Source organism: Microcoleus sp. S36b_A4, assembly GCF_036700645.1.
Taxonomy (GTDB): Bacteria; Cyanobacteriota; Cyanobacteriia; order Cyanobacteriales; family Microcoleaceae; genus Microcoleus.
On the sequence record NZ_JAUBPI010000011.1, the window covers coordinates 57,567 to 103,683 of the forward strand.

38 protein-coding genes, 1 tRNA gene and 1 pseudogene are annotated in these 46,117 nt (G+C 45.6%); 22 read left to right on the top strand and 18 right to left on the bottom strand.

The window, feature by feature from the left end; all coding sequences use genetic code 11:
- Window positions 1–1,021 (top strand): right-handed parallel beta-helix repeat-containing protein (locus QUA03_RS05585; protein ID WP_333210395.1); only part of this gene is annotated, 1,021 nt, incomplete at its 5' end.
- 189 nt (window positions 1,022–1,210) lie between these two features.
- Here the strand turns inward: QUA03_RS05585 and QUA03_RS05590 are convergent.
- The 4 genes from QUA03_RS05590 to QUA03_RS05605 all read right to left on the bottom strand — a co-directional run bounded on the left by QUA03_RS05590 (window position 1,211) and on the right by QUA03_RS05605 (window position 4,783).
- Window positions 1,211–2,167 carry a DUF6282 family protein gene (locus tag QUA03_RS05590; protein WP_333210396.1) on the bottom strand — a complete coding sequence of 319 codons (957 nt, stop codon included), beginning with the start codon at window positions 2,165–2,167 and terminating at the stop codon, window positions 1,211–1,213.
- A gap of 68 nt (window positions 2,168–2,235) precedes the next feature.
- Window positions 2,236–3,141: an alpha/beta hydrolase gene (locus QUA03_RS05595; protein ID WP_333210397.1), complete on the bottom strand. Its 906-nt coding sequence runs from the start codon at window positions 3,139–3,141 to the stop codon at window positions 2,236–2,238.
- Between the two features lie 14 nt (window positions 3,142–3,155).
- Complete coding sequence (locus QUA03_RS05600; protein ID WP_333210399.1) at window positions 3,156–3,602, bottom strand: SufE family protein; 447 nt, start codon at window positions 3,600–3,602, stop codon at window positions 3,156–3,158.
- Between the two features lie 149 nt (window positions 3,603–3,751).
- Complete coding sequence (locus tag QUA03_RS05605) at window positions 3,752–4,783, bottom strand: GTP-binding protein (protein ID WP_333210400.1); 1,032 nt, start codon at window positions 4,781–4,783, stop codon at window positions 3,752–3,754.
- A gap of 379 nt (window positions 4,784–5,162) precedes the next feature.
- On the opposite strand from QUA03_RS05605, the gene QUA03_RS05610 reads away from it, so the two are divergent.
- Both QUA03_RS05610 and QUA03_RS05615 read left to right on the top strand, forming a co-directional pair.
- Window positions 5,163–5,288 carry a hypothetical protein gene (locus QUA03_RS05610; protein WP_333210402.1) on the top strand — a complete coding sequence of 42 codons (126 nt, stop codon included), beginning with the start codon at window positions 5,163–5,165 and terminating at the stop codon, window positions 5,286–5,288.
- 103 nt (window positions 5,289–5,391) lie between these two features.
- Window positions 5,392–5,937, top strand: a complete 546-nt coding sequence (locus QUA03_RS05615; protein WP_333210403.1) for an iron chelate uptake ABC transporter family permease subunit — start codon at window positions 5,392–5,394, stop codon at window positions 5,935–5,937.
- Here QUA03_RS05615 and QUA03_RS05620 read toward each other — a convergent pair.
- Window positions 5,926–6,288 (bottom strand): hypothetical protein, encoded by a 363-nt coding sequence (locus QUA03_RS05620; protein WP_333210404.1) that lies wholly within the window; start codon window positions 6,286–6,288, stop codon window positions 5,926–5,928. The genes QUA03_RS05615 and QUA03_RS05620 overlap by 12 nt on opposite strands.
- Before the next feature lie 325 nt (window positions 6,289–6,613).
- Here QUA03_RS05620 and QUA03_RS05625 point away from each other — a divergent pair, with 325 nt between their 5' ends.
- From QUA03_RS05625 to QUA03_RS05635, 3 genes are all read left to right on the top strand, one after another.
- On the top strand, window positions 6,614–7,345 hold the full coding sequence (locus QUA03_RS05625) for a response regulator (RefSeq protein WP_333210405.1): 732 nt from the start codon (window positions 6,614–6,616) through the stop codon (window positions 7,343–7,345).
- Window positions 7,346–7,351: 6 nt separating this feature from the next.
- Complete coding sequence (locus tag QUA03_RS05630; RefSeq protein WP_333210406.1) at window positions 7,352–7,951, top strand: adenylate/guanylate cyclase domain-containing protein; 600 nt, start codon at window positions 7,352–7,354, stop codon at window positions 7,949–7,951.
- Window positions 7,952–8,269: 318 nt separating this feature from the next.
- Window positions 8,270–9,205, top strand: coding sequence for a fused MFS/spermidine synthase (locus tag QUA03_RS05635; protein ID WP_333210407.1), 936 nt, complete (start codon window positions 8,270–8,272; stop codon window positions 9,203–9,205).
- A gap of 306 nt (window positions 9,206–9,511) precedes the next feature.
- On the opposite strand, the gene ccmS is transcribed toward QUA03_RS05635, so the two are convergent.
- From ccmS to QUA03_RS05665, 6 genes are all read right to left on the bottom strand, one after another.
- Complete coding sequence (ccmS, locus tag QUA03_RS05640) at window positions 9,512–9,943, bottom strand: beta-carboxysome assembly chaperone CcmS (protein WP_333055796.1); 432 nt, start codon at window positions 9,941–9,943, stop codon at window positions 9,512–9,514.
- 162 nt (window positions 9,944–10,105) lie between these two features.
- The gene (locus tag QUA03_RS05645) at window positions 10,106–11,902 is read right to left on the bottom strand and encodes an ABC transporter ATP-binding protein (protein WP_333210410.1); all 1,797 of its coding nucleotides are present in this window, start codon (window positions 11,900–11,902) and stop codon (window positions 10,106–10,108) included.
- Window positions 11,903–12,004: 102 nt separating this feature from the next.
- The gene (locus QUA03_RS05650) at window positions 12,005–13,468 is read right to left on the bottom strand and encodes an RtcB family protein (RefSeq protein WP_333210411.1); all 1,464 of its coding nucleotides are present in this window, start codon (window positions 13,466–13,468) and stop codon (window positions 12,005–12,007) included.
- A 291-nt stretch (window positions 13,469–13,759) separates the two neighbouring features.
- Entirely contained in the window at window positions 13,760–14,674 is a 915-nt protein-coding gene (locus QUA03_RS05655; RefSeq protein ID WP_333210413.1) for a hypothetical protein, read from the bottom strand.
- Between the two features lie 460 nt (window positions 14,675–15,134).
- Window positions 15,135–16,970 (bottom strand): APC family permease, encoded by a 1,836-nt coding sequence (locus QUA03_RS05660; protein ID WP_333210415.1) that lies wholly within the window; start codon window positions 16,968–16,970, stop codon window positions 15,135–15,137.
- A 67-nt stretch (window positions 16,971–17,037) separates the two neighbouring features.
- The gene (locus tag QUA03_RS05665) at window positions 17,038–17,877 is read right to left on the bottom strand and encodes a prephenate/arogenate dehydrogenase (RefSeq protein ID WP_333210417.1); all 840 of its coding nucleotides are present in this window, start codon (window positions 17,875–17,877) and stop codon (window positions 17,038–17,040) included.
- Window positions 17,878–17,915: 38 nt separating this feature from the next.
- On the opposite strand from QUA03_RS05665, the gene QUA03_RS05670 reads away from it, so the two are divergent.
- The 10 genes from QUA03_RS05670 (at window position 17,916) to QUA03_RS05715 (ending at window position 27,570) form a co-directional block, all read left to right on the top strand.
- Window positions 17,916–19,478 carry a pentapeptide repeat-containing protein gene (locus QUA03_RS05670; RefSeq protein WP_333210419.1) on the top strand — a complete coding sequence of 521 codons (1,563 nt, stop codon included), beginning with the start codon at window positions 17,916–17,918 and terminating at the stop codon, window positions 19,476–19,478.
- 96 nt (window positions 19,479–19,574) lie between these two features.
- Complete coding sequence (locus QUA03_RS05675) at window positions 19,575–21,137, top strand: pentapeptide repeat-containing protein (protein WP_333210420.1); 1,563 nt, start codon at window positions 19,575–19,577, stop codon at window positions 21,135–21,137.
- 79 nt (window positions 21,138–21,216) lie between these two features.
- On the top strand, window positions 21,217–22,746 hold the full coding sequence (locus QUA03_RS05680) for a pentapeptide repeat-containing protein (RefSeq protein WP_333210422.1): 1,530 nt from the start codon (window positions 21,217–21,219) through the stop codon (window positions 22,744–22,746).
- 22 nt (window positions 22,747–22,768) lie between these two features.
- Window positions 22,769–24,277: a helicase C-terminal domain-containing protein gene (locus QUA03_RS05685; RefSeq protein ID WP_333210425.1), complete on the top strand. Its 1,509-nt coding sequence runs from the start codon at window positions 22,769–22,771 to the stop codon at window positions 24,275–24,277.
- Window positions 24,278–24,342: 65 nt separating this feature from the next.
- On the top strand, window positions 24,343–24,555 hold the full coding sequence (locus QUA03_RS05690; RefSeq protein ID WP_333063857.1) for a DUF2839 domain-containing protein: 213 nt from the start codon (window positions 24,343–24,345) through the stop codon (window positions 24,553–24,555).
- A gap of 125 nt (window positions 24,556–24,680) precedes the next feature.
- A tRNA-Val gene (locus QUA03_RS05695) sits at window positions 24,681–24,752 on the top strand.
- Window positions 24,753–24,942: 190 nt separating this feature from the next.
- A complete protein-coding gene (locus QUA03_RS05700) occupies window positions 24,943–25,308 on the top strand; it encodes a hypothetical protein (RefSeq protein WP_333210427.1) in 366 nt (121 codons plus the stop codon).
- Complete coding sequence (locus QUA03_RS05705; protein ID WP_333210429.1) at window positions 25,305–25,709, top strand: putative toxin-antitoxin system toxin component, PIN family; 405 nt, start codon at window positions 25,305–25,307, stop codon at window positions 25,707–25,709. Before QUA03_RS05700 ends, QUA03_RS05705 begins: the two co-directional genes overlap by 4 nt.
- Before the next feature lie 103 nt (window positions 25,710–25,812).
- The gene (locus QUA03_RS05710; protein WP_333210431.1) at window positions 25,813–26,763 is read left to right on the top strand and encodes a DNA polymerase beta superfamily protein; all 951 of its coding nucleotides are present in this window, start codon (window positions 25,813–25,815) and stop codon (window positions 26,761–26,763) included.
- 45 nt (window positions 26,764–26,808) lie between these two features.
- Complete coding sequence (locus QUA03_RS05715) at window positions 26,809–27,570, top strand: nucleotidyltransferase domain-containing protein (protein ID WP_333210433.1); 762 nt, start codon at window positions 26,809–26,811, stop codon at window positions 27,568–27,570.
- 184 nt (window positions 27,571–27,754) lie between these two features.
- On the opposite strand, the gene QUA03_RS05720 is transcribed toward QUA03_RS05715, so the two are convergent.
- Both QUA03_RS05720 and cobJ read right to left on the bottom strand, forming a co-directional pair.
- Complete coding sequence (locus tag QUA03_RS05720) at window positions 27,755–28,540, bottom strand: hypothetical protein (protein WP_333210435.1); 786 nt, start codon at window positions 28,538–28,540, stop codon at window positions 27,755–27,757.
- A gap of 527 nt (window positions 28,541–29,067) precedes the next feature.
- Window positions 29,068–30,843, bottom strand: coding sequence for a precorrin-3B C(17)-methyltransferase (cobJ, locus tag QUA03_RS05725; protein WP_333210437.1), 1,776 nt, complete (start codon window positions 30,841–30,843; stop codon window positions 29,068–29,070).
- A 219-nt stretch (window positions 30,844–31,062) separates the two neighbouring features.
- Here cobJ and QUA03_RS05730 point away from each other — a divergent pair, with 219 nt between their 5' ends.
- The gene (locus tag QUA03_RS05730) at window positions 31,063–35,013 is read left to right on the top strand and encodes a cobaltochelatase subunit CobN (protein WP_333210439.1); all 3,951 of its coding nucleotides are present in this window, start codon (window positions 31,063–31,065) and stop codon (window positions 35,011–35,013) included.
- 89 nt (window positions 35,014–35,102) lie between these two features.
- Here QUA03_RS05730 and QUA03_RS05735 read toward each other — a convergent pair whose 3' ends face one another.
- Window positions 35,103–35,759 (bottom strand): COP23 domain-containing protein, encoded by a 657-nt coding sequence (locus tag QUA03_RS05735; RefSeq protein ID WP_333210440.1) that lies wholly within the window; start codon window positions 35,757–35,759, stop codon window positions 35,103–35,105.
- Between the two features lie 531 nt (window positions 35,760–36,290).
- Between QUA03_RS05735 and QUA03_RS05740 the strand changes: the two genes are divergently transcribed.
- From QUA03_RS05740 to QUA03_RS05750, 3 genes are all read left to right on the top strand, one after another.
- The gene (locus QUA03_RS05740; RefSeq protein ID WP_333210442.1) at window positions 36,291–37,976 is read left to right on the top strand and encodes an NAD-binding protein; all 1,686 of its coding nucleotides are present in this window, start codon (window positions 36,291–36,293) and stop codon (window positions 37,974–37,976) included.
- A gap of 169 nt (window positions 37,977–38,145) precedes the next feature.
- The gene (locus QUA03_RS05745) at window positions 38,146–39,939 is read left to right on the top strand and encodes an N-acetylmuramoyl-L-alanine amidase (protein WP_333210443.1); all 1,794 of its coding nucleotides are present in this window, start codon (window positions 38,146–38,148) and stop codon (window positions 39,937–39,939) included.
- An 80-nt stretch (window positions 39,940–40,019) separates the two neighbouring features.
- Complete coding sequence (locus QUA03_RS05750; RefSeq protein WP_333210445.1) at window positions 40,020–40,415, top strand: SH3 domain-containing protein; 396 nt, start codon at window positions 40,020–40,022, stop codon at window positions 40,413–40,415.
- Between the two features lie 117 nt (window positions 40,416–40,532).
- Here QUA03_RS05750 and QUA03_RS05755 read toward each other — a convergent pair whose 3' ends face one another.
- Together QUA03_RS05755 and QUA03_RS05760 are read right to left on the bottom strand one after the other, a co-directional pair.
- Window positions 40,533–41,093: a Uma2 family endonuclease gene (locus QUA03_RS05755; RefSeq protein WP_333210446.1), complete on the bottom strand. Its 561-nt coding sequence runs from the start codon at window positions 41,091–41,093 to the stop codon at window positions 40,533–40,535.
- Between the two features lie 78 nt (window positions 41,094–41,171).
- On the bottom strand, window positions 41,172–42,149 hold the full coding sequence (locus QUA03_RS05760) for a hypothetical protein (RefSeq protein WP_333210448.1): 978 nt from the start codon (window positions 42,147–42,149) through the stop codon (window positions 41,172–41,174).
- A gap of 63 nt (window positions 42,150–42,212) precedes the next feature.
- Between QUA03_RS05760 and QUA03_RS05765 the strand changes: the two genes are divergently transcribed.
- Window positions 42,213–43,442 carry a CapA family protein gene (locus QUA03_RS05765; RefSeq protein ID WP_333210449.1) on the top strand — a complete coding sequence of 410 codons (1,230 nt, stop codon included), beginning with the start codon at window positions 42,213–42,215 and terminating at the stop codon, window positions 43,440–43,442.
- Window positions 43,443–43,542: 100 nt separating this feature from the next.
- Here QUA03_RS05765 and QUA03_RS05770 read toward each other — a convergent pair whose 3' ends face one another.
- Window positions 43,543–44,322 carry a calcium-binding protein gene (locus QUA03_RS05770; RefSeq protein ID WP_333210450.1) on the bottom strand — a complete coding sequence of 260 codons (780 nt, stop codon included), beginning with the start codon at window positions 44,320–44,322 and terminating at the stop codon, window positions 43,543–43,545.
- A gap of 164 nt (window positions 44,323–44,486) precedes the next feature.
- Window positions 44,487–44,795, bottom strand: a pseudogene (locus tag QUA03_RS05775) (precorrin-6A/cobalt-precorrin-6A reductase); the annotation flags it as partial.
- 618 nt (window positions 44,796–45,413) lie between these two features.
- Here QUA03_RS05775 and QUA03_RS05780 point away from each other — a divergent pair.
- A complete protein-coding gene (locus QUA03_RS05780; RefSeq protein WP_445304837.1) occupies window positions 45,414–46,034 on the top strand; it encodes a prepilin-type N-terminal cleavage/methylation domain-containing protein in 621 nt (206 codons plus the stop codon).
- Window positions 46,035–46,117 lie beyond the last annotated feature (83 nt).

A 46,117-nucleotide genomic window follows, 5' to 3' on the forward strand; every position in this document is an offset into this window, starting at 1 on the left:
AGCTAATCAAAATCAAGCTCAACTTCAATCTCAAGTATCCGAGTTAGAACACCAGTTAGAAAGTGTTCGCCAAACTCGCTCTGAAGTGGAATCTCAGCTAGAAACTGCTAACAGAGAACGATCGCACCTTTATTCTCAACTCTCGGAAACTCAAAGTCAAATCGAGACAGCAAACCAGAATCAAGCTCAACTTCAATCTCAAGTATGGGAGTTAGAACATCAGCTAGAGACAGTTTATCAAGAACGCTTACAGCTAACATCGCAACTTTCCGAAGTGGGCGATCGACAATCTGAGCATTTTGAGTCGAAGTCAGGGCAAATTAAAGTATCTACTTCAGATACCAAAGTTGGGAAGAGTCAAGGATTTGTTGTTTCTCAGCAGAGTGAAGGCGATTATACTACTATTAGCGAAGCGCTGAAAAATGCAGCACCGGGCACGCGCATTGACGTGCATCCAGGCGTTTACCGCGAAAGTCTAATTATCGACAAATCGGTAGAAATTATCGGCAGCGGAGATGTCGATCGCATTGTGGTTGAAAGTATCAACTCAAACTGCATTAAAATGGCAACTGACAGTGCTTTAGTGCGCGGTTTAACGCTGAACGCAACTGGGAAATATTACACTATAGATATTCGCAAAGGCGAGTTAATCATAGAAGACAGCGATATCACTTCTGCGGACTATTCTGTGGTGGGAATTTGCGGCCCCGATGCAAATTCTATCCTCCGCCGCAGTCAAATTCATGATGGGGTATGGAACGGAATTTTTATATCGGATAATGGGAAAGCAACGGTGGAAGATTGCAGTATTTTTGACAACGGCAGTTTGGGAATAGGTGTCGGATTGGGAGGAAAATTGATCGTGCGCCGGTGTCGGATTAATGGTAATGAAGGTGAGGCGATCGCCGTTTACAGAGATGGCATTGCTACCGTGGAAGATAGCGATTTAACGGGCAATGCTGGGGGTGCTTGGCGCGTTGCAGATAACGGATACCTGCGCGGTAAAGGCAATCAAGAATAGAAGAAGGAAGTTCGGCAACGGATTATGTAACGGATGTAACGGATGTAACGGATGTAACGGATGTCAGGAAGAAGGCAGAAGGAAGAAGGCAGAAGGCAGAAGGCAGAGGGAAGAAGGAAGAGAAAAGAGGGAATAGAATTCCCAATTAGCGGTTCCCAATCCCCGATTGCCAATTACCAATTATCAGTTCTAAATGCCTAACAATCGAGCTGGATTGTGTTTCATCATTAAATCAATTTCGTGCGGGGAAATTCCTTGATTTATCAATTTTTTCACAAATAATTTGTAACCTTCCGCAGGTAAAGGATCGGGTTTTCTTCCCAAATCTGTACTCATAACAAAATGCTCGGCTCCTATTAGTTTAATCGCTGCTGCCATCTTACTAATAGGAACTTGATGCCAGTTTTTGTGTCCGTCATCAACGGCATTTTCTCCCATCAAATCGTTGACAAATGCCAGTTCTAGAAAAGCTCCCATCTGGGCGGCTGTTTGCATATTTTCTAGGGATAAACCGGGTACATCCGCCATTGCGTGGGTAATCAGGATTTTTTTAATGTTGAGCAGGTTGGCTGCACCGACAACTGCCATCACTTCTTCTGATGAAATATGACCGGTTTCCAATACCAAATTTTCTTTGGCTACCATCTTCAACACGGCTGCTGTTTCCGGTAAAACTTTGCCCTTTTCCGCAACTTTAATCCCCCTTCCCGATTTTTGAAAAACCTGCAAGTGATGCTCAGCATCAACCGTTGGTAGCCACACTACTTTACCGTATTTGCCGCCGATGCGGTGCATTGCGTCTACAGCGTCGGGATTAATGCCGCCGACAGCATAATTGAGAACAACTCCTCCGAAAACTTGGATTTCTGGTACTATTTTATTAACCAGAACTGCCCGCGCTGCTGTGCTGGCATAATGATTTTTCAATACCACAGCTTTCATCTTCGCCCTAGCAGCTAATTTCGCTACTTCAAAATCGTCTAATCTGCGGGGAATCGCATCAGGAGAAGAATGAATGTGAAAGTCGATCGCACCTTCGATCGTACTCTTTGGCAAATTGACCATCGGCGAATCTCCGACAGCATAAACTGGCAGACAAAACCAATAGCAAACCATCCAAACTAACGTTAAAAAAACAGCTTGCATTTATCCCCTCTTCCCTTCTCCCCTCTGCGTTCTCTGGCGCTGGAGCGCTTCATTCCCTCTTAATTATCTCAAATAAAAGATTTAACCGCATTTGCTAAAGCTGCTGCATTCTCTTCGTGCATTCCCAAGGAACCAGGAATAACTCGCGATTCAACACCGGGTAATTCCGTTAATGCTTCCATTTCAGCCTTTGATTTGGGCGGCGCATCCTCAGCAATTACAACCATCACCGGCACTGCTAATTGTTGAAAATTATCTGTAAATTCCGATCGCACTTTTGCCGGATCTAAACCACCAGTCACAAAGGCAGCGGAACCGTATCTAGCACCGGGTTTTTGCGTCACTTGCCATTTACTTTGGATGAAATCGGGCGTGACTTTAGCTGCATCAACATAGACGTGGCGGCGGTACATCAAGCTGAGGAATGACGGCGCAGTGTTGAGTTTGTATAGGAATTGTCCCAGTAAGGGCGATCGTACTAATTCTCTCACAATTCCATGCCATCCGCTTTGCTGTTTGCTCATCGTCGGCAAAGGCCCGCGCCAAGTCGGTGCAGCTAACACAATCTTTGACCATACATTGGGCTTTGATTGCGCTAACTGCATCACATAACCCGCAGCATGACCGGCTGCAACTACAGCAACAGGACTATTAAAATTTGCCTCAACAAAATCCTTGATAAATTGATGGTATAATTGCGGTTGATAGTCGGTTCGCGGGCGATCGGATTCGCCAAAACCCGGCCAATCTAAGCTCACAACTTGAAATTGGGGAGCTAACAATTCTGCTAAAGGACGCATTTCTTCTCGCGTCGAAACCGTACTGAAAGCAGGCAGCAACAATACAGGATTTCCCTGTCCTCTAGTTTCGTAAATAACTTTGATTTGTGTTTCTTGCCAATTCCACAGATATTCTTGAACTGTGGCGGAATAGTTACCAGAATTTGATTTTGTTAAATTTGTAGTTTGAGTCATGACTGTTTATTCTTTTAATTTGCTTCGGCTTGCTTGCTTAATTCACAAGCAAGTGCCTTATTTTTCATCATTTGAAAAATGTTGTAAAATCCGTTAGCGCGGGAAGGTGTCAGACTTACATTCAATCCCGTGTCTTGAATAAAATCTGGGGTAATGGTGACAATTTCAGCAGGTGTTAATCCGCTCAAACCTTCCACCAGTAAGCCAACTAATCCTTTGACTAACTGAGCGTCTGAATCACCTTGATACAGAACTTTTCCGTCTGCCAAATTTGCAGTAATATAAACTTGCGACACGCAGCCAGAAACTTTGTTTTCCGGCAGTTTGTCGCTTTCGGGAAATGCTGGAAGTCGCTTGGCATACCACAGCAGTTGTTCGTAGCGCTGTTTCGGATCGGAATGTCGCTGAAAGCGCTGGACGATTTTAGCTAGGGCTGCGGGTAGTGTGGTGTTTGTGGACATGATTCACTCGTAGCGGTTTACTGCGTTAATATTATACCTTCAATTGTAGCAGGTAAGGGCGATCGATTTGAGATTTGAGATTAGGACTTAAGGATGAGATAGTAGGGACACGGCAATGCCGTGTCCTCATGGGTTTTTAAGACACGATCTTAAACTAAGCAACTGTTCAGGTGTTCTCGAATTTGAGCGGTATCTAAGTTGCGGCCGATGACTACGAGTTGATTGTTAGGTGTGGTAAACCATTCGGAAGCATCTAATTCGTATCTGGGGCCGCTGAGTTGAAAGATGTGTCTCATCGGACTGTCGTTAAACCAGAGAATTCCTTTTGCCCGAAATACATCCAAGGGCATTTTTTCGGTGAGAAATTCTTGGAATTTGTGAACATCAAAAGGTCGATCGCTCTCAAATGATAGTGAAATAAATCCGTCGTTATCTAAGTGATGAGATTGATGTCCGTGATGGTGTTCGTGTTCGTGATGGTGTTCGTGATGGTGTTCGTGTTTTTCCTCAATTTCCAGACTGTTGAAAATATCTGCCTGCGTTAAACCTACACCCAAAATTAAGGGTAGAGGAACTTCACCGTATCGAGAGTGTAAAATTCTCGCTCCTTCCTTAACTGTGCGAATGTAAGATTCTAACTCTTCTACTTTTTCTTGAGGAGCTAGATCGGTTTTGTTCAGCAGCACAATATCTGCAAATGCCACTTGTTTAAAAGCTGCTTCGCTGTCAAAGTGATCGGTAGTAAATGTTTCGCTATCGACTACGGTAAGTACAGAATCTAGATTGGTCAAATCCCGCAACTCGGTGCCGACAAATGTCAGGATAATCGGCAGCGGGTCGGCCACTCCGGTGGTTTCAATCACCATACAGTCGATGCGTTCTTCTCGTTCTAAAACTCGGTAAACTGCATCGACTAAGCCTTCGTTAATAGTGCAACAGATGCAACCGTTGCTAAGTTCTACCATGTCATCGTCTGTAGAAACAAGAAGCTGCGAATCGATATTGATATCGCCAAATTCGTTAACTAAAACTGCTACTTTTAAATCTTGGCGATTTTTGAGTATTTGATTGAGCAAAGTGGTTTTGCCGCTGCCGAGAAATCCGGTAATTATAGTTACTGGCATCCCTTTTTTGGGAAGATCGGCAATTAAATTTGGGGTTTGTACGGTGAGATTAGTCATTGTTATTCATTGGTTAGTTGTAAAGGCATTGCTGTTAATTTCCAAAGCCGATCGCACCTCATCGCTGACAGCCCGGTGCGATCGCCTCTGCTAAGATACGGGCGATCGAGCCGATCTCGCGCACTTTTATGTGATAATCATTCTCACAATACCTGAAAATGCGGTTGGCGCGCAAGCTCTACAATTACAGATCGGTGCAATATCTCCGATCGGGCTTTAATCTGAATAGGTTACTGTAGTTAACGAGCGCGATCTATCCACAAACAGGAGAATATATGGTAAGTAACTAGCCAGATTGTCTCTTAGGAGTTTGGGCGATCGCGCAGGAATAACTCTGAAAAAAGGTTATTTATCTAACGGCAAAGCGGTATAATATATTGTGAAAAAAATCTGGCTAAAATATCGAGTTTTTCAGGCAGTTGTATTCTTAGGATTGGGTTTGGTGTTAACCATCGCCCTTTCACTTTCTTTTGGTGCGGTGCCGATGAGTTCAGCTCAATTGTGACAAGCATTTCTGCACCGAGGTGATGCTGTAAATCAAACTATTTTCTGGGAAGTGCGTTTGCACAGAGTGGTGGCAGCGCTGACATTTGGTGCGGCGTTAGGAATTGTCGGGAGCTTGGCTGCAGGAGCCGCTCAGCAACGGTTTAGCCGCTCCTTTTGTATTAGGAATTTCGGCTGGTGCGGGGTTAGTTGCGATTACCATGCTGACTTTGGGAATATTTCAAACTGGGGTGTCTTTGGCGGCTTGGATAGGTGCTATTTTAACTTCGATGCTGGTCTACTTTTTTTTGGGACAAACTAAAACTGGCATTTCTGTGGAACGTTTGGTTTTAGCTGGTGTGGCTGTGAGTTCTCTTTTTGGGGCAATACAAACTACACTGCTGCTGTTAGCTGAAGACAGCCGTTTGCAAGCTGCTTTGAATTGGTTAATAGGCAATTTAAACGGTCGCGGTTGGTCGAATTTGCAGGTTGCTGCACCTTATATTTTGGCTGCTTTGCTGTTAGGATGTTTTTTGGGGCGATCGATAAATTTGCTGGCTTTGGTTTCTCTAAAAGTGAGAAAGCTAAAGGCATTCCAAAGCCCGCAGCGATCGGAAACCAGATTTTTGAGACTGACTCCCAATGGTGTCGGATCGCCCTCAAGAAGCTAAATCCAGAGGTGGCAAACCGCGCAACTGTCGCAGCGAGTTGATACACATCTGACAGTCGCAGCCAAACAGGGCCACAGCCGCATCGCTTTCTTCTTCCGAAAAATCCAGCATCGCCACCTGCTGATCATCAGGCTGCTGCCAACTGATTTTTACTTTAGAATTAGCAGCAGCTTTGGCGGGGAGGCGCACGCAAGTCAGACGCTGAGTGTGGGGCGATCGCACGCAGCGGGGCGAATCAGCCGATTGGCTTGGTGTTTCGCCAATTTGAGCGGGATTTGCGATCGCGCTCAAAGACATCACAGATCCAAACAGCGTGGGGCTTACCAATAAAGTGAGGAGTAATCTATTCATTTGTCGTCTTTAAGAACTTTAATGTATACAGTAACCGATTATCTGTTGCAATTCAACAAGGTTTTCGTCCGACATCAGTAAGATTTGGCGTTATGAAGGCTTAAAAGTCGAATATTTGTCGCCCAAATATCTAATAATTTTTCGGGTATTAGCAACAAGCATTTTCTGATAAGTATCACCTTTGCTTCCCAGTTTAAGATTTGTTGCAATTTTAGTAAGTTTAGCTTGCCAGTGATAACAAACTCTTCCAATGTGGGTAAACTGATTTCAGTAAGGGTTACTCGAAGCAGCGAACAAGTTTACCTCAGAAACCAGGTGGGGAGTGATGAGTACAGTTTTAGTGGTGGAAGATTCCCGCAGCCAGCGGGAGTGCATTTCACATCAGTTGAGATGCAGCGGATTGAATGTAATTCAGGCATCGGACGGTGTGGAAGCGCTGGATAAAATTGAGAAAAATTGCCCCGATTTAGTATTATTAGATGTCATAATGCCCCGTCTAGACGGCTACGGGGTTTGTCGTTTAATTAAAGCTAATCCCGAAACTCGGAACATACCAGTGGTATTTTTAACAGGCAAGGGACAGCGGTTAGCTTTATTTGCGAGGTTCCAGGGCGATCGCGCCGAGGCTTATGTTAGCAAACCTTGGCAGCCGAGGGAACTTTTGGCAACGATCAAAAAAGTTTTGCTCAATGCCAATATTAAGTTCGATCGAGCTTCAGCGGACGCTTGGACAGAATACGGAATTTTAAACTTAAGTACAGTCGAACTGTATCAAAGCCATGCCGATGCTTGGACAAAATACAGTTCCCAAATTATTAAATTGTACGATTCCAGCTTAGCAGCTTTTGAGCAAGCTTTGGCAATTGAACCGAGTCACTCCAATGCAAACAAGTATCGCAACCGAGTCCAGACAATCCGGGCAATTTTGATGAAAAAATTAGAGCACACTAAACCCTGCAAAGTGTGCGATTATTATTACGGTAAGGATGGCATCAATTGTGCGGTGCATCCTGCTGGCCGGCCTCAAGAACTGTGTCGCGATTGGGAATTTAATTAAACAAAGATGAAAACAAATAACCGCGCTACCTTAGAAAAGCTGCTGCAAGAAAGAAACGAACATCCCGAAAGAATGGCTGAAATTGATGCGAAAATTAATGAAACTTTTCGCCAAAATTACGCAATTTTAGTAATGGATATGTCGGGATTTTCGCGCACGACAGTCCGCTACGGAATTATTCATTTTTTGGCAATGATTCACCGGATGCACGGAATTGTCAAACCGATAATTTCAGAATACAGCGGCACTGTAGTTAAGGAGGAAGCCGACAATATTTTTGCAGTTTTTCCCGATGTAAAATCGGCTGTGGAAGCTGCGATCGACTCTTTGAAACAAACGGCGGCTGTCAACACGACACTGCCGCCGGAGATGGATATTTACCTCTGCATTGGTATTGGCTGTGGCGATGTTTTGATGCTGGAAGGAGAAGATATGTACGGATCGGAATTTAATCTGGCATCCAAGCTGGGAGAGGATTTGGCGGAACGGGGAGAGATTTTGCTCACCTCAGCAGCCTTTGAAAAGTTGGAAGGTGACAAGCAAGATTGGGAAAAAGTGGAACTTTCGGTTTCAGGTTTGGAATTGGTGGCGTACAAGCGGCTGTAATCGGGTGAATTTCTGTTGTCTTCTCGTTCTTCGCCATGCTGGAAAATGAGACATGACCCAGCCCAAAAACGGATACAAGCCCCCGACTTAAGTCGTGGAAAGATAAAAATTTTAGACCAAAGTTCAAACTCCCAGATTTATCTGTGGGGTAAATCTAAAATCTAAAATCTAAAATCTAAAATCGCCTGACTTGCCCCAGCCTTGAGTAGAAACCCGGTTTCTTCGCAGATACCTGGCGACTCAGCCATTTTTGTAGAAACCGGGTTGATGAGGCTATATTCTTAGAGAATATGGAATTTAAATAAAATTTAAAATCAGATGATTGAGGAACACAAAACTTGGCAATCTATTAATTTATCCGCTATTCGACAGCGACTGGCTTGGCTGCAGCAACAGCCCGACAAAGTTATTTTTTGCAAAGAGTCTGGTGTTCACTATGTTGCAGTCACAAAAGAGCGATCGCACATTAAGCTATCTTTAGTAGAAAAAGTAAATCGGCAAACAGATTTACTGCAATCTATTTTCGATCTCAACAATCCTTTACATCTAGTGTCTGAATATACTCAGGCGATGATGTTGGGTTTAGTGTGGCAAAGCCAACCTCAAAGAATCTACATAGCGGGATTTGGCGGCGGCAGAATTCCCTTAGTTTTGCACCACTATTTGCCGGAAACGGTTATAGAATGTACGGATGTCGATCCGATCGCGATCGAAGCAGCTACACAGTGTTTTGGGGTAAAATTCGACGATCTGCTAACTGTAACAATTCAAGACGGCAGAGACTATTTAGAGCAGCAAAAATCAGATACTCAGTACGATATCATCATGATCGATGTAGCTTTTGGCAACGGCTACTTTCCGCACCGCCTATCCACCAATGAGTTTTATCAAATCTGCGAAAAACACTTGTCAACCGAGGGAGTTGTGCTAGCCAATCTGCTGCATAGAGATCAGTTTTATGCCGAAAAAGTTACGACTTTTCAAAGTGTGTTTTCTCAGGTATGCCTATGTGTTTGCCAGGAAAGTAATAGCATTTTGATTGGTAGCAACAGCCAGATTTGGGAGAAAGATGAGATTGTTGCTAAGGCAAAATATTTACAAGATAGCTATCAATTTTCATTTCCATTAACTGACAGATCACAGGAAGTAAAATTAGGTAGAGAATTGGCGGAAGCTATACCTAATTTAGACAAAGCTCAAATTTTTCATGACGATTCGCCGCCCGCTGGTTATTTTGATTGCTGGTTATTCTGATATTTATAATAAGTCCGGGTTTACTCTTTGTGGAACAGGCATCTTGCCTGTTACTGATACAATGTTGAGATCACCCAGGGATTGAAAGAGACTGCGGGATAAAATTGCTCTCAGAGTGCGATCGGATATAACCATCGACAATAGGGCCACGCAGGACACGGCATTGCCATTTCCCTACCTCAAGATAATCAATCTTCCTCGATAAGAGATATAACCATCGCCCGATTAATTTTCGGGAAACCTCACCGCCTCGTCTCCTGACTATAGGGAGTATCAATTCCGATACCACCGGATTTGATATAACTCCTATTTCATACATTCAACCATCTGCTGTTCTAGCTTAGCCAACAATGTATCCACATCGGTCGCAGCTTCCTCAAAACAAACAGGAGGTTCAGGCTTAGGTTCAAAAAGAATCAACTTAATTTGACCTTCCCCGATCGCCAAAATCGCCACTTCTTTCTCAGGTTTGTGAGCGTTCAACACACCTACAACTTCCTGAATATGACTTTTAACTTGACGGTTCAACTCCTCAACCGCCTCTTTCTTACAATACACAAAACGCGCAGTTTCTGCAATATCAATTGCTAAAATCTCCTCGCTTTCTTCTCCCCTTTCCAGAAATAGCCCCCAAGCCAAAGCAGCCAATTCATTTTGATTAGCTTTCACAAATTTATCTAACTTGCGACTCCAGCTATTTTCGTTGGGTTTGGACTCAGGGCTATCAAATAGAAACATTTTCTCTTCTTGTTTGTATAAACTAATATTTTACAGTCAGTTAGCAGTTGGCAGTTGGCGGTTGGCAGTTGGCTGTTGACTGTTGTCATTAGTTACCCATGCCCAATGGCCCATCCCCAATTACAAATTAGCAATTACCAATTACCCAAAAGCGCTGCGTTTCTATCTTATACCAGATTGCACGCGCCAGAGCGCCGCATAAATTCCGTCCTGTTCGATCAGTTGTTCGTGCTGCCCCGATTCTACCACCAGCCCCTCTTCCATGACACAAATGCAATCAGCATTGCGGACAGTAGAAAGACGGTGGGCGATCGCAATTGTAGTGCGATTCTTGGTAATTCGTTCGAGCGATCGCTGAATTGCCGCCTCAGTCTCGTTATCCACCGCTGAAGTAGCTTCGTCAAGAATCAAAATCGGCGGATTCTTCAAAACAGCCCTCGCAATTGCAATTCGCTGCCGCTGACCCCCCGACAATTTTTGACCGCGTTCCCCTACAATAGTGTTGTAACCGTCCGGCAATTGTACGATAAACTCGTGAGCCTCCGCAATTTTCGCAGCATTTACTATCTCTCGATTGTTAGCCTCAAAACTGCCGTAAGCAATATTTTCAGCCACCGTACCGTGAAATAAAAACACATCTTGACTCACCAATCCGATCGCTCTCCGTAAATCTTTTAAATTCAGGTTATTTAATTCTATACCGTCGAGATAAATATTGCCATACTGTACCTCGTACAGCCTCAAGATGAGTTTCACCAGCGTACTTTTGCCCGAACCAGTAGCGCCAACAATCGCAGTAGTTTTGCCCGCCGGCAGAGTCAACGAAAAATACTGCAAAATCGGCTTTCTTTGATTGTAAGAAAAAGTAACATTTTTAAATTCCAACTCACCCTTAATCGAACTAACAGGCCGCCGAATATCACCCGTGCGAATTGCGATCGGAGTATCCAACAAATTCATCACCCGATTAGTAGAAGCCATTGCGCGCTGGTATTGATCCAGAGTATCTCCCAGGCGAGTCAGTGGCCACAGCAACCGCTGGGTTAAAAACACCAAAACGCTGTAAGTCCCCACAGACAACCGGCCCGCCACCACCTCCAAACCGCCCAGAAATAGTGTTGCAATAAACCCCAAGAAAATCACAACCCGAATTAGCGGAATAAAAGCTGCCGAAAGTGCGATCGCCCGTCGGTTGCTTTGGCGGTAAGCTTGGCTTTGTGCTTCGATGCGCTGAATTTCATAATCTTCGGAAGTAAAACTTTTAATAGTAGTAATTCCCATCAAATTATTCGACAGTTGCCCGTTCAGAAAACTCACTTTTTCCCGCACATCAGCATAGAAAGGAGCAAGGCGATTTTGAAAGGCGATCGAACCCCAAATAATAAAAGGTATCGGCAGCATTGACAGCCCAGCAACACCAGGAGATGCAGCAAAAAAAGCCGCGCCAATCACAACAACAGTGGTAATTACCTGAATTACCTCATTAGCGCCGTCGTCCAAAAAACGTTCGAGTTGATTGATATCATCATTGAGAATAGAAATCAAACCGCCCGTGCTGCGTTCTTCAAAATAAGCTAATTCTAATTCCTGCAAATGGCTGTAAGCTTCCAGACGTAAATCGTGTTCAATATCCTGAGCCAAATTGCGCCACAAATAATCATAGGCATATTCAAAAAGAGATTCCAACGTCCAAACAACCGCGCTCAAAAGAGTGATAATTGCCAGTTGCCAAAAGACATCTTTTATGCCCCACTGAGCGAGGATAGAATCTTGCTGTTTCACCACCACATCAACGGCAATACCGATTAATGCTGGCGGCGCTAAATCAAAGAATTTATTCAGCAGCGAACAGATACTGGCCAGCCAAGCTTTCAGGCGGTAGCGGCGCCCGTACTTCATCAGCCGCTTTAGGGGATGGACAGGTTTTGATGGATTTGGTGATACTTGAGAATCATTCATAGGGCATGGGGCATCGGAAATAGGGCCGAGAATTAAAAATTAGTAGGGTGCTCGGCGCGCACCTTACCCTTGTTTAATTTTTAATTCTCAAATGCCCCGTTCCTAGGCTTTAAACGTTAACACTGGCTTCATTTTAGCGACTACACCAACTATTTGCGCCTCAACCTGAACGTCAATTACTGGTTGAATTGGCTTGTAAGCGGCCGGTGCTTCTTCAATTCTGCGTTCTTCGCGCCCGGTAATGCAATCTACGCCGGTTAATCCCAAAGCGGAGTCAGTTTTGTCAGCACCAGCGCGACTCATATCGAAGCGCGATCGCGCCCTACCTGCACCGTGAGAAGCCGATCGCAAAAATCGATCGTTCCCCTTCCCAACCAGCAAATAAGACGGCGCGCCCATCGAACCCGGTACAATTACAGGCTGACCGGAATGTGCGGGACAAGCGCCTTTGCGCGTTACCCAGCCGGCACCTTCAGCTAAAGTGATATTGTGAGGCAAATCGTATACTAAGGGAGCTTCCACATCGCCGAAAACTTGTCGCAAACGCCCGCGCAGAAGTTCTGCTAGCAGCAAACGGTTGATAAAACCGTAGTTAGCGGCGGTTGCTTCCGCTTGCAGGTAGCTGTTCACAAGTTCGGGATTTGCTGCCACAGACAGCGGGAAAAGCCTGGATTCAGGATGTTTCAGAGTTTTCGGCCAGGCGTCGCAAGCTCGATCGCGCCACATTCCGCCGATGTATTTGCCGACATTCCGCGAACCCGAGTGAATCATGAAAGCGATTTGTCCCGATCGAACTCCCCAAGTATAAGCCGTAGCCTTGTCCACAACTTCCTCAACCACTTGAATTTCGACAAAGTGATTGCCGCCGCCGATAGTCGCTAACCCGCCATCCCTGACTAAGCCGTCATTTGGGACTAATTCTTCGGGAGCCCATCTGACATCGCCATTCATGGAACCGCCAAGGAAAGTGCGATTGCACTCTGCGGCCAACTGCTGGAAATCCGAATTAGCCGCGCTGCCGGTTGCCTCGTCTGCCATACCATCCAGCCATCCGGGAATCCCGTGTTGGAACATCGCGCGAGCAGTTTTTGCAGTCATGCTGACATCGCGAGTACCGAAGAAATAATCGCCTTTGAGCAATTCTACAAATCGATCGCGCTGACTGAGGAATTGTTCGATCGACAAATCCGCAACGTGTAACCGCATCCCGCAGTTAATATCGGAACCGACAGCAGCCGGAATCACCATTCCTGCTGTTTCTACAATAGAGCCGATCGCCACCCCCGCATCCCCCGGATGGAAATCTGGAGTAGCGCAAGCGTGGCAAACGCAGCCGCCTTGAGGGTGTCGAACATTTGCCAAAGTTGCTAACTGTTTGAGCGCCTTTGCTTCCACAGGAAAATCCTCTGGGAGCAAAACTTCTGCTGTTGTGGCACTGGCATCTTGCCACTGTTCTTTCAGAGAACTATTGAGACAAATCGAGTAGACTTTATTGTCGTAACTAACATCAAGACCTTGCCGAGATAAAGCTCGCAAAAGCCTGTTCAAGTTTTTTGGCTGCTGCATAAATAGTCTATTGCGGGTTGCAGTACAACCGCCACAAATGGAAGAGATGTTGTACTTAGTAAAATAATTTGGTTCAGCAGCCGCAATCTTTATACAGAGAAGTTGAAGGCAACTTCTCGACTCACTACAAGTATGACACCTCATTTTTTCCGGGTCAATTTACCCATACTATCTGCGATAGCGAGGGAGCCAAGATTTGTGAATCTCTTCCTTGTTATGCTGTTTTTCTGCGCTGTCAGCGCCCATCAAAGCTAGTTTCCTCCCTTTTATTGTTAAATATAAATGAGCTGACTAAGGGTTGGACGCAGTTTTCCCAAAAACCAGACTTTTTTTCAATTCCCGCCAATAACCCCCCACTTTTGTTTCTCCCAAAGCCATGCGCATTTTCTGAATCATGCTGCTTCTTACAGGTGGCTTTCCGTAGTAAAGAAATTGATTGATGTCTTTAGCAAGGCCTGCATTCATGAAAGTTTGAACATCTTCGCGAGCCAAATATTTCTCCCGAACCTCCTGCAAATATTCGTCTTGAGCATTCGTGTGAAATACCGTCCAGCTCTGGTCTTCAACCTTACACAAAGTATATTGGTTGTGAGCCTCCATATATGCGCTAAATGCTTCTTCCAGCAAAAACCTGCCAAACTGGTGTGTTCCTTCAAATCTTGAAGCAATATATTCACCCACATATTCTTGCATGACTGCAACAAAGGTACTGTGCTTCATCAAAGAAAAATTGATCGTGCAGGCTCGAATGAAGTACCACCCAGCCCAAGCGTCGAGATGTGGGAACGTTCTGTTAAAAGCTCCGCCGACTGCAAAAATTTCATCTCGGTCGAGATAATCGATCGCTTCCTCTAACCAACCGTCGTGGCCTTCTCTGTAAGGTAACGTGTCAATTTTGAACCACAATACATACGGCTTGCTAGCGATTGCTCCCGATGTATACTCCTGAATAAAACATCTCTCTTTGTCATTGTCTGGATGGTTCGATGCAATGATTTGCAGCTTATCAATTAAACCCTCCTGATACAGCTCCCAATAAACTTTTTGAGTGTCGCTATCGCTGCCACCGTCAACCACAATAACTTCCCCTGGTTTGCCACCTAAAAACTTAAACCAATCCAGGAGAATCTCTCTATAGGCTAACCCATTGCCAAAATTGGCTGAGACCATCGACACTTCACTGAGTTTGCTTAATTGATCGCTCATAATTTATTTTTTCAAAAAAAAATGCTTGTCCCTTATAAGTTACTAAAATTTTAGATGGTTGTCAATTTCAAATAACATCATTACCGTAAAAATACTGATATCTTTAGTGTGTGTTTGATTATATTTGTAACAGCAAAAGCCCTCGATGCACTCCGGCTCTGATAAACGGGGTTTTTTAACCTAGGACTGAGGCCAAAAAACCCGATTTCTTCAGCGCCGATGAGTTAGTCTGTGGACTTGTAGAGTTAATACCTCACTTACGCACCGAAACTTAAAAAAACGCGTTTTTTAACCAATATCCCTCTTGCTACACCGAGAATTGTGGGGTCAAAGAACCCGGTTTCTACGATAAATCTTAGGTTGACCAACAAAACCTCCAGAAACAAACCGGGTTGCTTCACAAGTCCTCAATAAGTTTGTTTGACAGGCGAAAAATGGCAAACTTTTAACTAGAGATTGCTTAAAGATAATATCTAACCGTTGTTACAACCCGACTTCTTTTCGCCCGCAAAGCAGCTTTCAAAAAGAAAGCAGTTTGATTGTGCAGCAGTCCCTCCCACCAATTCCGCGTCACAAAAGCCGGAATAATCAGAGTCAAGAACACTCCAGGCCGCTGCTCTTCAAACAAAGTCAAAAAGTGTGTCAAAGCCGAACCAACAGAACGGTAAGGCGAGTCCAGAATTTCCAAAGGAATATCAGATTGCAAATCTTGCCAAGCCGCTTGTAATTTTGCTCGATCGGTCAAACCAATATCTACGTGAACTGCCACAACTTCATCAGCGATTAAACGAGCGTAATCGAGGGCCTCGAAAGTTCCCCGGTGCAACTGCCCGACTAACACCACTGCCGGATGTGTCACCGTCTTAACTCTAGGTCTGCGAAGATAAGACCTCGGTTCTATTCCCTGGATGCTCAAGCGAGCCGCGACATACCGATAGTGTCGGTGAATAGCTAAAAATAGACTGACTACGATCGGAATAGTTACTACGACAACCCAAGCTCCCAAAAGGAATTTTGTAGCGAGAATTACAGCTAAAACTCCCGTTGTTGCCAGTGCACCAATACCGTTCATCACAGCACTAACTTGCCAACCTTTACCTCGCTCCTTAAACCAGTGAATTACCATTCCCGATTGGGAGAGAGTAAAAGAAGTGAAAACTCCAACCGCATACAGGGGAAGCACCGAGCTCGTATTGCCTCGAAAGATGATAATTAAAAGAGCAGCGCAGAAGCTGAGCAGATTAATGCCATTAGAATAAACCAGGCGATCGCCCAACAGCGACAATTGCCTCGGCAAAAACCCGTCCCGCGCCAAAAAATAACAAAGTCGTGGAAAATCAGCATAACTCGTATTCGCCGCCAACAGCAAAATTAACAGAGTAGCTGCCTGCAAATAGTAATAAAATATACCCACACCAAAAATCTGTTTTCCCAATACAGAAAGGAGCGTTTCATGTTCGCTAGGAATCACCTGATAAATATGAGCCAAGTAACTAATTCCCAAAAACATCGCTCCCAGAATTCCCCCCATATAGCTCAAAGTCAGGCGCGCATTCTTCCATTCAGGAGGCTTAAAAGCCAACACCCCGTCTGATATGGCTTCAACTCCAGTCAGGGCTGTACAGCCCGCCGCAAAAGCCCGCGCCAGCAGAAATAATCCCAAAGGTTCCTTAGCTGGAATATTTTGTAATGTCGGCATAACATTACCTGTTGCCTGTTGGAATAAACCGCAGCCAATCAAAACAAAAATGCCAACGAGAAACGCATAGGTGGGAACCATAAATATATTTCCCGATTCCCGCAATCCCCTGAGATTGGCAAACATGATTAGGACAATAAAAACTAAGCACAGTTCAACTGTGTAGGGGTGCAGCGAGGGAACTGCTGAAGTCAAGGCCGCCACCCCAGCCGAAATACTGACAGTTACAGTTAAAATGTAATCAATCATCAGCGAAGCTGCGGCGATCAAACCAGGATAAATACCTAAATTTTCTCGCGCCACAATGTAAGCGCCACCGCCGTTGGGGTACGCTTTAATTGTCTGTCGGTAAGACAGCGCCACGATCGCCAACAGTAAAATAATAATTCCAGAAATAGGCAGCGATAAACTCAAACTGCTACTCCCCGCTAGTAACAGCACGAGCAGAGTTTCTTGAGTAGCGTAGGCAACAGACGAAAGTGCATCGGAAGCCAGAACCGCTAGTCCTGTAGCGTTGCTCAACCGTTCATGAATAAATGCGCTAGTGGGGAGAGATTCACCTAGTAAAAATCGCTTGAGTCGAGAATAACTGTACATTGAAACTCAATATATAGGCATCCACAAATCATAATCTAGACGAGGACTGTTTTAAGTAATATTTGGCTCACAAGTGGTAATTCTCTCTCGCTTGTTGAGTCAGCTTCAGCTTTTGTTCGAGAGCTTGCCAATTTTCGGCTGCAATATCGCTGATGAACTCGTCAACACTGTCGCGGTAAATAGAGAGCGATCGCAATAATTCCTCTCGATTGTACTTTGCCACCATGACTCCCAGCTCGGGATTGCCGCCCCCAACGCGGCTCGTGTCCCGAAAACCCGAACTCGCCAAATGTTGGGCTAAATTAACAATATCCCGATCGCCCTCTCGATCGCAGGCAGCAACCAGCGTCGCGCTCGCCATGAGTGGCAAATGAGAAATCCAAGCCACAGCTCGATCGTGATCTTCCGGCTCACATCGGTAAACTTTAGCACCCAGCAACCGCGCAATTTCCTCAACCTTATCCACCGCAAGCGTCGGCGTCTGGGCAGTCGGCGTCACCACGTAAGGCCGGCCCACAAACAAATCCGGTATCGCCGCCTCAATCCCGCTTTCAGCAGTCCCCGCCATCGGGTGTCCCCCTACAAAATTCGGCCACAGAGGAGACACAGCCTGCACTATGGGTGTTTTTACGGAACCGACATCGGTTACAATAGTATCAGGGGAAAGATAGGGCACCAACTCTCTGACGATCGACTCGATCGACCCCAGTGGCGTGCAAATAAAAACCACATCCGCTGCTGCCATCAGAGACAGGTTTATGCTGGCTTCATTGACAACACCGCGAGCTTGCGCCCGATCGCAAGTCTGCTGCCGACTCGAAACCCCAAAAACATTAAACCCGCGCGATCGCAAATCCAGCCCGATCGAGCCGCCAATTAAACCTAGTCCTACAATACCGATATTCATAGCAATAAAATGGGGATATTTGATACGGTGCCGCCCCCATGACAGTCGAGGAACTCCTGAAAAAATATGCCGCCGGAGAAAGAAATTTTGCCGGAATCAACCTGACTGAGGCCAACCTCAGCGGCGTCAACTTGAGCGGAGCCAACCTCAAGGGTGCGAATCTGAGTGTAGCAAACCTAAGCGGAGCAAACCTCAGCAAAACCAACCTCACAGGTGCAAAACTCAACATCGCCAGACTCAGTGGCGCCCATCTAGGCGGCGCCGACCTCACCGACGCCGACCTCAACGTCGCTTATCTAGTGCGAGTTGACCTCAAAAAAGCCATACTCATAGGAGCCAAACTGATCAGAGCCGAGCTCATTCGAGCCGAACTCAGCGGCGCAAACCTCAGCGGCGCAAACCTCAGCGGCGCCACCCTCACCGAAGCCACCCTTCGAGGAGCCAACCTCGCTCAAGCCAACCTTCGAGGCGCTCACCTCAGCGGCGCGTGCTTGACAGAAGCCAACCTCGAACAAGCCAACCTGCAAGGCGCCGACCTTAGCCGAGCCGACCTCAGCGGCGCCGACTTGCGAGGCACAGAACTGAGACAAGCCAACCTCACTCAAGCCGTACTCAGCGGCGCCGACCTCAGCGGCGTCAATTTGCGCTGGGCCATTCTCAGCGGCTGCAATCTCCGCTGGGCCGACCTCAGCGAAGCCAAATTGAGCGGTGCCGACCTCAGCCGAGCCGACCTCTGCCACGCCAACTTGCTGAATGCCAGCTTAGTTCACGCCGACCTGACAAATGCCTATCTGATCCGCGCCGACTGGATTGGAGCCGACTTAACCGGAGCCACCTTAACCGGAGCAAAACTTCACGCAGTTTCGCGGCTGGGCATCAAAACCGAAGGCATGACCTGCAAGTGGGTTGATCTTAGCCCCAACGGCGACCACAGCCAAATTTACTGGTTGAACTCGGGAGGAACCCAGGAATTTTTTCATGAAACCTTGCCCACAGTTCGGATTGTGATTGACTCGCCCTTAGACCAAGGCGCTCATTTTGCACTAGCTGCAACTTATTACCAAATTGCCCAACAATACCCAAGTTTAAGTCAGCCTCCCACGATCGAAGTCAGCTCCAGGCGCACCGTACTCGCGTTTAAAATGGACAGCGACGATAAATTATTTGCCACCGCTTACGTTGCCATTATTCCTTTTAACGACGCTGCCATAACTCAAAAAAACCTAATAGCTTTGATGAAAATGATTCAATCCCACGATGCAGGCAAACTTAACGTCAAAGAATCTAAACACGTCCAGTTATGCAGCAAAGCTCTCAACCAAGCTATCAGCAAAGTAGACCAAATCAAAATTTCCAGTTCTTTTCCAAAAATCGGTGAAAGCATCAATTTCTTTCAAATTCCAACACAGATGAGCTTAATTAATTCCCGCGATCAAAGACTCAGCGTATATCACCACCCTGCCTTCGGCAAACGCCTGATTAAAAAATACGAGCAAAGTAACTCACCATCGGGTAAGTTAGCCGAAAGCACAAAATTGGCTCAAGCTAATATCACTAGCATTTTGGATTTTATAAAAGGCTTCCACAATATAGATGTCTAGGCATATTGCATCAAGTTACAAAAAATGCTTATTCTAGTTTAAAGGTTGGGACAATAAAGCTTTGTTCTAGCTAAGACATCAGGGAAATTGAAAAGCATGGATGCCGAAGAACTCATCACCAAATATGCAGCAGGAGAAAGAGATTTTACTGCCATCCTCCTTTGCGAGGCAAATCTCAGCAGGATCGATCTCAGCGGGGCTAATTTCAGTGAGGCAATCTTGAGCCTCACCAACATGAGCGGCACCAATTTGTCAAACGCCAACATGAGAAAAGCCAAACTTAATGTTGCCAGACTCAGCGGTGCTAATCTCCACAAAGCCAACCTCAGCGGCGCTATCCTCAACGTAGCCAACTTGATTAGAGCCGACCTCAGCGAAGCCCAACTCGTTGAAGCTACACTGATCAGATCCGAACTGATTCGAGCAAACCTCAGCAGTGCTAACTTGACCGGTGCAAATCTCAGCGAAGCAGATTTGAGAGAAGCAACCCTCAGAGAAGCCAATCTAGAGCAAGCCGACCTCAGCGGGGCTCACCTGAGAGGCGCTTTTCTAACAGCGGCCAACTTGGAACGGGCCAACTTGCACAGAGCCGACCTCAGCAGGGCAGACTTGCGAGGAGTAAACCTCTGCAATGCCGAACTCAGACAAGCTAATCTGTCTCAGGCAAACCTTAGCGGCGCTGACTTGCGAGGCGCTAATCTCCGGTGGGCTGACCTCAGCGGGGCGAACCTGACCGGTGCTGACTTGGATGAAGCGAGATTGAGCGGGGCCAACTTGTACGGGGCAAATTTGAGCAATGTCAATCTGTTGAACGCTACTCTGGTACACGCGGATTTGACTCAAGCGAATTTGATTCACGCTGATTGGGTGGGTGCAGATTTGACGGGGGCGGCCCTGACGGGGGCAAAAATTTACGCTGTGTCTAGGTTTGATGTGAAAGCAGATGACATTACCTGCGATTGGGTTGACCTCAGTCCTAACGGCGATCGCAGCCACATTCAGCGCTTTACCCCAGAAGAATCTCAAAGGTTTTTCAATGCTACACCGCCGACAGTTCAAATTATTGTCGATCGACCCCTCGACCCCGATGCTAACTTTGTCCTGGCAGCTACCTACCGCCAAATAGCCCGTCAATACCCTGCTTTGAATCATCCTCCCAGTATCGAAGTTAATTCCAGACGCACAATCATATCATTTAAAATAGAGCAGGACGAGCAACTATTTCCCACAGCTTTCGTTGCGATTGTTCCCTTTAGTGATGCAGCATTTACTCAGAAAAATTTGATTACTTTGATCAAGATGATTCAACCCCAAAGTGGTAATAACCTGGGCGTCCGAGTTTCAAATATGGTAGTGCAATTAAACGTAGCCCTGACCAAAACAATGAGAAAAATAGGGGAAATGAAAATTCAGCCGATTCGCCTCGATCGCGAACCGATGTCAACTTTTTTCCAATCACCTACCCAAACTGTACTCGCTAACTCCAGCGCCGAAACTTTGATGATTCACTATCACCCAGATTTTGGCAGAAACTTGACAAATTTACCGGGAGTCAACAAAACCTCTATCAGTCCTGCAATTAAAGCGCAAAGATTTACCACCCCGCCTCTAAATACGGTCATTGAGTTTGTCAAAAGCTTTTATCAGCTCGGTGAGTAAATACTATAAATGAATTTGATATTATTTATATTTATGCCATATAAAAGTTAGCCGATCGCCATTTTATTCAGGTAAACAAATGGAAGCTGAAGAACTGCTCAAACGATTTGCAATCGTCAAAAGATATACTGAAGGCGACAGAGATTTCACAGGAATCAACCTGAATGAAGCTAATCTCAGCCGCATCAATCTCAGCCAATCAATTTTAAAGGGGGCTAGCTTATTTGTTACCAACCTCAGCGGTGCTAACTTGAGCGAAGTTAACTTGAGCGAAGCGAACCTGAATGTGGCTAGACTCAGCAGTACCAACCTCTCGCGGGCAATCTTAAACGGGGCTACTCTCAACGTAGCAAACTTAGTGAGAGCCGATTTAAGTGCAGCTCAATTAATCCGAGCATCCCTGATTAGAAGCGAATTAGTCCGCTGCGAACTCAGCAAAACTAACTTCAGCGGCGCTAACCTGACTGAAGCAGATTTAAGAGAGGTAAAACTGACGGAAGCTAACCTGTCAGGTGCTAACCTGTCCGGTGCAAATCTCAGAGGTGCTTCGGCTGTTTCAGCTAACTTTCAAGAAGCTAACTTACACGGCGCAGATTTGACGAAAGCAGAACTTAGCGGCGCCAATTTGAGCAATGCCGATATGAGACAAGCTTCATTGCAACAGGTGAATCTTAGCAGTGCCAATTTGAGCGGAGCTAACCTTAAATGGGCTGATTTGACGGGAGCTAACCTCAGCGGCGCGGATCTGAGCTTTGCTAAATTGAGCGGAGCTAACCTTAACGGAGCCGATTTAAGAAATACTAATTTAGGAAGTGCTAGTTTCGTTCACGCTGATTTGACAGAAACAAATTTGATTAATGCAGATTGGGTGGGCGCTGATTTGAGGGGAGCAACTTTAACAGGAGCAAAACTGTATTTGGTTGCTCGGTGTGGCATCATTGCAGATGATATTACTTGCCAGTGGGTTGACCTCAGCCCCGCAGGCGATCGCACTCAGATTCAACAATTTAATTCGCCGTCAGAATCGAGAAAATTTTTAAATCACACGCCTGGGTTAGTGCAAATTGTGGTTGACTCACTTTTAGACTACTCAGCAAACAGCACTTTAGCAACAGCTTACAGCGAAATAGCTCGGCATTACCGGGCAATGAATTTTCCTCCTAATATTGAAGTCGGCTACCGCCGCACAACTCTAACTTTTAGATTTGAGAGCGATGAGCATTTATTGCCAGCAGCTTTTTTAGCGATTCTTCCTTTTAAGGATGCCGTACAAACTCAGAGAAATATTATGGTTATAGGCAAAAATATTGAAAGTCAAAAGTTGGAGGAGGAACGAATATTGCAATTGCGTAAAGCATTGAGTGCAGCTACAAATAAATTAAATGAGTTGATAAATTTGGTCTCTAATATATCACGATTGAGTCAGCCCACAAAGTTTTTTGAGTCGCCTACCCAAACTATTTTAATTAGTTCGGGACAGGAGAGTTTGATGGTGAATTCTCACGGGAATTTTGGGAAGGGAGGTGCAAATCATCAGCCGAGTAAATTCAGTTTGCCTCTCGGTCAAAAAGTAGTTGATTTTCTGGCCAGTTTTGATTATGTTGAGTGAGAAATGTCAATTTTAAAACCGATTGATTGAGGTAGAAGTCCACAACTCATTGCTCCGCTTCCTGCGATCGCACTCCGAGCCGCACTGGCCCCACCATTTAACGATGGCGCGGCTCGTGGCGCGGGCTTTGCGCTTGGGGCGCAGCGCTCTGATCCAAACAGGGCTTCCCGCTGGAGCTTACCGACAGCGGTATCGAGTCAGCTATTTGATGCCGATTTTGATGTGGCCGGAACCTGTGATTTTAGTAGCGCCGACACGGGTGATCGAGCATTTGAGAGGAGTGGAAATTCCACGTTTGCAAGAGTGGCTGCAAACAGAGGGGTCGATCGAGACTTATTCCGATAATGCCACTGGACGAGGATTGATGCTAGCCGATCCAGAGTCTTGGCTGGCGGCTCGCTTGGCAGCAGATTCGCCACTTCCGAGCAATATTCCGACAATTATCGACGGTGTGGATGACTTGGAAGTTTGGACGCGCCAGCAATTGACGGCGGGTTTGCAACCGGCTGATTGGAATGATTTAATGCAATCTCAGCCTTTGGAAGCCGATGCAATCCTCCAAGGGCGGGTACTGCTAACGCGCGCTTTCTTTCGGCATCCGGCGAAACCAGAGGAGTGCTATTTGCTGGAAACGGCAGAGCAAAATATTTTGCAGGGGCTGTTTGAAAAAATCGAGCCAAACCCCCTAATTCCGGCTGCTTGGAGCAATTTTTGGCAGCGGTGGGAAACAAACGGAAAACTGCGGTGGGCGGAAATTAATCGGGAGGCTGGGTCATTTTCTCTGTACTGCGCGCCGGTGCAGGTGGGGGAGGTTTTGAGCAAAATTTGGGACGATCAGCCGGTGGTGTTGATTGGTGGGGCGGTGGATGTGGAACCGAAGGCTCCGATTTTCCGGGAAATGCTGGGACTGCCAGAATTGACGAGCGTTAAGTTTTCGCCCGATCGACAAAGTGAATTAATTCAACTGTACATTCCCAACTGGCTGCCGCTGCCAAATACGCCGGAATTTCAGGGTGTTTTAATTGAAGAAATTCGGACTTTGCTGTTGATGAGCGCGTCGGTGGCGGGTTTAACGGTGCTGATTGTGGGTGATGTACCGCTGAAGGCTAGGCTGGCGGCGATTTTGGCTTCTGAGTTCGGTTCTAGGGTGCAGGTTGAAAAAACAGATGTGGGGGAGAATGCGATTTTGGTGACGGGGTGGGAGTTTTGGCGAGAACATCAGGGGGAATTGAGGGCGCCTCACTTGCTGGCGATCGCAACTTTGCCGCTACCTTCTTTGGAGAATCCTTTGGTGACGGCGCGTGTGGCTTATTATAAGGAACGGCGCAAGGATTGGTTTCGGTTGTATTTGCTGCCGGCGGCGCTGAATGAGTTGCAACGGGCGATCGCGCCGGTGCGAGAACGTCAAGGGGTAGTGGCGATTTTCGACAGCAGGGTGATTCACCGCAGTTATGGACAGCAGGTTTTAGCGGCTTTGAGTCCTTTTGCGAGGATTGATTATTTGGATACGACTTGGCTGACGCAGGCTTGAGATGACCTGTTGGCCTATAATTTGGTTAGGTATCTAGTTGAAATCTAATTTAGTAGACAAAGATTATGGGTGAAGCTAAGCGTCGCAAAGAGTCGATCGGCGACGAATACGGTAAAGAAGAGCGCATCGTTCCCTGGCTGCCAATCACGAAAACCCAAAGCGAAGATTTTGTGAAGTGGACAAGTCGCGGTAGCTGGATGGGGATTAGTCTTTTGGTGGCTTGGTGGATTGTAGTGCGGTTTGTCGGCCCCTCGGCGGGTTGGTGGCAGGTTAACTGATGCCAGACTCGACAAATGCCTGTATTCTTGGCATTGTGTCGAGTTCAACTCGGAAACAAGCGGCTGATTTTTTAGGAAAATTTTAGTTGCGAATTTGGACTTGGTATGGTATGGTAATTATCTGCGGGCAATTAGCACAGTGGTAGCGCACTTCCTTCACACGGAAGGGGTCACAGGTTCAAATCCTGTATTGCCCATTCAAAACTTATGGCGACTCATTAGACATCTCCAAAAAATAAAATATCCTGTCGGAGTGCGATCGCGCGATCCATGTTGGAGCGTAAAGTATTCGGGGATAAAATTACAGGTTTTCAACATAAATTGTCGTCCAAATGCTTCACCCCTACAGATCTCAAACGGCGTGAGATTATTTAGAGAGGTAACTGTATGATCCAAATAATTCTGAACTCAGAACAAGAAAAGTTATTGCAACAACAGTTAGAAACAGGGAAATATACAACCCCCGATCAGGTAATTACTGATGCTTTAAAAGCTTTGTCAGAAAAACAGCATCTTAATCTACCTCGGCAAGTAGTAACGATTCTTTCAGGAAAACCTGCACAAGAGTTACTCGCAGAAAAAATTCAAATTAGCCGGGAACTTAAGAAGAGTTATCAGCCCGATCCGCACAGACAAGCTTTAGCTGAAGATTTTAGCAACTTATGTGAAGAAATCCAGGCTTTACACGCCGATCATCCTTTAACTGATGAAGAAATTGCCCAAGAAATTGCAGCTTATCGGAGTGGAGAATGAGAGTTGTTATAGATACTAATATTTTAGTATCTGCGGCAATCGCTGGAAGAAAACCAGCTTCTGTTATTAGCTGGGTTATCAATCAACCTGATTATGAATGGGTAGTTTCCGAAGAAATTTTAGCAGAGTATCAGGAGGTATTAAGTAGACGAAAACTAAAATTAACAGATGTTCAGAAAGAAAGATGGTTGAATTTGATTCAAGGTTCAACCAAACTCATTGATGTATCTATAGAAATTGATTTTCCTAGAGATCAAAAAGATGCTAAGTTTATTGCTTGTGCACTCTCTGCTCATGCTGATTTTTTAATTACAGGCGATCGCGATTTTACGGAAGTTCAGAGTTTAGGAAATACGTTAATTATTTCTGTTTCTCTTTTTGCAGAATCGATCATGAATTAGACATTGTTCAACAAAGCCAAAACAGCGATCGCCCAAAACCCCATTGTATACTACATCTATGCTACACTAATATCGTAACTCGTGCCCCGCAGGAGGTTTCCTCATGGCAAATGCCAATCTTCCTCAAAATTTCAACTTAATCATCCCCGCAGGAACCCAAGTTGTCACCAAAATCGAGGTCAAGAACCCCGCCAGCGACCAACCTTGGAAACCCGGATTAGTAGGCGTCATCGTTCAATCGCCTACGGACAATTCCCACGCATATTTAGTCAAACTCCCAGACGGAACACAAGTTAGTCTGCGGCGGCACGAACTCAGTATCCGCAAGCAGTTTCAGAGCGAAGGATTGCAGTCAGGAGGAGATTTTCTTGCAGAATACAACCTCTATGATTCTGTAATTTACCGCTGCATTGTTGGTTCCAGAGCTTATGGTCTTGATAACGAGCAATCCGATACAGACAGACGCGGGATTTACCTGCCGCCTGCAATCCTTCATTGGTCGCTTTACGGCATTCCAGAACAATTGGAAAATAAGGAAAATCAGGAATGCTATTGGGAACTGCAAAAGTTTTTAGTTTTGGCACTAAAAGCTAATCCAAATGTGCTAGAATGTTTGTACACGCCTTTAGTAGAAACGGTTTCTCCTGTAGCACAAGAATTGCTCGAAATTAGGGAAATCTTTCTTTCTCAATTGGTTTATCAAACTTACAATAGCTACGTTTTGTCTCAATTTAAAAAAATGGAGCAAGACCTCCGCAATACCGGGGAAATTCGTTGGAAGCACGCGATGCACTTAATTCGCTTGTTGCTGTCAGGAATTACGGTGCTCAAGGAGGGGTTTGTACCAGTTCGCGTGCAGGATTATCGATCGCAACTTTTATCTATCCGCAACCAAGAAGTATCCTGGGATGAGGTGAATCGCTGGCGGTTGAGTTTGCACGCTGAGTTCGATCGCGCTTTTGCTGCAACTAAGCTGCCAGAACGTCCTAATTACGAGAAAGCGAACCTGTTTTTGATTAAATCTCGCAGAGGTGCGATCGAAATCGGATCTTGAAATCGCTTCTTGTGAAACAAAGCCCGCCTGCATGGACTGGAATATATGACAGAATACATCTCGAATCTCGCCCAAATTATCTCCGTTCAACCTTACCCGCTGCTGTTTGCGACTGTCAGCGGTTCGCACTTATACGGCTTTCCTTCCGCAGATTCTGACTTCGACTTGCGGGGAGTACACATTTTGCCGCTACCGAAAGTAATTGGACTGATTTCTGGAGAAGAAACAATCGAAGTTTCTGAAGTTCGGGAGGGAATGCAACTCGATTTAGTAACTCACGACATTAAGAAATTTTTTGAGTTGCTGTTGAAGCGCAACGGCTACGTGTTGGAACAACTGTATTCGCCGCTAATAGTTTACAGTACAAAGGAACACGAGGAATTAAAGGATATCGCCTCGAACTGCATTACCAAGCACCACAGCCACCATTATCTCGGTTTTGCTCAAACTCAATGGAAATTGTTTGAGAAAGAACGCCCGCGTCGGGTTAAGCCGCTGCTGTACGTTTACCGGGTGTTGCTGGCTGGGATTCACTTGATGCAAACGGGGGAAGTCGAGGCGAATTTGGTGAAACTTAACGATAAATTCAAATTGTCGTATATTCCTGATTTGATCGATCGCAAGCTGGCTGGGGAGGAAAAATCTGTGCTGGAAGATACAGATATTGAATTTTATCAGCAAGAGCGCGATCGGCTAATTAATATATTAGAAGATGCAAGTTTTACAAGTCATTTGCCATCAAATCCTCATGCAAAGGTTGCTCTTAGCGATTTTCTGATAAAGGTGAGGATGTCATCTGTGAACTAACCTATTTCACCCCTAATTAGTCGTTTAGTGCAGCAAGCAACCTATATATTAGTCGTTTGGTGCGCCGCCGATCACAGAATCTCCAGTCCAGGACACATCAGTACCAAAAAAAGCGGGTTTCTTATCCTGATCAAAGGCCATAATGCAGCATTTTTGTCGTCCATCAAACCGGGTTCCAAGTAATTTACCTTGATAGGTTTCTGTTTGCGGGTTCGCTAAGGACAGGTATGCCGAGATTTTGCTCATCGGTAACTTGTGCGTTTTTTCCTGGTATGTAAATATTCCAACTTACTCCACCTAGATAGGTCTTGATATATGAAATCAAGGCGTGGATAAATACAACGATTCCCACCATTTCTAATGACTCTTCAAGGGTCACTACTATGGCGTAGGATAAATCCTGCATCCCCGTTGTAGAAGCTAGGTATCCCCCTAGCAGTTCCACCCCCATTGCTCCTCCAATATAAATAGCGGATGCTGCAACAAACAATTTTCTTGTGGCAACAGGAAGGTGGAACACAAACTTACTATAGGATAATAGAAATATCGCTACCAGAAAACCGAACGGCACAACCCAAGTAAAGTAAAGAATTCCTGTGGCATTTAGCAGGCTTCGCATCGGGTCAATCAATTTTTCGTGAAATTGAGCAGCTTCGTCTATAGATATATATAAAAATATGAATGATAAAATTTTCCAGTGATACTTGTAACGACAGCTATCCAAATTTTTCGCATAGGCAATCACACCCAGCAAGAGAGAACTAAACAGCAATGCCAAAACAGAGTAGAAGCTTGGAAGGTTCCGCTCATAATCAACGTTGAATGCCTTTGAAAAGTAGGCTGCAAACGGGGAATCCGGGAAGAAGTGCAGATTGATGTGACTTAAAGAAGATAGTACAACTAGACAGGTCACCACTCGAAGCAAAAATTGGGTTACAGCCCTAGGAGCTAAAGGGATTTGGAATTTCATGTTCTTTTAACCGTTCTCTTAAGCTTTGTTTAAGAGAATCTTATCAACAGACAAAAAAAAATCGGTCTACCCAAAGACACAGAAGACTCATCTGGGTGAAGGCCTTATTTTTGTTGTAACCGTAGGATTATCGTAGGATTAAGGAATTTAGCAGACCTCGATCGCCCTTAATTTTATGGTGGCTATATAATTTTTTTTTGTTTCCTGAGATGTAAATTAGATATCTCCAAAAAAGAAGCTGAAATCCTTACTACGGTTGAGTCGATATCTAAATTCGATCGATATCTGCCAGAGAAACTCGGCTTCAGGAAGCCGAGATCCCTCAGTACCGAGGATGTCTGTAATCAAAGGCCATCACTCATTAATCGAGAGTGAAAACCCTGAGAGGAAATAAGAGGTCGATCGCGATCGAGTGATTCGCCGCCATTTGTTAACCTAGACTTCCCCCAGCGAGATCAAAAAATCTCCTTGTCAAAGTCAATTAGCTTTCAGTCAATTGCTGATTTCCGAAGTTTTTGCTGCTTTACTTATTTTTCGTACTTGCGCGGTGTGTAAACCCAAACATCTCCATATTTGCGGGGAATAATCCGAGTTTGACTCGAACCGACAATCACTAAAGTTCTCATGTCAGCGTCTTGCGGCTGGAATTCGCCGAGGGTGCAAACGCGCACAGATTCACCGGGCCGGCCGAGGTTTCGCCCCAATATGACGGGGGTATTAGCATCGCGACTTTGCAACAAAATCTCGATCGCCCTTGCGAGTTGCCAAATCCGCTGTTTCGAGATGGGATTGTAAAATGCCATAACTAAATCGGCAGCAGCAGCAGCAGCAATCCGCTGTTCTATGACCTCCCAAGGCTTGAGAATATCCGAAAGCGAAATCACGCAAAAATCGTGTCCCAGAGGTGCTCCGATCGCAGCAGCGGCCGCCTGCATGGCTGAAATACCCGGTGCCACCCGAATATCGATGCCTTGCCATTCGGGTTTAGCATCAAAGTCGATCGCCTCAAACACCGCTGCAGCCATCGCAAAAATACCCGGATCTCCCGACGAAACGACGGCGACAGATTTTCCTGATGCTGCTAAATCTAGGGCAAAACGCGCGCGATCGATCTCTTCGCGGTTGTCGGAATCGTGCCGCTTTTGTCCTTCTCGCAGGGTTCCGGCTAAGTCGAGATAAAATTTGTAACCCACCCAATCCGTGGCTTCGCGCAGGATTTCCTTAACTTCCGGGGACATCCAGGGCGCGCCTCCGGGGCCGGTACCGACGATCGCCAGTTTGCCGCGACTAATTCCGATCGCGCTAGCATTTATGGGTTCGGCGGCCAGGGCGATCGCGCAATTGACTGCGTTTGGGCGATCGGACTCGATTAAGTGACTGTTTGCACCGGCTGCTGTCAGGGCAATTTGTGCGGCCTTATTTTCGATGAATTCAATTGAGTCTAATTCGACAAGTTCGGAGAGATTGAAAAAGCGGACGGGGACTTTAAAATATTGTGAAACTGCTTCAAGTGCCGGATTTCCCATCTCATCTTTTAATGCAAAAAATCCCGCAACGGAAGCTGCTGCTAAACCTGCATTTTCCAAGACTTGCTGCACTAATGAAATCGCTATTTCCGGCTCAATATTCGATAGCTTTGTGAGTGCAACTGCCACAATTTGCGGATGGTAAACTAAACAATCGGGCGTTGGCGCAATTGCTTTTTCGGTGACGCGGATAGTCAATTTTGCGTCGGGGGCGATCCTCTTCGAGGGCTTCGCTAACGGCAAATTGCTCTCGGAAAGCCAGCTTGCAGCACCTTCTAGGCGTACTTTTGCCCCGGCGAGCAAATTTGAAATAAAAGTCTTCGCGTCCTCTGGATTCGCTAAATAATAGCCTTGGGGAGGACTCAGCAGCGCGGTGCGAAAGCGGATATCTCCGGTGGTGGTAATTGCAGGTTGTACGCCGAGGGCTGCTGCAATCTCTCTGGCCAAATCATTAACGCCGTGCAAACCGCCCAACAGCGGTACTACGGCGCTTCCATCTTCTGCGACGGCTAAAACTGGCGGTTCGGCGCGTTTGTCTGACAGCAGCGGGGCGAGGGTGCGGATGATAATTCCGGCGGCGCAGATGGCGATGATTGGGGTTTCTGTTGCAAACAATTCCCGCAATGTTTCGCCGAAGTTGCTAAAGTTGATGTCTGTGTTGGAAGTGCGATCGATTAAACCGTAAATCTGGGAACCGGGGAAATGGGCGGAGATTTTTTTGGCGATCGGCAGGCTGTTTTGACCTAATATAACTATTGCGGGAGGTATTCGATTCACGGTTTTAATTATGTGTGTGTTTGGAGTGGTTTGATTATTTTAATTTTTTGTTACTTCCAGAATAAATATTTGACGAACCGCGAAGGCGCGAAGGGCGCGAAGGAAGAGTAAGAAGTGAAGCAAGAAGTTTTTCTGTTTTATTAGTGGCACAGGCATTTTGTCTGTGAATCTCTGGGATTAGTTTATCATTAAAAGAAGCAAATATTTCGAGGTTGGGCTGTGAAACGCATTGTCTTAATTGCAGGGTTTGAATCTTTTAATGCTGATTTGTACCGGAAAGCTGCGGAGTTGGCTGTTTCTGGGTGTCAGGGATTGGAAGTACGGGTTTTTAGCGATCGCGCCCTCGCAGACGAACCCGACGCTGTAGCCGCCGCCCTCTCGAATGCTGATGTGTTTTTTGGGAGTTTGCTGTTTGATTACGATGCGGTAATGTGGCTGCGAGAAAGGGTGCAAAATATTCCGATTCGCCTGGTTTTTGAGTCGGCTTTGGAATTGATGAGTCTTACTCAAATTGGTGCTTTTAAAATTGGCGACAAACCGAAGGGAATGCCGAAGCCTGTTAAGTTTATTCTAGATAAGTTCAGCAATGGGCGAGAAGAAGATAAGCTGGCTGGTTATATCAGCTTTTTGAAGGTTGGGCCGAAGTTATTAAAGTATGTGCCGGTGCAAAAAGTGCAGGATTTGCGAAACTGGCTGATTATTTATGGTTACTGGAATGCGGGTGGTGCGGATAATGTTGTCTCGATGTTTTGGATTATTTCCGAAAAGTATTTGGGGCTGAAGCTTGCAGAAATTCCGCCGCCTGTGGAAACTCCCAATATGGGTTTATTGCATCCTGATTATAATGGTTATTTTGAATCGCCTCGGCAATATTTGGATTGGTATCTCGGGAATCAAAGTGCTAGGGGCGGGCAAGATGCCCGTTCTACAAAAGAGGCTAGACATCTTGATAGAAAGGCTTATAACGGGCAAGATGCCCGTTCCACAAAATTTGAGACCAATTGGTCTCAAAATTTAGACCTGGTTTTTAACGGGCAAGATGCCCGTTCCACAAAATTTGAGACCAATTGGTCTCAAAATTCATATCAAGTAAAATCCCCAGTTGTGGGCATCTTGCTTTACCGCAAGCACGTTATCACCAAGCAGCTTTATATTCCTCAATTAATTCGCTATTTTGAAGATGCAGGAATTGTGCCTTTGCCGATTTTTATCAATGGTGTTGAAGGCCATGTGGCGGTGCGGGATTGGATGACGACTGCTGATGAAACTGCGCGCCGAAAACAAGGCAATATAGAAACTCTTTCGCTGGCCAAAGATGCTGTGGAAGTTGATGCGATTGTTTCTACTATTGGCTTTCCTTTGGTTGGCGGGCCTGCTGGTTCGATGGAGGGTGGAAGGCAGGTGGAAGTTGCTAAGCGCATTTTAACTGCTAAAAATGTACCTTATTTTGTGTCCGCACCTCTGCTGATTCAGGATATCCATTCTTGGACTCGTCAGGGGATTGGAGGTTTGCAAAGTGTGGTATTGTATGCTTTGCCTGAGTTGGATGGCGCGATCGATCCTGTTCCCCTGGGCGGTTTGGTGGGTGAGGATATTTATCTGGTGCCCGATCGCGCAAAACGCCTGACAAGTAGAATTAACAATTGGGTGAAACTACGCCAAACTCCGCCCTCGGAAAGGAAAATTGCGATTATTCTCTACGGGTTTCCTCCCGGTTACGGTGCGGCGGGTACGGCTGCTTTATTAAATGTACCGAAATCCCTGTTAAATTTCCTGCACAAACTTCAAGCAGCAGGTTATAAAGTTGGAGAAATTCCGGCTGACGGGGAGGAGTTAATTCGCAGGGTGAAAGAGGCGGATGATGCTGCAACCGCAGATACAGGCGGATTAACGGGGATGAACGCAGATGGGAGGGGAGGGTTTGGCCATACTGTTAATGTTAAAACTCTGGAGAAGTGGCTGGGGTATTTGTCAATAAGTCGTATTGAAAAACAGTGGAAATCTTTGACTGGTACTGGGATTAAGACTGACGGCGATGAGTTCCAAATCGGTGGCATTCAACTGGGGAATGTTTGGATAGGTTTGCAGCCGCCGCTGGGAATTTCGGGCGATCCGATGCGCTTAATGTTCGATCGCGATTTGACGCCTCACCCTCAATATGCTGCTTTTTACAAGTGGCTGCAAAATGATTTGCAAGCTGATGCTTTGGTTCACTTCGGAATGCACGGCACTGTTGAATGGTTGCCGGGATCTCCTCTGGGAAATACTGGCTATTCTTGGTCGGATATTTTGTTGGGAAGTTTGCCGAATCTTTATATCTATGCCGCCAACAATCCCTCGGAATCGATGTTAGCAAAACGGCGCGGTTACGGTGTTTTAATTTCTCACAACGTGCCACCTTACGGCCGCGCTGGCTTGTACAAGGAATTGATGGATTTGCGAGATTTGATTGCGGAATATCGGGAAGATACGGCAAAGAATTATGTGCTGAAAGAGGCTATTTGTAAGAAAGTTTTAGATAGCGGTTTGGAGGCTGATTGTCCGTTTGATGAGGCTCGAAAGTTGGGGATAGCTTTTAGTTTTGAAAATGTGGGAATGTTCAGTGCTGATGCTTTTAACCGCTATTTGGTGAAGCTTTATGAGTATTTACAGGTGGTGGAATCTCGCTTATTTTCATCGGGTTTGCACGTTCTCGGAGAACCGCCTAATTCTGAGGAAATGACCTCTTATCTTGAGGCTTATTTTGGGGATAGGTTATCACAGGAACAGGTGCAAGAACTGGTTTTTGAAGAAAATGAACCGCAGAGGCGCAGAGGGCGCAGAGAGGAAGAGAAAGAGGGGTGGGATGGGGTTTTTGAGGAGGGTTTGTTAGTTAGAGATTTGTTGTTGCAAACGACGGATGAGTTGACTAATCTTTTGCGGGGTTTGAATGGGGAATATATTCTGCCTGCACCGGGCGGGGATTTGTTGCGGGATGGGGCTGGGGTGTTGCCAACTGGCAGGAATATTCACGCTTTAGATCCTTATCGGATGCCTTCTCCGGCGGCTTATGAAAGGGGGCGCGAAATTGCTCGGAAAATTATTGAGAAGCACGTTGAGGAACAGGGGAATTATCCTGAGACTGTGGCGGTAATGTTGTGGGGTTTGGATGCGATTAAAACGCGGGGCGAATCTATTGGAATTCTGCTAGAATTGGTGGGGGCTGAACCTCTTAAAGAAGGTACTGGCCGCATTGTTCGCTATGAATTAAAACCGTTAGCTGATGTCGGTCATCCCCGGATTGATGTGTTGGGAAATCTTTCGGGGATTTTCCGAGATAGCTTTGTGAATATTATTGAATTGTTGGATGATTTGTTCGTGCGGGCGGCGGATGCTGATGAACCGGAATCGGAGAATTTTATTCGCAAACACGCTTTAATTTTGCAGGCAAAAGGTGTGCAGAATTATTCGGCAAGGTTGTTTTCTAATCCGGCTGGGGATTTTGGTTCTTTGGTTAACGATAGGGTTGTTGATGGTAGTTGGGAATCGGGGGATGAATTGGGGAAAACTTGGGAAAGTCGCAATGTTTTTAGTTACGGGAGGAAGGATAAGGGGGAAGCGAGGCCGGAGGTTTTGACTCAGTTGTTGCAAGGGTGCGATCGCATAATTCAAGAAATTGATTCTGTTGAATACGGTTTGACTGATATTCAAGAGTATTATGCGAATACGGGCGGTTTGAAGAAAGCCGCAGAAAAGCAGCGCGGTAAAAAGGTTAACACGAGTTTTGTAGAAAGTTTTTCTCAGGATACAACTCCGCGCAATTTAGAAGATTTGCTGCGCTTGGAATATCGAACTAAGTTGCTCAATCCTAAGTGGGCTAACGCGATGGTTAATCAAGGTTCGGGCGGCGCTTATGAAATTTCGCAGCGGATGACGGCGTTAATTGGTTGGGGCGGAACGGCTGATTTTACTGATAGTTGGGTTTACGATCAGGCGGCTGATACTTATGCTTTAGATGAAGAGATGGCGAAGAAGTTGCGGGAGGCAAATCCTGAAGCTTTTCGCAATATTGTCGGCAGAATGTTGGAGGCTAACGGGCGAGGTTTTTGGCTGCCGGATGCGGATAAGTTGCAGCAGTTGCGCGAGTTGTACGAGTTAACAGATGAGAAAATTGAAGGGGTGACAGTGTAGTGTTTTTAATATAAATAGTTAGGGGCGGGCTAGAAGCCCACCCCACAATAGTTTCAAAAATTTTTAGGTGCAAGTTAGGGGCGCGACTATTAAATACCCCGATCGCCCTGCGGTTTTGCTACAGGAACTGACGGTTTGTTGTTTGGAGAATTAAAAGCTCGATCGACCATATCTCCAAAAGGAACAAACTGCGGTGTAGACGATGGAGCTCCGGTTCTGAACACTGTCACGGGTCCGCTGCCGTCTTGGGCAAAATTAATCAATCTCGTTAAAGCATCACCGGGATTTTTAGCATTGCGTTTGTCTAGGGTGAACAGCAGATTTTGAGAGTTGCAGCGCCCCCGTCCGTTCACATAACAAACTACGGGCAAGTTATTAACAATTCCTGTTGTTAACTGCAAGTTGCTCAATCTTCCGCCATTCTGGGCAACAGCTTTGGTCAATCTATTGGAAACAATTTGACAGCGCTGCCAAGGTGTATATTCGCGGCCGAACTCGGTAGATTTCCACAGAATCATTGGATCTGTTGTGACATTTCCCCGCCGCGCAATTGTGACAAAATTACGACCGGAAGTAACGCACTGAAATGTTGTTCTAGTGTTATTCCAGTTGCTCGTTGGAGCAGCTTGTACTTGGCTGGCAAAGGCGACAGTACCGGCGAACACTAAAGCGGATGCTAATAAGGGTGCAGTCAATTTCATAATAACTCCTGCCGCTAAGGCAGTTAAATTTATGTAGGAAGTCATAGTTGTAGGAACAGGGCAGTATCTATTGGTGTCAATTTAAGACTGAAAACCTTATGTATCTCTTGTTTATACCCGACGAGTCTCGATCCCCCTAAATCCCCCTTAATAAGGGGGACTTTGAGAAGCCTCCTGTCCCCCCCTTATTAAGGGGGGTTAGGGGGGATCTAGACTGCGATACAAACAAGAGAGACGGTCGGTTTGACGTTAAGTTGTGACTAATAGCCAGTGTGCTGTCCCTACCTATTCAAATTCTGCTGGTTGGCTGTCGCACCCGGATATTTTTCAAATATTAAATCAGGTTAGTTGCATCTCATGTCTGTAGGTACATGGCAGTGTGGTGTCTTTATTTCAACGCTTGGGAAGGTGGCTTTAGGAACACGGCACAGCTTTTGCTTTGTTTCCAACACTTCGAGACTGTGGCACAAGTATCATAGATAGTGTTTTTAGCTACATTCTGTAAAGCCAGGACAGTCAACAATGGTAAGTAAAACTACAAGGACAGCTCCGAAATTGGCTGGCAAATAACTTTTTATGAAACCTCGAATCATTGTTTGCGGGTTGGGGCACACGGGACACAAGATTTTTTGTTTGTTGAGACAGCAAGGAGCGATTGTGGTTGGTATTAGCGATCGCCCAATTCGCGGCGAAACTTCTGATGTGGTTGTCGGCAATTTGCAAGCAGCTTCTACCTTGTTGGCTGCAGGCATTCAAAACGCTCACACTTTAGTAATTGCAGGAGACGATGATGCTGTAAATTTGGCAATTTTGATGCAAGCGAGGATTCTCAATCCTCAGATTCGCATCATCAACAGATTGTTCAATACTAGCTTGGGCGACAGAATTGACCACACTTTGCCCGATCACACTTCCATGAGCGTTTCATCGTTGGCGGCTCCGGTTTTTGCCTTTGCGGCTCTCGGAAATCAGGCGATCGGGCAGTTGCGTTTGTTCGATCGCACTTGGGCGATTCACGAAGAATATATCGATGAAACACATCCTTGGAAAAATCGCAAACTGAGCGATTTGTGGGACGATCGATCGCGAATGTTGATTTATTATCTGCCGGCTGCTAACAAAACTGATTTAGTATCGGCGGTGCTTGCCGATCGGCAGTGTCAGCAGGGCGATCGGCTAATTGTTGCCACTCAGCCGACTATCCGCAGCACCCAAAAAACTTTAGCTCAAAAACTGCTCAAAACATTAACTAAGCTGCACAGATTTCAGCAGCACAGCCAAGCAGCGGTAATTGTGGTACTGGCACTGCTGGCCATGATTGCCGTTGCTACTGCCACCTATATTTGTGTTGACGAGCATATCTCAATTGTCGATTCTCTCTATTTTTCAGTAGGGATGATTACCGGAGCAGGAGGCCATGAAAAAGTAGCCGAACAAGCTCCCGAAAGCATTAAACTATTTACAATTGTCATGATGTTAGTTGGAGCCGGCATCATCGGCCTCTGCTACGCACTGCTCAACGATTATGTATTGGGAACTCGCTTTACCGAATATTGGGATGTGGCGCGAGTTCCGCAGCGCCATCATTACATTATCTGCGGACTCGGAGGAATTGGCATCCAAATTGCTAAAGAACTGCACACTAACGGTTACGATATTGTGGCGATCGAGCAAGATCCAAACTGCCGGTTTCTGAACACGGCTCGCTCAATGAAAATTCCGGTCATTCAGGGAAGTGCTAGTTTGCCCGCAACTTTGGAAGCTGCTAATGTTAAGCAAGCGGCAGCACTTTTAGCGGTAACTAGCAGCGATATGTCTAATGTCGAAATTGCCTTGAGCGCTAAAGGATTGGCACCAAAACTATCAGTTATTGTCCGCAACCAAGATCCACATTTTGCTTTAATGGTGCAGCAAGTTTTTGAGTTTGAAGGAGTTTTGAACCCGACGGAATTGGCGGCTCCTGCTTTCGCGGCGGCGGCGATTGGAGGCAGAATTTTGGGCAACGGAATGACTGCTGATAGTCTATGGGTTTGCTTGGCCACATTGATTACGCCAAACCATCCTTTCTGTGGCCACCGTATTCAAGATGCTGCTAAGTCTGCGGATTTTGTGCCTCTGTATGCCGAAACTAAGGGTCAAACTATTCACGGCTGGGATTTGCTGAATTGTTGTCTGAGTGCGGGGGATGTTTTGTATTTGACGATGCCTGCGAATCGGTTGGAGCAACTGTGGAGAACGACCTCTGAACTAATTAAAACTTAATGGTTTGACGCGGGAATTTATATTGCCGATCGCTCAATTGCAACTACAAACCTGATAAAATGGTCTCTGTCTAGTAAATAAGACTTACGACTAATCCTCTGAAATCCGGTTTCTTAGGGCAAGTTCTAGTATAAATAATCAACAAACTCTCAATTAGTTGCGATATAGAATGAGAAAATTTTTAGCATTATGTGTGTTTGGTCTGATAATTGCGATCGCCTCTGTAGCTGTCGCCGCTCAACCTTTGTTCGTCGCTTATCCTCCCGTTAACCACAAAACTACAGCCGATCGCATCTTTTTAATCGGCACAGCGCCCGCACCGGGACAAGTGTTAGTAAATGGCAACCAAATTTCGCGCACCGCATCCGGGCATTTCGCCCCGACTTTTCCGCTGCAACTCGGCGAAAATGTCTTTACATTGCGTTACGACAATCAGGAAGTCAAAATTAAGGTGACGCGCGAGTCGAATCAGCCAGTAGCTCCTGTAGGATTGGCTTTTGCTAAAGATTCCCTGACGCCGAAAGTCGATGTCGCGAGTTTGCCGGGGGAATATATTTGCTTTGGGGCGATCGCACCTGCGAATGCTCAAGTTTCGGTAAAATTGGCGGGAGTTACTATTCCTTTAAAAGCGCGATCGCAAGTGGAACTACCCGACAACGCATCTGTACTTTTAGACGCAAATTCCCCGATCAATAAAGGCGGCAGCCAACAGTATCAAGGCTGCGGTAAAACCCCTGACAACGCCCTCTCATCTAAGGGAGAAACAGTTGATTTAGGCGTGCCATCGTTTGAACTAACAATGAACGATAAAACTATCAGCCAACAGGGTACTGGCAAGATTTCTATTCTTTCTCCGGTTGACTTAGAAATAGCCGAAGTAACAGCAGATCCTGGTGTTGCCAGAACCGGAGCGAGTACAGATTTTTCTCGGATGACACCGCTGCCGAAGGGAACGCGAGCAACAATTATTGGGCGCGAGGGAGAATGGATCAGACTCGATTACGGTGCTTGGATAAAAGCATCGGAAGTGCGAATTGTCAAGGATACAGTGCCTCCGCGATCGATTATTCGCAGCGCCAGCTCGCGTCAAGTTTCCGGCTGGACAGAGGTGTTATTTCCCTTAGAAACACCCGTCCCAGTCACCGTGCAGGAAGGAGAACGCACTTTCACTTTAACCCTGTACAATACTACCGCTCAAACTGACATTATTCGCCTCTCGGATGACCCAGTAATTTCACGTTTAGAATGGCAACAAATCGCGCCACTGCAAGTACAATATACTTTTAATCTCAAATCTGCCCAGCAGTGGGGCTATAAATTGAGATACGAGGGCACAACTTTAGTGCTGTCTTTAAAAAACCCGCCGGCGAATACAAGCATGATACCTGTGTCGCAAGCAAAGCCGCTGTCGGGAATTAAGATTCTCATCGATCCTGGACACGGCGGGCCAGAGGATGGAGGTGCTGTGAGTCCAGTGGGAATTAGGGAAAAAACAGTATCTTTAACAGTGTCGAAATTGGTGCAACAGGAATTGGTAAATCGGGGCGCGAATGTGGTAATGACGCGGGTAGAAGATGTCGATTTGGATTTGCCACCGAGGGTGGTAATGATTCAAAAAGAAGAACCTGCGATCGCAATTTCAATTCACTACAATGCTTTGCCGGATAACGGCGATGCCATTAAGACTAAAGGCGTCGCCGCTTTCTGGTTTCACCCGCAAGCGCACAGTTTGGCAATGTTTTTGCACAATTATTTAGTTGCCAAGTTGAACCGTCCGAGCTATGGTGTATTCTGGAACAACTTAGCCATGACTCGTCCTGCCGTTACTCCATCTGTTTTAATGGAATTGGGATTTATGATCAATCCCGAAGAGTTTGAATGGATTGTGAATCCGACAGAACAAAGAAAATTAGCTGAGGCGATCGCCCAAGGTGTTACCGAATGGTTTGCCTCGGTCAAATAATAGTTAGTAGTAAGGACTGAAGTCATTCTCAAAAAATTATAATCGGGACTTCAGTTCTGCCAATCCAAGGAAATGAAATAATGCTAATTTTTACTCAATCCAAAGCCTTTTTTATTGCAGCCGTCGTTGCAAGTTTTAGCTTCTCGCTTTACAGCTTTCCTGTTTTCGGCAAGCAGCAAAGCCTGGCTCCCGCAAAAGCAGAAGCTTTAAAAAAGCAAACTCAATGCTCGTTTATTACAGGTGAAGGTGGCGCTGTTAACATTCGCAAAGGCCCAGGAAATAAGTACGCGGTTGTAGCTAAATTGAAAAGGGGAGACGGAGTTAGGGCTTTCAGCAGACAAGGTAATTGGGTGAAAATTGCGGCCAGATTTTCGGGTAATCCTCCTAATGAAACTTTGACCATCCTCGACGGTTGGGTGAACAATCAATTTATTAATGGCTGTTCCGAAGACCAATTTGACAGGTGGCGACAATAGGGAATTTGGTTTGTAGTGAGGACTTACATTCCTGAGTTTAAATAAAGAGGAAAGTCCTCATTAGCAACCCAACCTGGAGATTTTTTTAATTGGTACAAAAAAGACGATCGCCCTGATTCATTGTTGCATTCTCAACCAGCTAAACACCTGTTCGGCGGTGATATTCAGGGGAATCATTTCGGGAACAGGAAGGATATCGCTACCTTCGCAGAATTGCGGTTGTTGGTTGGGCAAAAACGCTAAAATCGATCGATCGTCTGGATCAACTAGCCACCCCAACTGACAATTATGTTGCAGACAGTGAATAATTCTTCTAGTTACGCGATTTGAGCTTTGCTGTGGCGAGAGAATTTCGATCGCCCAATACGGTGCAATTCGCACATCATCCACTGGTTCGCCGCTGTCATCAAATTGAATCTGTTCCCATAATAGTACCGCAATATCTGGAACAATCGATTGACCGCCAAAGGTACACCGCAACTCTGGAAAAGCATAAGCTATCTTGAGTTCCTCTACCACTTCATTAATGACACGCAGGAATTGCCCCTGGAAACGAGAATGTTTAATTTTCGGCATAGGTTTTTGGAGAATTTCCCCCTCAATGTATTCACTAGCCGGTTTAGTTTCTGGCAGTTTCAGAAATTGTTCAAGAGTAAGGCGCTTAGTTGCGATCGTCATAAATAAATTCCTCAATTCTACCTATCTTCAGTGTAATTCAAAAATTATTTATTTTGCATAACAATGGTGTTACCTCGCCTAATTTTTCGGAACAATCTGCTGCTTAAACTCAAACAAATTAGGATTTTCCGGGTCATAAAAAGCCCGCAACCAATGCACGTTGGGAGAACCAAAAGTTTCAACTCTAGTAAAATTTTTCATTCTCGGTAGTTGAGTCTCATCGGTAAAATGGGGTAAAGGTTTATCGATGCGGAAATAGTGAGTATCGCCGTGGACGAATACAACCTGCCCTGGGAAATTGCCTGTTTCTGTTTCCAGAGTTGCGATAAAATCGTTGTAACCGCTTCTTCTTTTGTCCGTCGGATCGAATTCAAATCCCGGATTTGCCTGTGCAACTAACACAATTCCTTTGCTGTTGCTGCGTTTGGCTAAAGCAAAACATTCTTTGATCCAGGCTAAGTTAGCCCAATTGCGATCGGCATATTCTGCATCTGCTTCGGGAGTACGGCCAAAATTGTTGTTGCTTCCCGGCATATTAATCGCCAAAAACACAACTCCATGATAAATCCAGCGAACATTTTCGCGGAATTTAGCAAACTGCGGGTTTTCGCTTTGACGGGTGAGAGTTAAGGTGCGCTTTCCCAAACTTTGATTACCCTGGTTGAAAATTTCCCGCAGTTTAGCGAGTCTTTCTACGGGATCGTAACTGCCGTTTTTTGATCGGTGGCAATCCGTCCATTCATTATCGCCATAGGCAAGAATAAACGGCATCTCAAAATTGTCAAATAACTGCTTGCGGCTGAAAAAAGTTGCATCATCGCAGACACTAGAACCGTTTTTAATGTCGCCGTCGTGGACTACAAACGCTGCGGGCGATCGATTGATATCTGCAATCAAACTCGGAAATTGTGCTTCCTGTTCGGCACTGTAGGGCAAATCGCCAATCAAGGCAAATTCAAAAGGTCTATTGCTGGAAGTTTGAGCGTAAGTTAAAACACCAAAACCCGTAATTAATACAAAAACAATAAAGGCAATAATTAGATAGTTTTTTTTCATCTATTTAGCCGTAACTAAATTAGTTATGATACCATGTAAGCCGACAAATCACTCTTGAAAATTATGGATTTTCGTCGGTTGCTCTCGCTAATGGCTATGCTTTCGATCGCAGGCTGCAATATTCAAACGCCACAAACCAACACACAGCCTACAGAAAGTCGTAGCTTGCGGGGCGGGACGCCATCGCCAATTGCAGCCCCTGTTCCCGCCCAACCAAAGTCTGAGATCAAAGAAGCAAAACTAATTGCTGTCGGCGACATCATGATGCACAGTACCCAAACGCGATCGGGCTACGACGCAAAAAATAAAACATACAATTTTGACACTTTCTTCGCACCCGTTAAAAGTATCTTATCAACAGGCGATTGGGTGATCGGAAATCTCGAAACACCTTTAGCGGGGGAAGATGCAGGCGGATATACGGGATATCCGCTATTTAACGCACCGGCTCAATTAGCGGATGCGGCTAAAAAAGCCGGATTTAATATCTTGACAACCGCGAATAATCATGCTTTAGACCGTGGAGAAAAAGGGGTAATTAGGACGATCGCCAATCTGAGCGATCGCAAAATTGCTTCCACAGGAACAGCCACATCTACCGCCGAGGCTTCACGCACTTTAATCAGCACCAAAAACAACATTTCACTAGCCAAGCTAGCTTACACCTACGGCACAAACGGCATTCCCATACCCAAAGGCAAAGATTACTTAGTTTCCCTAATCGACGAAAAAAAGATAGTCAAAGACATTGCCAAAGCCCGCAAACAAGGAGCAGATATTATCGCAATTTCCCTGCATTTTGGCGACGAATATCAGCGACAGCCAAACCCCCAACAAAAACAATTAGTTGAAAACCTATTAAAAGCTGGTGCAGACATCATTCTCGGCAGCCATCCCCACGTCGTTCAACCTTACAAAATTTTTAAATTTCCCGGAAAAAATGGCAAAACCCGCAAAGCTGTAGCAATTTATTCAATGGGAAACTTCATTTCCGGTCAGAATAGAAAATATACAGACTTAGGGGTAATTTTGCAAGTAAATATTCGCAAAAAATTTCCCGAAAAAACCACAGAAATTACAGAGGTAAAAACACATCCTACTTGGGTGCACCGCTACAGCTTGAACAACAAATTCAACTACCGCGTTTTGCCCCTAGCAAAAACTGTCACCGGTAAAAAAGATCCACTCTTAGCAACTTCGCAATATCCAATTTTATCAAAATATTTGCAGGATATGAACAATCATCTTAACTCTTTAAATAAACCTCAAAATAACAAGAAATCCCTCCCTTAAGCAGGGGGGACGGGATAGCACTCTATCTAGGTTTTAGGTTTTAGTTGGATGCTTAGTCTCTTCCACCTATCAGCTACCACTTGTTTTTGAGAAGTGTCGCCTACACGTAAGTGAATAAACCTAGAGCGCTCTGAGTTAAAAACCTGTCCTGCAAAACAGCAATTAGTTCGTAATTTGAATTTTCTTCGCGGTAAATAGCAGTGCCAGAAATTCCCTGAATTGGAGAGCCATCTAAGAGGTAGTCAGACGCACTTCCTTGCAGTTGAATTGTGTCTGCAAAGGGCAGATAATCAGTAATTAATGCGTAGTCAGCATCGCCGCCAACATTGTAGAAAGCCTGACCGGGCGCACCGAGAACGAAGGTATCCAATCCTGTCCCGCCAATCAGCGTATCTGCATCAATTTCCGCCCCGTAACCGTAAGCAATTATTCGGTCATTTCCGCTACCGCCATCTAAATAGTCGCTGCCATCGCGGCCTACGCCACTATCAGTTAGGATGTCGTTTCCATCGCCGCCGTAAAGAGAATCATTTTCCGTGCCACCGATGAGAAAATCATCTCCAAACTCGCCGTCTAATTTATCGTTTCCGCTACCTCCAATTAGGATGTCATCCGCATACCCGCCCCGCAGTTCGTCATTACCGCTACCCCCATTTAATTGGTCGTATCCATAGCCACCGTCGAGGAAGTCATCGCCATTTTCACCAAATAGTTGGTCGTTGCCAAAACCGCCATAGAGTGTATCGTCATCTTCGCCACCGTACAGAAAGTCGTTTCCGCCCAAGCCTACTAGAGAATCATCCCCTGCTAAGCCATATATGACATCATATTCTGAGGTGCCTTTCAAGCTGTCTGCTGCTTCAGTTCCAGTGATAAGCATTGTTGTAGTTCCTTAAATTGCTAGTCGCCAGCGTAAATCGTGCGAGGGAAATTTCCCTCGAAGTGGGATTGAAAAATCTCAGAGCGCGATCGCTCTCCCTTAATCAGTTATATCTACTTTAACTATTTTGAAAATTTTCGACCAGTCGCTTGTTTGAGTGACACTCATTTTAGGGAACTCAACTGCTGAATGAGCCAATAAATCGCCCCTTCAACATCAGCAGCCTGCTCAACATCCGCAATCGGCGGCCGCTGCACCATCACCACCGGAATTCCCAGTTCCCTAGCCGCCACAATTTTCGCATAAGTAGCACCGCCGCCGCTGTTTTTACTAACAATTGTATCAATCCGATATTCTAATAATAATTGACGCTCGTCTTCCAAAGAAAAAGGCCCCCTTGCTAATAACAATTTACCGTTAGGTATAGGAGTATTTAGTGCAGGAGGATCGATCGCCCCCATCAAAAACCAAATAGTCACTGATCTAGGGTGCGTCAGGGAAAACGATATTACCCGAAATCGCGGTAGGGCAGTGCCGTTTCCCTACAAATTGGGCGATCGTTACATCCGATCCGGTTGATTTTACCCCTTACCCGAAATTAGGACACCGCACTGCCGTTTTCCTACCATTAACCGGGGAATCGTTATATCCGATCGCGCGATCGCCCTGGACTCCGCAAGATTCTGATGGAATTCTTCTGTATAATTCTCACAGTGAGGACAAACTATTCTTGACGCTAAAATACGAGCGTCGAAAGTAAATTTGTCTCTCAAGTTAAGTACAAATTTCCACCTTGACTCCCGGCACGTCGGGAGCATCTCAATGAAAGTAGGCAAGCTAGAAATTGAGATTCTCCCTACATACCTTCGGGTTCTGATGCGATCGGGCGATCGACAAAATTGCTGTAGGGAAACCGCACTACCGTTTCCTGACTGCCGTTTCCTTACCCCCAGTTTTTTTTAAGTCGCATAAATTTTCAGTAAATACCGATCTACACACTTCCCAAACCCAAAGTTAAAATATAGCCAATAAAAAAAATAGCTCTTCCTAGCTGTTTTTTTGGCAAGCTAAATATCAGGGAGTTCATCTACGTGTCAATAAATAAAACGTTTAAAGGCAGAGCCACTACACCTGCTGCAGGTTTTACAATGATTGAGCTATTGATAATTCTTTTAATCATAGGAATATTTTGTGCGATCGTCGCCCCCTCTTGGCTAATGTTTATCAACAACCACCGTTTAAAGCTATCGCTCGATAGAGCTTATTGGGCAATGGAACTTGCCCACAGCAACGCCAAACGATCCAAAATTTCATGGCAAGCCAGCTTCAAACAAGTAGGAGAAAATGTACAAATAGCCGTTCACCCAGCCGACATTCCCCCAGCTCAAATACCAGACAGTCAATGGAAAAACCTAGAACCGCAAATTCATATAGATCCAGATGAAACAACAGTGCTCCAAGTAAATGAAAGCAACGAGCAAAAAACAAACGGCACAATCCGGCGCGTCATGTTCAACCACAGAGGTTGCCCCGTATCTCGAAGCGACCACGATTGCACGCTAACGAGTATAAGAGCCAAAGGAACCCTAACGCTATATCATCCCAACTTAAGAAACAGCCAACGCTGCATCATCATCTCCACTCTTTTAGGACATAAACGCACCTCCAAACGACAATCAAAACCCAACGAAAACAAAAGATATTGTTACTGAGGAATTAAAAATAAATAACTTAATGAATTACTCAGGTTGGGGTACGGCTCGATAATTCCATTTGGGCAAATATTCGTCAAAAA

Bases quoted from the DNA above. Each gene is read 5' to 3' on its own strand.
- QUA03_RS05590 (WP_333210396.1), bottom strand. From the start codon at position 2,167: ATGCAAGCTGTTTTTTTAACGTTAGTTTGGATGGTTTGCTATTGGTTT.
- QUA03_RS05595 (WP_333210397.1), bottom strand. From the start codon at position 3,141: ATGACTCAAACTACAAATTTAACAAAATCAAATTCTGGTAACTATTCC.
- QUA03_RS05600 (WP_333210399.1), bottom strand. From the start codon at position 3,602: ATGTCCACAAACACCACACTACCCGCAGCCCTAGCTAAAATCGTCCAG.
- QUA03_RS05605 (WP_333210400.1), bottom strand. From the start codon at position 4,783: ATGACTAATCTCACCGTACAAACCCCAAATTTAATTGCCGATCTTCCC.
- QUA03_RS05620 (WP_333210404.1), bottom strand. From the start codon at position 6,288: ATGAATAGATTACTCCTCACTTTATTGGTAAGCCCCACGCTGTTTGGA.
- QUA03_RS05625 (WP_333210405.1), top strand. From the start codon at position 6,614: ATGAGTACAGTTTTAGTGGTGGAAGATTCCCGCAGCCAGCGGGAGTGC.
- QUA03_RS05630 (WP_333210406.1), top strand. From the start codon at position 7,352: ATGAAAACAAATAACCGCGCTACCTTAGAAAAGCTGCTGCAAGAAAGA.
- QUA03_RS05635 (WP_333210407.1), top strand. From the start codon at position 8,270: ATGATTGAGGAACACAAAACTTGGCAATCTATTAATTTATCCGCTATT.
- ccmS (WP_333055796.1), bottom strand. From the start codon at position 9,943: ATGTTTCTATTTGATAGCCCTGAGTCCAAACCCAACGAAAATAGCTGG.
- QUA03_RS05645 (WP_333210410.1), bottom strand. From the start codon at position 11,902: ATGAATGATTCTCAAGTATCACCAAATCCATCAAAACCTGTCCATCCC.
- QUA03_RS05650 (WP_333210411.1), bottom strand. From the start codon at position 13,468: ATGCAGCAGCCAAAAAACTTGAACAGGCTTTTGCGAGCTTTATCTCGG.
- QUA03_RS05655 (WP_333210413.1), bottom strand. From the start codon at position 14,674: ATGAGCGATCAATTAAGCAAACTCAGTGAAGTGTCGATGGTCTCAGCC.
- QUA03_RS05660 (WP_333210415.1), bottom strand. From the start codon at position 16,970: ATGTACAGTTATTCTCGACTCAAGCGATTTTTACTAGGTGAATCTCTC.
- QUA03_RS05665 (WP_333210417.1), bottom strand. From the start codon at position 17,877: ATGAATATCGGTATTGTAGGACTAGGTTTAATTGGCGGCTCGATCGGG.
- QUA03_RS05670 (WP_333210419.1), top strand. From the start codon at position 17,916: ATGACAGTCGAGGAACTCCTGAAAAAATATGCCGCCGGAGAAAGAAAT.
- QUA03_RS05675 (WP_333210420.1), top strand. From the start codon at position 19,575: ATGGATGCCGAAGAACTCATCACCAAATATGCAGCAGGAGAAAGAGAT.
- QUA03_RS05680 (WP_333210422.1), top strand. From the start codon at position 21,217: ATGGAAGCTGAAGAACTGCTCAAACGATTTGCAATCGTCAAAAGATAT.
- QUA03_RS05690 (WP_333063857.1), top strand. From the start codon at position 24,343: ATGGGTGAAGCTAAGCGTCGCAAAGAGTCGATCGGCGACGAATACGGT.
- QUA03_RS05700 (WP_333210427.1), top strand. From the start codon at position 24,943: ATGATCCAAATAATTCTGAACTCAGAACAAGAAAAGTTATTGCAACAA.
- QUA03_RS05705 (WP_333210429.1), top strand. From the start codon at position 25,305: ATGAGAGTTGTTATAGATACTAATATTTTAGTATCTGCGGCAATCGCT.
- QUA03_RS05710 (WP_333210431.1), top strand. From the start codon at position 25,813: ATGGCAAATGCCAATCTTCCTCAAAATTTCAACTTAATCATCCCCGCA.
- QUA03_RS05715 (WP_333210433.1), top strand. From the start codon at position 26,809: ATGACAGAATACATCTCGAATCTCGCCCAAATTATCTCCGTTCAACCT.
- QUA03_RS05720 (WP_333210435.1), bottom strand. From the start codon at position 28,540: ATGAAATTCCAAATCCCTTTAGCTCCTAGGGCTGTAACCCAATTTTTG.
- QUA03_RS05735 (WP_333210440.1), bottom strand. From the start codon at position 35,759: ATGACTTCCTACATAAATTTAACTGCCTTAGCGGCAGGAGTTATTATG.
- QUA03_RS05740 (WP_333210442.1), top strand. From the start codon at position 36,291: ATGAAACCTCGAATCATTGTTTGCGGGTTGGGGCACACGGGACACAAG.
- QUA03_RS05745 (WP_333210443.1), top strand. From the start codon at position 38,146: ATGAGAAAATTTTTAGCATTATGTGTGTTTGGTCTGATAATTGCGATC.
- QUA03_RS05750 (WP_333210445.1), top strand. From the start codon at position 40,020: ATGCTAATTTTTACTCAATCCAAAGCCTTTTTTATTGCAGCCGTCGTT.
- QUA03_RS05755 (WP_333210446.1), bottom strand. From the start codon at position 41,093: ATGACGATCGCAACTAAGCGCCTTACTCTTGAACAATTTCTGAAACTG.
- QUA03_RS05760 (WP_333210448.1), bottom strand. From the start codon at position 42,149: ATGAAAAAAAACTATCTAATTATTGCCTTTATTGTTTTTGTATTAATT.
- QUA03_RS05765 (WP_333210449.1), top strand. From the start codon at position 42,213: ATGGATTTTCGTCGGTTGCTCTCGCTAATGGCTATGCTTTCGATCGCA.
- QUA03_RS05770 (WP_333210450.1), bottom strand. From the start codon at position 44,322: ATGCTTATCACTGGAACTGAAGCAGCAGACAGCTTGAAAGGCACCTCA.